48 protein-coding genes, 3 tRNA genes and 1 pseudogene (2 of these 52 running past the window's edge) are annotated in these 56,669 nt (G+C 67.2%); 26 read left to right on the top strand and 26 right to left on the bottom strand.

What is annotated here, in order from left to right:
* The 3 genes from EI73_RS00670 to EI73_RS00660 form a co-directional block, all read left to right on the top strand.
* Positions 1-644 carry the 3' portion of a maltose ABC transporter substrate-binding protein gene (locus EI73_RS00670; protein ID WP_034383103.1) on the top strand. The gene continues 541 nt to the left of window position 1, outside the view, so only the last 644 of its 1,185 coding nucleotides appear in the window; its start codon lies off the left edge, out of view; the stop codon is at positions 642-644.
* Positions 645-797: 153 nt separating this feature from the next.
* A complete protein-coding gene (locus EI73_RS00665; RefSeq protein ID WP_034383101.1) occupies positions 798-2,201 on the top strand; it encodes an ABC transporter permease subunit in 1,404 nt (467 codons plus the stop codon).
* Positions 2,198-3,577: a sugar ABC transporter permease gene (locus tag EI73_RS00660; protein ID WP_034383098.1), complete on the top strand. Its 1,380-nt coding sequence runs from the start codon at positions 2,198-2,200 to the stop codon at positions 3,575-3,577. Before EI73_RS00665 ends, EI73_RS00660 begins: the two co-directional genes overlap by 4 nt.
* Positions 3,578-3,640: 63 nt before the next feature.
* Here EI73_RS00660 and EI73_RS15540 read toward each other — a convergent pair whose 3' ends face one another.
* On the bottom strand, positions 3,641-6,328 hold the full coding sequence (locus tag EI73_RS15540; RefSeq protein ID WP_197050728.1) for an HD domain-containing phosphohydrolase: 2,688 nt from the start codon (positions 6,326-6,328) through the stop codon (positions 3,641-3,643).
* A 268-nt stretch (positions 6,329-6,596) separates the two neighbouring features.
* On the opposite strand from EI73_RS15540, the gene EI73_RS00645 reads away from it, so the two are divergent.
* Genes EI73_RS00645 through EI73_RS00625 form a run of 5 tightly spaced genes read left to right on the top strand, consistent with a single transcriptional unit; the run spans position 6,597 to position 16,377 of the window.
* Positions 6,597-11,813, top strand: coding sequence for a RecQ family ATP-dependent DNA helicase (locus tag EI73_RS00645; RefSeq protein ID WP_051935350.1), 5,217 nt, complete (start codon positions 6,597-6,599; stop codon positions 11,811-11,813).
* 22 nt (positions 11,814-11,835) lie between these two features.
* Positions 11,836-13,131: a hypothetical protein gene (locus EI73_RS00640; protein WP_034383096.1), complete on the top strand. Its 1,296-nt coding sequence runs from the start codon at positions 11,836-11,838 to the stop codon at positions 13,129-13,131.
* The gene (locus EI73_RS00635; protein WP_034383095.1) at positions 13,128-13,799 is read left to right on the top strand and encodes a hypothetical protein; all 672 of its coding nucleotides are present in this window, start codon (positions 13,128-13,130) and stop codon (positions 13,797-13,799) included. The genes EI73_RS00640 and EI73_RS00635 overlap by 4 nt, the downstream gene beginning before the upstream one ends.
* Complete coding sequence (locus EI73_RS00630) at positions 13,796-15,703, top strand: hypothetical protein (protein ID WP_034383094.1); 1,908 nt, start codon at positions 13,796-13,798, stop codon at positions 15,701-15,703. Before EI73_RS00635 ends, EI73_RS00630 begins: the two co-directional genes overlap by 4 nt.
* A gap of 2 nt (positions 15,704-15,705) precedes the next feature.
* Positions 15,706-16,377: an ASCH domain-containing protein gene (locus EI73_RS00625; protein WP_034383093.1), complete on the top strand. Its 672-nt coding sequence runs from the start codon at positions 15,706-15,708 to the stop codon at positions 16,375-16,377.
* Between the two features lie 693 nt (positions 16,378-17,070).
* Here EI73_RS00625 and EI73_RS15810 read toward each other — a convergent pair.
* From EI73_RS15810 to EI73_RS00595, 5 genes are all read right to left on the bottom strand, one after another.
* Positions 17,071-18,570, bottom strand: coding sequence for a restriction endonuclease subunit S (locus EI73_RS15810; RefSeq protein WP_081908930.1), 1,500 nt, complete (start codon positions 18,568-18,570; stop codon positions 17,071-17,073).
* Entirely contained in the window at positions 18,567-20,054 is a 1,488-nt protein-coding gene (locus tag EI73_RS00610; RefSeq protein WP_034383090.1) for an N-6 DNA methylase, read from the bottom strand. The genes EI73_RS15810 and EI73_RS00610 overlap by 4 nt, the downstream gene beginning before the upstream one ends.
* Before the next feature lie 14 nt (positions 20,055-20,068).
* Positions 20,069-23,320 carry a type I restriction-modification system endonuclease gene (gene hsdR, locus EI73_RS00605; protein ID WP_034383089.1) on the bottom strand — a complete coding sequence of 1,084 codons (3,252 nt, stop codon included), beginning with the start codon at positions 23,318-23,320 and terminating at the stop codon, positions 20,069-20,071.
* 141 nt (positions 23,321-23,461) lie between these two features.
* Positions 23,462-23,536, bottom strand: a tRNA-Val gene (locus EI73_RS00600).
* A gap of 16 nt (positions 23,537-23,552) precedes the next feature.
* Positions 23,553-23,627: transfer RNA gene (locus EI73_RS00595), tRNA-Cys, on the bottom strand.
* Between the two features lie 229 nt (positions 23,628-23,856).
* Between EI73_RS00595 and EI73_RS00590 the strand changes: the two genes are divergently transcribed.
* Entirely contained in the window at positions 23,857-24,396 is a 540-nt protein-coding gene (locus EI73_RS00590) for a DUF421 domain-containing protein (RefSeq protein WP_197050727.1), read from the top strand.
* Positions 24,397-24,434: 38 nt separating this feature from the next.
* On the opposite strand, the gene thrS is transcribed toward EI73_RS00590, so the two are convergent.
* From thrS to infC, 3 genes are all read right to left on the bottom strand, one after another.
* Positions 24,435-26,384, bottom strand: coding sequence for a threonine--tRNA ligase (thrS, locus tag EI73_RS00585; RefSeq protein WP_034383087.1), 1,950 nt, complete (start codon positions 26,382-26,384; stop codon positions 24,435-24,437).
* Between the two features lie 407 nt (positions 26,385-26,791).
* The gene (locus EI73_RS00580) at positions 26,792-27,037 is read right to left on the bottom strand and encodes a glutaredoxin family protein (protein ID WP_034383086.1); all 246 of its coding nucleotides are present in this window, start codon (positions 27,035-27,037) and stop codon (positions 26,792-26,794) included.
* Between the two features lie 79 nt (positions 27,038-27,116).
* On the bottom strand, positions 27,117-27,713 hold the full coding sequence (infC, locus tag EI73_RS00575) for a translation initiation factor IF-3 (RefSeq protein WP_034383084.1): 597 nt from the start codon (positions 27,711-27,713) through the stop codon (positions 27,117-27,119).
* Between the two features lie 329 nt (positions 27,714-28,042).
* On the opposite strand from infC, the gene EI73_RS00570 reads away from it, so the two are divergent.
* The 6 genes from EI73_RS00570 (at position 28,043) to EI73_RS00545 (ending at position 31,610) form a co-directional block, all read left to right on the top strand.
* Complete coding sequence (locus tag EI73_RS00570; protein WP_034383082.1) at positions 28,043-28,720, top strand: NUDIX domain-containing protein; 678 nt, start codon at positions 28,043-28,045, stop codon at positions 28,718-28,720.
* A gap of 64 nt (positions 28,721-28,784) precedes the next feature.
* Positions 28,785-29,075, top strand: coding sequence for a YbaB/EbfC family nucleoid-associated protein (locus EI73_RS00565; RefSeq protein ID WP_034383080.1), 291 nt, complete (start codon positions 28,785-28,787; stop codon positions 29,073-29,075).
* A 43-nt stretch (positions 29,076-29,118) separates the two neighbouring features.
* Complete coding sequence (gene recR / locus EI73_RS00560; protein ID WP_034383077.1) at positions 29,119-29,778, top strand: recombination mediator RecR; 660 nt, start codon at positions 29,119-29,121, stop codon at positions 29,776-29,778.
* Positions 29,779-29,813: 35 nt separating this feature from the next.
* A complete protein-coding gene (locus tag EI73_RS00555; RefSeq protein ID WP_034383075.1) occupies positions 29,814-30,434 on the top strand; it encodes a GNAT family N-acetyltransferase in 621 nt (206 codons plus the stop codon).
* A gap of 58 nt (positions 30,435-30,492) precedes the next feature.
* Positions 30,493-30,978: a hypothetical protein gene (locus EI73_RS00550; protein ID WP_156103424.1), complete on the top strand. Its 486-nt coding sequence runs from the start codon at positions 30,493-30,495 to the stop codon at positions 30,976-30,978.
* A 35-nt stretch (positions 30,979-31,013) separates the two neighbouring features.
* On the top strand, positions 31,014-31,610 hold the full coding sequence (locus tag EI73_RS00545; RefSeq protein ID WP_034383070.1) for a TetR family transcriptional regulator C-terminal domain-containing protein: 597 nt from the start codon (positions 31,014-31,016) through the stop codon (positions 31,608-31,610).
* Here EI73_RS00545 and EI73_RS00540 read toward each other — a convergent pair.
* Positions 31,504-32,334 (bottom strand): helical backbone metal receptor, encoded by an 831-nt coding sequence (locus EI73_RS00540; protein WP_081909032.1) that lies wholly within the window; start codon positions 32,332-32,334, stop codon positions 31,504-31,506. The two genes, EI73_RS00545 and EI73_RS00540, sit on opposite strands and share 107 nt — an antisense overlap.
* Before the next feature lie 125 nt (positions 32,335-32,459).
* Between EI73_RS00540 and EI73_RS15535 the strand changes: the two genes are divergently transcribed.
* The 5 genes from EI73_RS15535 to EI73_RS00520 all read left to right on the top strand — a co-directional run bounded on the left by EI73_RS15535 (position 32,460) and on the right by EI73_RS00520 (position 36,293).
* Complete coding sequence (locus EI73_RS15535) at positions 32,460-33,296, top strand: cytochrome c (RefSeq protein WP_051935349.1); 837 nt, start codon at positions 32,460-32,462, stop codon at positions 33,294-33,296.
* Positions 33,297-33,349: 53 nt separating this feature from the next.
* Positions 33,350-34,195: a group III truncated hemoglobin gene (locus EI73_RS15530; RefSeq protein WP_051935348.1), complete on the top strand. Its 846-nt coding sequence runs from the start codon at positions 33,350-33,352 to the stop codon at positions 34,193-34,195.
* Between the two features lie 5 nt (positions 34,196-34,200).
* Complete coding sequence (locus tag EI73_RS00525) at positions 34,201-35,808, top strand: S49 family peptidase (protein ID WP_034383066.1); 1,608 nt, start codon at positions 34,201-34,203, stop codon at positions 35,806-35,808.
* 105 nt (positions 35,809-35,913) lie between these two features.
* The gene (locus EI73_RS16165; RefSeq protein ID WP_156103423.1) at positions 35,914-36,063 is read left to right on the top strand and encodes a hypothetical protein; all 150 of its coding nucleotides are present in this window, start codon (positions 35,914-35,916) and stop codon (positions 36,061-36,063) included.
* A gap of 17 nt (positions 36,064-36,080) precedes the next feature.
* A complete protein-coding gene (locus EI73_RS00520; RefSeq protein ID WP_034383064.1) occupies positions 36,081-36,293 on the top strand; it encodes a hypothetical protein in 213 nt (70 codons plus the stop codon).
* 74 nt (positions 36,294-36,367) lie between these two features.
* Here the strand turns inward: EI73_RS00520 and EI73_RS00515 are convergent, their stop codons facing one another.
* The 4 genes from EI73_RS00515 to EI73_RS15520 all read right to left on the bottom strand — a co-directional run bounded on the left by EI73_RS00515 (position 36,368) and on the right by EI73_RS15520 (position 40,602).
* Positions 36,368-38,152 carry a M3 family oligoendopeptidase gene (locus EI73_RS00515; protein ID WP_034383062.1) on the bottom strand — a complete coding sequence of 595 codons (1,785 nt, stop codon included), beginning with the start codon at positions 38,150-38,152 and terminating at the stop codon, positions 36,368-36,370.
* Between the two features lie 67 nt (positions 38,153-38,219).
* A complete protein-coding gene (locus EI73_RS15525; RefSeq protein WP_051935347.1) occupies positions 38,220-39,263 on the bottom strand; it encodes a diguanylate cyclase in 1,044 nt (347 codons plus the stop codon).
* Between the two features lie 45 nt (positions 39,264-39,308).
* Positions 39,309-39,974, bottom strand: a complete 666-nt coding sequence (locus tag EI73_RS00505) for a phosphate uptake regulator PhoU (RefSeq protein ID WP_051935346.1) — start codon at positions 39,972-39,974, stop codon at positions 39,309-39,311.
* Between the two features lie 13 nt (positions 39,975-39,987).
* Complete coding sequence (locus tag EI73_RS15520) at positions 39,988-40,602, bottom strand: HAD-IA family hydrolase (RefSeq protein WP_051935345.1); 615 nt, start codon at positions 40,600-40,602, stop codon at positions 39,988-39,990.
* A gap of 100 nt (positions 40,603-40,702) precedes the next feature.
* Between EI73_RS15520 and EI73_RS15805 the strand changes: the two are divergent.
* A pseudogene (locus EI73_RS15805) lies at positions 40,703-41,851 on the top strand (RNA-guided endonuclease InsQ/TnpB family protein); the annotation flags it as partial.
* Between the two features lie 234 nt (positions 41,852-42,085).
* Here EI73_RS15805 and pstB read toward each other — a convergent pair.
* The 7 genes from pstB to hspR form a co-directional block, all read right to left on the bottom strand.
* A complete protein-coding gene (pstB, locus tag EI73_RS00495; protein ID WP_034383060.1) occupies positions 42,086-42,844 on the bottom strand; it encodes a phosphate ABC transporter ATP-binding protein PstB in 759 nt (252 codons plus the stop codon).
* A gap of 20 nt (positions 42,845-42,864) precedes the next feature.
* Positions 42,865-43,728 (bottom strand): phosphate ABC transporter permease PstA, encoded by an 864-nt coding sequence (pstA, locus tag EI73_RS00490; protein WP_034383058.1) that lies wholly within the window; start codon positions 43,726-43,728, stop codon positions 42,865-42,867.
* A complete protein-coding gene (gene pstC, locus EI73_RS00485; protein ID WP_034383056.1) occupies positions 43,728-44,732 on the bottom strand; it encodes a phosphate ABC transporter permease subunit PstC in 1,005 nt (334 codons plus the stop codon). The genes pstA and pstC overlap by 1 nt, the downstream gene beginning before the upstream one ends.
* Before the next feature lie 129 nt (positions 44,733-44,861).
* Complete coding sequence (gene pstS, locus EI73_RS00480; protein ID WP_034383055.1) at positions 44,862-45,887, bottom strand: phosphate ABC transporter substrate-binding protein PstS; 1,026 nt, start codon at positions 45,885-45,887, stop codon at positions 44,862-44,864.
* A 65-nt stretch (positions 45,888-45,952) separates the two neighbouring features.
* A complete protein-coding gene (locus tag EI73_RS00475; RefSeq protein WP_034387385.1) occupies positions 45,953-46,483 on the bottom strand; it encodes a phosphoribosyltransferase family protein in 531 nt (176 codons plus the stop codon).
* A 30-nt stretch (positions 46,484-46,513) separates the two neighbouring features.
* Positions 46,514-47,368, bottom strand: coding sequence for a metallophosphoesterase (locus EI73_RS00470; RefSeq protein ID WP_231557245.1), 855 nt, complete (start codon positions 47,366-47,368; stop codon positions 46,514-46,516).
* Between the two features lie 118 nt (positions 47,369-47,486).
* Positions 47,487-48,242, bottom strand: a complete 756-nt coding sequence (hspR, locus tag EI73_RS00465; protein WP_034383054.1) for a heat shock protein transcriptional repressor HspR, fused homodimer type — start codon at positions 48,240-48,242, stop codon at positions 47,487-47,489.
* Positions 48,243-48,350: 108 nt separating this feature from the next.
* On the opposite strand from hspR, the gene EI73_RS00460 reads away from it, so the two are divergent.
* Positions 48,351-49,712, top strand: coding sequence for a dipeptidase (locus EI73_RS00460; RefSeq protein ID WP_034383052.1), 1,362 nt, complete (start codon positions 48,351-48,353; stop codon positions 49,710-49,712).
* A 70-nt stretch (positions 49,713-49,782) separates the two neighbouring features.
* The gene (locus tag EI73_RS00455; RefSeq protein ID WP_034383050.1) at positions 49,783-50,355 is read left to right on the top strand and encodes a phosphoribosylglycinamide formyltransferase; all 573 of its coding nucleotides are present in this window, start codon (positions 49,783-49,785) and stop codon (positions 50,353-50,355) included.
* Between the two features lie 43 nt (positions 50,356-50,398).
* Here EI73_RS00455 and EI73_RS00450 read toward each other — a convergent pair whose 3' ends face one another.
* The gene (locus EI73_RS00450; RefSeq protein ID WP_156103422.1) at positions 50,399-50,893 is read right to left on the bottom strand and encodes a hypothetical protein; all 495 of its coding nucleotides are present in this window, start codon (positions 50,891-50,893) and stop codon (positions 50,399-50,401) included.
* A 144-nt stretch (positions 50,894-51,037) separates the two neighbouring features.
* On the opposite strand from EI73_RS00450, the gene EI73_RS00445 reads away from it, so the two are divergent.
* A tRNA-Ser gene (locus EI73_RS00445) sits at positions 51,038-51,127 on the top strand.
* A 53-nt stretch (positions 51,128-51,180) separates the two neighbouring features.
* On the top strand, positions 51,181-51,564 hold the full coding sequence (locus EI73_RS00440; RefSeq protein ID WP_034383046.1) for a hypothetical protein: 384 nt from the start codon (positions 51,181-51,183) through the stop codon (positions 51,562-51,564).
* On the opposite strand, the gene EI73_RS00435 is transcribed toward EI73_RS00440, so the two are convergent.
* Positions 51,539-52,747, bottom strand: coding sequence for an MFS transporter (locus EI73_RS00435; protein ID WP_231557244.1), 1,209 nt, complete (start codon positions 52,745-52,747; stop codon positions 51,539-51,541). The two genes, EI73_RS00440 and EI73_RS00435, sit on opposite strands and share 26 nt — an antisense overlap.
* Before the next feature lie 7 nt (positions 52,748-52,754).
* On the bottom strand, positions 52,755-53,174 hold the full coding sequence (locus tag EI73_RS00430) for a cobalamin B12-binding domain-containing protein (RefSeq protein ID WP_034383043.1): 420 nt from the start codon (positions 53,172-53,174) through the stop codon (positions 52,755-52,757).
* A 230-nt stretch (positions 53,175-53,404) separates the two neighbouring features.
* Here EI73_RS00430 and EI73_RS00425 point away from each other — a divergent pair, with 230 nt between their 5' ends.
* The gene (locus EI73_RS00425) at positions 53,405-53,872 is read left to right on the top strand and encodes a hypothetical protein (RefSeq protein WP_051935344.1); all 468 of its coding nucleotides are present in this window, start codon (positions 53,405-53,407) and stop codon (positions 53,870-53,872) included.
* Between the two features lie 26 nt (positions 53,873-53,898).
* Here EI73_RS00425 and gltX read toward each other — a convergent pair whose 3' ends face one another.
* Both gltX and mutL read right to left on the bottom strand, forming a co-directional pair.
* The gene (gene gltX, locus EI73_RS00420) at positions 53,899-55,338 is read right to left on the bottom strand and encodes a glutamate--tRNA ligase (protein WP_034383041.1); all 1,440 of its coding nucleotides are present in this window, start codon (positions 55,336-55,338) and stop codon (positions 53,899-53,901) included.
* Positions 55,339-55,348: 10 nt separating this feature from the next.
* Positions 55,349-56,669: the 3' portion of a DNA mismatch repair endonuclease MutL gene (gene mutL, locus EI73_RS00415; RefSeq protein ID WP_034383040.1), read on the bottom strand. The gene runs 338 nt beyond the window's last position; the window shows 1,321 of its 1,659 coding nt (coding positions 339-1,659); its start codon lies beyond the right edge, outside the window; the stop codon is at positions 55,349-55,351.

The raw sequence follows: 56,669 nt of genomic DNA, 5'->3' as shown, positions 1-56,669 counted from the left end.
ACGCCTACGGCGGGTACGTCTTCAAGAACAATAACGGCACCCTGAACATCAAGGACGTGGGGCTAGACAATGCCGGAACGGCCAAGGCGCTCGCGTTCCTGAATGACCTGCGCTACAAGTACAACCTCGTCCCCGAAGGTGTAGACGCGGGCGCCGCCAAGAGCGCCTTTGTGGACGGGCGCCTCGCGATGCTGTACACCGGGCCCTGGGACATGGGCGATATCAAGAAGGCGGGCATCAACTACGGCATCGCTGTCTTCCCCACCCCGCCCGGCGCAACCGGCAAGTGGAGCCCCTTCGTGGGCGTGCAGGGCATCGTGATCAACGCCTACTCCAAGAACAAGGCGGCCGCAGTCGCCCTCGCCCGGCAGATGACTTCTGCGGATGCGCAGGTCGCCTTTAACAAGGCGGGCGGGCGTATCCCGGTGAGCCTCGCAGCGCGCACCCGTCTCAAGGCCGATCCGGTGGTCGCCGGCTTCGGCAAGGCGATCAGCGTTGGTACCCCTATGCCCAACGTGCCCGAGATGAGCGCGGTGTGGGGCCCTTGGGGCGCGGCGACGGCCCAGGCCGTGCAAAAGCCCAACCAGCCCTACGCCGACCTCCTCAAAAAAGCCGTCGCCGAGATTCAATCCAACATCAAGTAAGGCAGGAGCACCGGCAGACCGCAGCGGAACGGAGTTCACCTCCCGTCCGCTGCCTTGCTCTTCTCGCCCCCGGCTGACCGTTTCGCGCCCTTTAGCTTCAGCCGGGGGCGCCGTTGCGCGCTTATGCCTGGTTTCCCAAGGAGGCTCGCCTTCATGACCGTGACTCTGTCCTCTGCGCCCCGGAAGCCCGCTCCTCCTCAGGGGACGCGCAGCGCCCTGCTGGCCATCCTGGTGCTGGCCGTGCTGCTCGGCGGCGCGGCGCTGCTTGGTTGGCTGCTCTCCGGCCTGACGGCCCGGGTGTTTCCCTCCGCACCGCCCTTTATGATCCTGGTGTACATGCTGGCGATTCTGGCAGGAGCGATGCCGCTCGTGGCCCGGGCTTTTCCCTGGATCACCAACTGGTATTACCTCTTTCCTGCCCTGGTGTTTCTGGCGGCGTTCACCGTGCTGCCGGTGGTGCTGACGGTCAACTACGCCTTTACCAACTACAGCGGCGAGAACAGTGGCAATCCTGACTCAGCGGTGCGCACCGAGGCGAGCCTCAGCCCGGACCGCCGAACGGTCACCCTGGCCGAGACGCCCGAGGCGGACTCGACCCCGGAGTACCTGCGCTGCAAGCAGGCCAACTGCGCCGGGGACACCATCGCCCTGCTCGACCAGACCGCGGCCACACCCCTGGTCGCCAAAATCTCCAACGTGACAGGCCGGGCCGTCACCCTCGCTGCCCCGGTGCCCGAAACCTTCCAGGTCGCCTCTGCGACCCGCATCAACCGCTACGAGTACGTTGGGCTGGCCAACTTCCGCGAGATCTTTGCCAAGGCGAGCAGGGCCCTGCTGCCCGTTTTCGTCTGGACCGTGGTCTTTGCCCTGAGCACCGTGGTCCTCAATGCCCTCGCGGGCTTGATCCTGGGGATTTTGCTGTACAACAAGCGGCTCAAGGGCCGCAACATCTACCGCACCCTGCTCTTTTTGCCCTGGGCGATTCCTACGGTGATCAGCGTACAGATGTGGGTGGCGCTTCTCAACCAACAGTTTGGCATCGTGAACAAGACGCTCGGGCTGCTGGGCCTCACGGCCGTGCCCTGGCTGGGTGACCCGCTGTGGGCCAAGATCAGCATCCTGCTCGTCAACCTCTGGCTGGGCTTTCCCTACATGATGACGGCCACGATCAGCGCGCTGGGCACCATCAGTGACGATCTGTATGAGGCTGCGAGCATCGACGGGGCCAACCGCTGGCAGCAGATTCGGGACATCACCCTGCCCCTGCTGCGCAGCTCCTTTACGCCCATTCTGCTCTCGGCCTTCGCCTTTAACTTCAATAACTTCGGCATCATCTACCTGCTCACCCAGGGCGGCCCGCCCCAGGAAGGCCGAGAGAGCACCGCCCAGAGCACCGACATCCTGCTCTCGTGGGGGTACAACACCGCGTTTGCGTCCTCGGGCGGTCAGAACTACGCCCTGGCGAGCGCCATCGCCCTGATTATCTTCTTCCTGACGCTCGGCATCAGCCTGGTGAACTTCAAGGCGGCGGGCGTCTTCGAGGAGGCCCGGAAATGACCGTTCCTCCTCAGAAACCGGCCGATCTGCCCCCTGGCAGCTACATTCACCGCGAACCCGGTCCCCTGCGCCGCGCCCTGCCCTGGCTGGTGCTGGCCGCGTTGGTGCTGGGCCTCGTCACGCTGGGGTACTTCCTGGCGCGGAACATGGCGGGCCGGCCCAAAAGCTTCACCATCTACTTTGTCGAAGGCGGCTGGAAGCGCTTTCTGCTGGGGCTTCTGGCCGCCTGTGGGGTCTTGGCCCTGACGAGCCTGATCGGGCAGCGGTGGGGCCGCTGGCGCACCGGACGCAGGATCAGCTATCTCGCCGTGCTGGGAGATCAGCTCACGCACCTCTTTCTGATTCTGGTTGTGCTCGTCGCCGTCTACCCGATTTTTTACGTGTTGGTGGCGGCCTTTGACCCGCGCAACAGCCTGTTTGCCTTTCCGGACTTCGGCAACCCCAACATCTTTTACCGCACCGGGCTGCTGCCCAATCTCCAGGTGCTGAGCCTGGAAAACTTCAGGCGTCTTTTCGACGGCGTCGTGATTCCGGGCTGGCAACTGCTGCTGGCCGGGGTAGCGGGGGCAGCGCTGGCCGTGCTGCTGCTGTTCACACTGTCTCGCCGCTTCGGACGGGAGAGCGCGGGGCAGTCCAAGGTGCGGACCTGGGCGCTGCGCGTACTGACCGTGTCGCTTGCGCTGCTCGTGGTCTTCATGACGCCCGCGCAGTTCACCGGCCAGGGCAACGAGAGCAAGTTCCTGCTGTCGGTGCGCAATACCCTGCTGGTGTCGGGGCTGACCGGGCTTCTGGCCATTTTGCTCTCCACCACCGCCGGGTACGCGATGGCCCGGCTGCGCTTCCCGGGCCGCTTCGAAGCCCTCCTCTTCTTTATCTTTATTCAGATGTTCCCGGTCTTTCTCGCGCTCGTCGCGGTGTACACGCTGATGGTGCTGCTGGGCCTGAACAATACCTTTACCGGCTTGATCCTGGCGTACTCGGGGGGCGCCATCGCCTTTAACACCTGGATTTTCAAGGGCTATGTGGAAAGCCTGCCCGAGTCGCTGGAGGAGGCCGCGATGGTGGACGGCGCGACCCGCTGGCAGACGTTCTTGCGGGTGGTGCTCCCCCTCTCGGGCGGGATGTTGGCCTTTATTTTTCTGAACCAGTTTATCGGCACCTACGCCGAGTTCATCCTGGCGAACGTGCTGCTGACCGGCGTGGAAAAGTGGACGGTGGGCGTGATGCTGCTGAGTTTTACCAGCGGCCAGTTCGCCACCAAGTGGGGCGTGTTCGCCGCTGCCGCTACTCTGGGTGCCCTTCCCATCGTCGCCCTCTTCTACGGCTTTCAGCGCTACTTCGTGGGCGGCGCTGTGGCGGGCGGCGTCAAGGAGTAACGTTGGCGGCTTCGTCTTCTGGCGCTGGCTGAGGGTGCGGCGCTTGGGCGAGCGGCAGGAGTCTCAAGTTTCCGGCATAGCCCCATCCTGCTGGCGCAGCAGCCGAAAAAAGACCCGCACCACCTGCGGGTCAAAGTGGCGGCCCGCTTGTGCCCCGATCTCCTGCAGGGCCGCTTCCCACGACCAGGCCGGCTTGTAGGGCCGCGCACTCGTGAGGGCGTCAAAGACGTCACACACTGCAAAAATACGTGCGAGGAGGGGAATTGCCTCGCCCGCCAGGCCATCGGGGTAGCCCAGGCCGTCCCAGCGTTCGTGGTGGTGCCGCACCACGCCCAGCGCCTCGGGGCTCAGGCCGGGGATATGCCGCGCGATGGCCTCACCGGCAACCGCATGCTGCTGCATCAGCGCCCACTCCTGCGGGGTCAGGGGGCCAGGCTTGAGCAACACAGCGTCGGGCACCTGCACCTTGCCCAGGTCGTGCAGGTAGGCGCCGTCCCGCAGGGCACGCTGCTGTGCCGGCGACAAGCCCAGCGCCGCTCCCAGCGCAGCGGCAAGCTGCACGACCCGCGTGGTGTGGCCCCGCGTCTCAAAGTCGCGGGCCTCCAGCGCCAGGCCCAGCGCCAGCAAGGTGCCCTCCCGGGCGTCCTCTAGGGTCTGGACGTGTGCGGCGCGCTCCAGGGCCGTCACCGCGTGTGCCCCCAGGGTCCGCGCCAGATGGGCGTCATCCTCCCCAAAGGGCTGCTCCCGCGTGACCACAAGCACGCCCCAAAGCCCCGTCTTCCCCAGGAGCGGGGCGGCCAGCATCGCGCCGGAAGACAGGAAGGCGGGCCGGTAAACACGCTGGTCCTCGCGAATGTCCGCGACCCGCAGCACGTCCCCCGCAGCCACCGCCGCCCAGGAGAGCCCCCTACCACGCGGCAGAGTCACGTTTCCTTTCCCCTCTGGCAAGCCCAGGATGTGCCGGGAGGTGAGGACGTCCCGTTCCCGGTCATAGGCGAGGTACACGACGTACCGGGCGTCGAGCAGCGGCGAGGTCATGGCCGTCATGGCCGAGATGATCGCGTCCGCGCTGCTCGCGTCCCGCAGGGCCGCCGTTATGCGCGCCAGCGCCTCCAGCTCGCGGTGTCGGCGCGCTTCCCGTTGTCGCCGCGCGCGCGCCCCAAGCAGCACGGCCATCTGCGCCGCAAAGTCAGACACGCGGGCCAGCGCCTCTGGTCCAAAGGCGTCCTCCGCCGAGAACCGGTCGAGATTGAGGAACGCGACGACGTGCCCCTCTGCGACCACGGGAACGCCCAGCGTCTCGCGAATCTCCTGCACGCGGCCACTCAGCGCATAGCGGACCTGGCCGTTCTCGGAGTGGTCCACCGCGCCGGCTGCACTGGAAGCGGTCTGCACCGCCGCGCCGCGCAGCACACGGGGGCGGCCCGCCTCCCACGCGTCCGGCGAACCCGCGTACCAGCGGAACAGGGACGCAGGCGAGTCCCGCCGTCCCAGCAACGCGTCACTGAATCCCTGTTGCGCGCACACCACAAAATCCCCCTGTTCTGCCACGTAGAGGGTGCCCGCCTCCGCCCCCGGCACACAGGCGACGGCTGCCTGCAAGAGTTCCTGCCAGTGCTGCGGTGTGGGATCCTGGTCCTGTGCCAGGAGGGCCAGCGTGTCCCGCAGGGCCTGCCGGTCACTCGCCCCTGTTTCGCCCTGAGTCTCGCCCTTCTCGGAAGAGGCCAGCATCAGACGGTCACGGCCTGCCTCCTTCGCCGCGTAGAGGGCCGCATCCGCACGGGCAAAGGTCTGTCCTGGGGTCTCGTGGGCTTCCCGGGTCGCGAGGCCGCCCGACATCGTGACCTGCGGCCCGCTGGGGGGCGGGCGCCGCACGGCCCTCAGGCAGCGATCCGCCACACTGCGCGCCTGGCTCAGGCCAGCACGGCGCAGCACAACCGCGAACTCCTCCCCACCGATGCGGTAGACCTGATCACTGGGCCGCACCGCATCCACGAGGATCCCGGCGATCCGGCGCAGCACGGCGTCGCCCTCCGCATGACCAAGCGAGTCGTTCACCCGCTTGAAATGGTCGATGTCCAGCAGCAGCAGGTGATCGCCGGGCGCGAGCGCCGTGACATCCTCATGGAACCGGCGGCGATTGGCGAGACCGGTCAGCGGATCGGTTTGGGCTTGCAGGCGGTAGGTGTGGGTGGCACGCAGCAGGTCCAGGCGCGACTGAATGACCAGCAGCGCCACCACAAAGGCCACGCTGTTGGCCACAAGCAGCGGCAGGTACACCTGGGCGAGCAGCTTTTCTCCGTTCGGCAGTGTCAGCAGCCCCAGACCGTTCAGGCTAAACAGCAGCGGAGGCAACCACCACGCGCGCCAGCTCAACCACCCGGGGCGGTGGGCCCGGCGGTGCAGCAGCGTGCCCATGAGGAGGACTCCCAGGCTAGAAAGGAGCGCCATCCGAACGCCTATTCCGCCCTGAAGGGCCCGCACCACCAGCGCCGGAAGCGCGGCCAGCGCCCCCCACAGCGGACCGTAGCGCACGGTAATAAGCGCCGTAGGCACGTGCCGCAGGTCGATACGAAGCCCCGGCGCCAACTCGAAAGGAAAGGCCAGCAGGAAAACGCTCGCCGAACCCGCCGCCAAAGCATGCAGCACCTGCTCACGCACGGAGTACCGGGGAGGCCACTGGCGGTAGAGCAGGCTGCCCAGAAACGCCAGCAGCGTCACCAGGCCGAGATTGGTCAGCAGGACAGACAAAAAAGCAAGCATAGGGAGAAGACCACTCGTCTTCTGCCCAGACCATACCGGTCCGAAGAATGAAGATTCGGTGAAGGATTCGTCTTTGGGCGCTTCCCCCCGATGGGGGTACGGTATGGAGTTCTTGTCGCCTCACCCTCGCCGCCTGGACCGGTCCTTCTGCCTCCTGACAGCGGCGGGGGAGGCCCAAGACAGGAAACAGGGAGCGCTTGGAGTTCAGCGCAGAAATGCGGCTCTATGGTGGCCGAGGCGCCGTTAAGATCGACCTGTGAACAATCCACCCGCAGGGAAAGGGGGGCCTGGCGCTCAGCCGTTCGTCTTTTTTGACCTAGAGACGACGTCCACCGACGCGAGCGTCGCTGAAATTGTCGAACTCGCGGCCTTTCGCCCTGACCAACGGTCTTTTCGGGCATACGTGAGCACGGTGGGCGAGGTCCCGGCGGAAACGTTTGAGCTCACGCACATTCCCCGCGACGAGTACGAACGCGAGAAGCGCCCCTTGCGCGCGGTGCTGGAGGAGTTCCTGGCCTTTGTTGGGCCGGACTGCCTCGCGGGGCACAACATCTACGCGTACGATCTGCCGATTCTCGCGCGTGTTCTGCAGGAACAAGGCCTGCCCTTCCCGGAGGGCGGGAACACCCACGCAGCCGTGGACACGCTGCACTGGGCACGCGTCCGGTACCCCACGCCGCCCACGTCCCACCCCGACGGAAGCCCGGGGGCGCTCAGCGGGTACCAGTTGGGGGAGCTGTACCGGTTCTTCACCGGTCAGGAGCTGCGCGGCGCCCACCGCGCGCTCGACGACTGCGCCGCGACCTGCGCGGTGTTCTCAGGCCTTCTCAACGACGCTCCCCCGCCCTTGCTTCAGCGGCTCTGGCACCACCTTAAGCTGCCCGAGGCACGCTTTTATCCCGTGAAGCTCGACGAGGGCGCTGACCTTGAGGACATTCCCTTCCTGCACCGTCTGCTGCGGGTACAGGCCCTGGTGCCGCGCATCTTGTCGCCCGGCAAGGACTTTCCTTCTATGGAGGACGTCTTCCCCGAGTGGGCCGAGCAGGTCGTGCGGCGGGGCGTGGTGGAACCCGAGGAACTCACGGAGTTCCTGCGGCGTGTCGCCCGCTGCGACACGGACTCCCCAGGCGTAGCGGACGTCATGCAGCGTCACGCGCGCGCGGCCCAGCAGGCGGAGATGGTGTTGCGGTTGGCCGGGAGCTTTCGTGTCAAGCGCCAGGCGGACGGTGAGTGGTGTGCCCCACAGGCGGACATGGCCCGCATGGTGCAGCGGGTTCTGAATCAGGAGGGCGCTGCGGCCATCATCGAGGCGCCGACCGGCACGGGCAAGACAAAAGCGTACCTTTTCCCCGCACAGCATCACGTGGCCACCCAGCCGGGGCAGCGAGTAATTGTGGCAACGCATACAAAGGTTTTGCAGGAGCAGGCGCTGAACGAACTCGGGCAGTACGCTCGGCACTACCGCACGAATGCTGTGTCCGTGAAGAGCGCTCGGAACTACATCTGCCTGGAGGCGCTGCATGACGCCTTGCGGGACTTCAGCCCAAAGGAGGGGTCCGAGGAGGAGGCGGCAGCGCTTGCGGCGCTCGCGGCCTACACCCACGAGGGCGCGTTCGAGCTGGAAGCCCTCCCGGGGCACTGGCAGTTCAACAAGGCTTTTCGGGAGCTGTCGTTCTCGCTGGAATCGTACCCGGAACGCTGCCGTGCGGCGTGCTTGTTCTACCATTGCTGTGCGTATCAGCAGGACCGCCGCTTTCGTGACGAGGCGAGCATCTGGGTGACGAACCAGGCGTACCTGCTGGCCTCGTTCGCGCAGGAGGACCTGGACGCCGGGAGCAGCAAACCCACACACATCATCATCGACGAGGCGCACAATCTGGAGGACGTCGCGACAGAAGCCTTGAGTCAGTCCGGAACGGGCGAGCGCTTGCGGTTTCACTTGCAGCGCCTGTACGACCCTGACCGCCGTCGTGGTCTGCTCAGCTCAAACGTGCCCCCCGAGGACCGCGAGTTGGCAAAGAACATCCGGCAGTTCCTGTTGCCTCGCGCTTTTGACGCGCTGCGCGAGCTGGACAAGCACGTGACAAGCTTCGTCAAGCAACACGGTGAGGGCGATGCGAAGTTTGGCGTAGAGCACCTGCTCACGCCGTCTACGCTCGCCAGTGCGGATTGGCAGCGCCTCAAGCGTATAGAGCTTCTCTTTCTGGACGCCGTGCGGCAGTTGCGGGACGCGCTCGGCACAGTCATACACCACAACCTGCGGGGCTTGCTCAAGCCAACGCTGGAGTACTTCAAGGCGTTCACGGAGCTCGCCTTCTCGCGGCACCAGGTGGCGTCGTGGAACAACATGGTTCACACAACGCGCTGGCAGGAAGTGGAGGGCTGGGCGTACGTGGCGCGCCCCATCGACCTGGCAGGCTGGCTTTCGGGCGTGTGGAATCGCGCGGCCAGCGTGACCCTGACGAGCGCCACCCTGCGCAGCCCGACCCTGGAGGCGCACAGCGATCCGGCGCGTGAGTACGCGTATATCAAACGCACCTTGGGCCTGCCCGACAAGACTGAACTGCTCACGCTGCCCGAAACGTTGCCGTACGAGCGCGCGCACGTCCTCTTCCCGCAGCACCTGCCCGGCGCGCGAACCGAAAACCTCACGCGCTTTCAGCAGCTCTTTCACCAGGACCTTCAGGCGCTGTTGCCGCACGCGCGGCGCAGCCTGACCCTCTTCACCAGCCGGGCGCGCATGCAGGCCGCCGGGGAGGCCCTCAAGACCCTCACACCCCTCATGCCCCTCAACCGCAAGGAACGTGAGGAGGTCGCGCTCAGCATGCGGCAGGACGGCAACAAAATCGCGCTGGGAACGCGCGCCTTTATGGAGGGCGTAGATTTTCCGGACCTCAAGCTCGTGGGCTTAGAGCGCATTCCCTTTCCCGTGCCGGATGCACTCCTGCGGGCACGGCAGGCTTTGGTGGAGCAGGCGGGGCTCGATCCCTGGTATGACTTCTACCTGCCAAAAGCGCTGCTGTCCTTTACACAGGCCTTTGGACGCTTGATCCGCGATGACCGCCGGCGCGCCGGAGACGGCGCCTTTGTGCTGTGGGACAAACGCGTGCTGTCCGCCGCGTACCGCGAGGTCGTCTTCGCAGCCCTGCCCGGGAGCGTGGCGAGTGCCGGGAACTTCCATTACCCGGGGACGCGCGTCGCCTTTTATGACGAGCTCGCGCCTCTTCTCGGGGTGCCGCGCGAGCTTCTCCCGACGAACGAACTCATCGCGGAGGTCGCGCGGGACCTGCACGCCCTTCAAGCGGCGTATGCGGCGGGAGAGCTCACGCGTGAGGAAGGCATTCAGAAGCTGCTCGAGCTCTTCTGGCCCCAGGTCGCGCGCGCAGGCCTGAAACCCCAGCAGTGGGCGGCGGTGCATGCCGCACTGAACGGCCAGGACGTGCTGACGCTCCTGCCGACGGGGTACGGCAAGAGCCTTACCTTTCAACTGCCCGCCCTGCTCCTGGGCGGCGTGACGCTCGTCGTGAGCCCCCTGATCGCCCTCATGGACGACCAGGTGAGCGCGCTGCAAGTGGCTGGCGTGCCCGCCGCCGCCGTGCATGCGGGCCGCTCGGGCGCGGAGCAACGCGCGATCCTCGAGGAGGCCGAGCGGGGCGAACTGCACCTCCTGTACGTCAGCCCCGAGCGCATCAACCGCAACGAGCAGTTCAAGGACTGCCTGCGCGCTCTGCGGGACAAGGGCCTGTTGCGCCGCATCGTCTTCGATGAAGCGCACTGCCTAAGCGACTGGGGGCACGACTTCCGCCCGGACTACGGCAACGTGATTCGCACGCTGCGGCAGCAAGGGGTGACGCTACCCGTCAGTGCCCTCACCGCAACCGCCACGCCCGCGGTCGAGGCGCAGTTGCAACGCGAGCTGTGCTTGCGGGACGCAGCCGTTGTGCGCGCCTCCCTGGACCGCCCAAACCTCACGTACTTCGCGTACGGCTTTCGGGGCCGCGACACCTCCCCCATCGAGAAGCTCAAGCGCGTCGCGCAGATCCTCAGCTGGTTACAGGAGCAGCACCCGGAAGGCAGCGCCATCGTGTACGTCGCGACGCGCAACGCCGCCGAACGCCTCGCCCTCGCCCTCAAGGAGTTGAAGTTCGCCACGGCGGCCTACCACGCGGGCCTCTCGGCACTCGTGCGCAGCGAGGTCCAGGCGCAGTTCATGGAGGGCAGCGTGCGGGTGATCGTCGCCACGAACGCCTTTGGCATGGGTGTCGATAAGGCGAACGTACGGGTCGTTATTCACTTCAACCCGCCCGCCAGCCTGCCCGCATACATTCAGGAGGCGGGCCGGGCCGGACGCGACGGGGAGCCCGCGTGGTCGGTGCTGCTGCACGACGCGCACGATTGGAGCTTGCAGTCCTGGCTGGTGAAGCAAGGCCGGCCTGAGCGCAGCCTGGCGCAAGCGGTGTTCGCGTTCGCCGCCGGGGGCACGCGCACCGCATACGAGAAGGACCTGCTGGAGAGCTTGAACGCGGACCTGCCCGAAGGCAGCGACAAGCTGGAGCGCGGCGACCTGAACTGGCTGCTGGCCCTGCTGGAGGATGCCGGAAACATCCTCACCACGTACCGCCTCGGCAAGGTCCGCCTCCTGTCAAGCTTGACCCGTGAGGAACTGGAAGCGGCGCTGGGCGCGCAGTACGCGGCCCTGCTGTTTCATGCTGGGTACCAGCCGGGGCGCCGCCCGTGCGTGCTCGATCTCGCACGCCTGCCCCAGGCCCTCGCGGAGGATCTGAGTGGCCGCCTGTTCGCGCTCGCGAGGCAACGCCCGCTGGAGGTGCTGTACACCGCGCACGAGCCCGCCATGGATTTGACGGTGCTTCGCACGGACCTAACGGCGTTCGAGCAGCGTCTCGCGCAGCAGTTGCAGGTCAAGCAGGACCACATTCAGGCCGTCCGCGCTTTTGCCCGCACGGACGAGCGCGCCAGCGCATGCCGGCGCCGCGAGCTCCTGCGGGTCTTCGAGCAGGACCTCAACGGGCCGCGCGACGACGCGACATGCTGCGACCGCTGCAACGGCGACGATGCCCCTTGGGCCGCCACACCTGAGCTGAGCACCGAGGCGATCGAGGAGGTCTACCGCGTGCAGCACACGGTCCTCGCCTTCCTGGAGGAGTTGTCGAAAGTGCAGCGCACGCTCGGCCTCACGAAACTCGTGATGACGCTGCGCGGCGTGACACAGGAAGTCCGAAAAGACAGGGACGGCGCGACCTACACCGTTCAGGTGCCCTGGTTCGCCCAGGTTTCCCCCTTCTTCGGCCGCTTGGAGTTCGTGAGCAACAAGGAAATACAGCGCGCCCTCCGTCAGGCCGTCACGGACGGCTTGGCGCAGACGTGCCGCGAGTGGGAAGGCTTCACGTACGCCATCACAGAAGCCGGCGTGCAGCACCTCGACCGCCAGCGTCACCACAAGAACAAAGCCTAAGCAAAGACCGAGGGAGTTTCCCATGAGCCACACGCTTCATCCTGACCGTCAGCACGTCACCCCCTCGCCAGAGCCAGCCGCTACAGATGCCCATGAGGCGCGGCGCCTGCGCTTGTTGAATCCGCAGCACGCCGCTTTCCTCCAAGACGCCCTGCGCAGCTTGCCCCGAAAGGTCGTCACGGACGTGTACCTCACGGCCTACCGAGCAAACGAGTTCCGGGGCAGCAAGCTGCTCGGCCGCCCGCTGCGCAGGGCACAGACAACGGACATCATCGCGGCCATTCCTCGTCTGTACGCGCAACCGGAGAAGGTCGCCGAGAAGTACGCAGACCTGTGGCTCCAGGCCTTCACGTCCCTCCTGGAGCGACTTGAACGCAGGGAGACCCCAGCGGACGATCTTCCTCATGAGGCCCTCCGGGTGGCCACCTGGCTCCTCCAGTTCGAGCGTGACGCGCCCGATCAGGAGGCGCTCACGAGGGCGCTGGAACGCGCCCGCCAGCTCGAAGAGGAACTGCGGGCAGCCCGCGCCGCCCTGCAACAAGCCGAGGCCCGCAGCAAAGCCTGGGAGGGCGAGGCGAACGCCCGCGAGAAGCAGAACCAGAACCTGCTGCGCCGTGTCGAGCAGGCCGTGCAGGCGGAACGGGAGCGGCAGCAGGGCCTACTGGAGCGCGAGCGGGCGCGGCACGAGCGCGAACGGCAGAAGCTTCTCGCATCCATCAAAGCCCAAGACGCCCGCCACGCAAAGGACCTGGCCAACTTGCAGCAGCAGTTGGAGGCCGCACGAGCAGAATGCGACAGGCTGCGGCTCGAGGGCCATGCCGTGCTGCAAGCGCGCCTGCAGGACGCGCAACAGCAAGTCCGCGAGCGGGACCACCGCATCAGCGAACTGCAGTCGAAATACCTTCGGCAACTCCGGGAGAAGCACGACGAGCTCGAGCGCGTGTGGGCACAACTCGACACCCTCCAGCAACGCCCCGCTTCTCCCTTCACGGATGAGCTCCTAGACGGCGCGCTCATCGTGCACTACTCCACCCTGCACGAGGACGCCGTGCAGCGCTTTACAGATTTGTTCGGCCTGTACCGCGCCCTCCTGAAGCGCCGCTACGATGACGACCGCTTGCAACGCTGCACGAACATCAGCGAGTTCGTACAGCGCGAACCACAAGGCATCCTCGTCCTCGGCCTAGAGCAGCTCCTGGAAGACGGCGCCAACCTCGCCCTGGAACGCTTCCTGCGCATGCGCAGCCTTCGTCAGGAAAGCCTCATGCAGCAGCTGCTGGAGCGCGTGCAGTCCCCACGGCTCGGGGGGCAGGCATGACCAGCACCGGCCTCACCCCGCACGAAGCGCTCCAGCAGCTGAAAGCCCTAGAGGTACGCCTGGGGTTTGTGCCGCGACAGCAACGCCAGACACTGCAAGACATCGCGGAAGCGCTCAGCGCCCTGGTCGCACGCGACGAGCGCGCCGCCGAGGAGCTCGCGCGCGTGCAGCGCGAGCGCGACGAAGCGCGCGAGGCCCTGCAAGCCACACAAGCCCAACTCGCGCGCCTCACGCAGTCCCAAGAACCGGACTGGGAAGAGCGCGCCGAGGCCCTGCAAGCGCAGCTGGAGCAGGCGCAGCAGGAACTTCGGGCGCTGCAGGGCAACCTGGAGTCCACACCGCTTGTGCGGGCGTTGCGCCGTGAACTGGAGCTGCTCCAGCGGCGCATTCACAGCCCGCGCTTCTGGACCGGCACCTTCGCGGAAACCTTCGCGGAGTCCCTGGAAGCGATGGACAGCGTCCACGCTGCCCTGGAGGGCGCAGCCCCGGCGGACGTTCCCGAAGTGTTTCGCGCCTGGCACGGCGAAATTCAAGCCGCCGTGGAACGCTTCAGCTCCGGCGTATTCGACGAGGCGCTGTGCGAGCAGGCACGCCGAATCCTGATCTGCCAGTGGGTGTACTTCCGTTGGTTGGAAGTCACAACGTTCACGAATGGAGCGAACGAATGAGCGTGCGCGAAGCTGTCTTGACGCGCGTCATCCGCGAGGGCCCGCTGCGAGTGCACATCAGCGAGGACGAGTACGAGTGGCTGCGGCGGCACGCCTCCCGCCGCTGGCGAGACCCGAGTGACTGGTGGCTGCGCCGGAGCAGAGACGAGGCGCTCTTGTTTCTGGCGTTCCTTCGCGCTTACACCTTCTACCGCGAACCAGCCGAGAACGACGACGCCTTCTGGCCGAACTTCCACGCGGAGCTCGGGCTGCCGGAAAACTTTGCGATTGGAGCACGCTACGACACGCTCTGGACCATCCTGGGCTCGCACGAGGACACCGCACCGCGCCGCCTCATCCTCTCCGGAAAGCGAAAGCGGCGTTTCGTGGCGACCATTGACGCCATCTGGGGCCTGCACAGCCTGAGCGCCGCGCGACTCAAGACGTTCTTTCAGACGTACTACAACCGCTACCCACACGAGCGCATTGACGCCGCCCTCATGCGGCGCATCCTCCCCGACGCGGACGAAGCGACTCTCCGGCAGGCCGACGCGTACGACCGCATCTTTCACTGCATGACCCGCATCGTGGATTACCTCCTCGACACGGATAAGCACCTTGCGCGCCTCCCGCCGGAGCAACTGTGCCCCCTGCTGGAGGCCGCGGGCATCCCACTCGGCACGCCGAACGCCGTACGGTTCTTCTGGAACAAGAGCCATGACGCCCTCGCGCAACTCGTGCTTGGCGTAGAGCACGGCACGCGCCGCCGCTACAAGGTCCGCCCCGAGCGCACAGCCGCACCCAGAGCCCAAAGCTCTGACCCCTCGGTCACCGTACGCCTCAAACCCGGATACGCGGTTCAGGGGGAGCCCTTCACCGTGACGGTTGAGCACCACAGCCGCGCCACAAGCGAACAGGCAGAGTTGCAGTTCTCGGACGGTCGCCGCGTCCCCCTCCACGGGACGTCAGCCGTCATCTCGGACCTTCCCCTCGGTCAGCACAGCGCGGAGCTGTACGTGAATGGCATTCCTGCCGGGCACGACCCGATTCTTGTGACCGTCCTCCCGGCGTTCACCGTGACGCCCACGCGGCGGGCGGGGCCGCTGCTGGAGGGGCAGATGCAGGTTGGGGAAGTCCGCTTGGCTGACGGCCGCTTCGGTACCTTTAAATGGCGACCCCTGTGGTGTCTGCAGGACGGTCAGTTTCAACCGGTCACGCACGAGTGCCGGGTGGACATTGACGATCACCTGAGCATCGAGCTGGAAGTCTGCGGCGCCAGTTATGGAGCGCGTTTCCTGAACCCCGATACCAACCAGGTTCAAACCGCGTTCGAAACGGTGGAGCAGTTACGGCAGGTGGTCGTTCGCCCCCTCGTGCCGAACGGCAAACCGCTCCTCCCGCTGCGCGTCAGCATCGAATCCCACCCAAACGAGTTCACCGAGTTGCGGCCCGGCTGCTGGGAGCTGCAACGCCTCACGCACCTCAGCCCCAGCGTGTTCGACCGTGTCCTTATCGAAGTGAACGCCGGGCACGGAACCTGGGTACGGGTGCACGCAGCGCCCTACACCGTACGGCCCCGGCTCACGCATGCCGAGGTACAGGACCGCACCCTGTACGTCTGGACGGAAGGGCCGCGCGGCCTCCTGCTGCGCGTGCAGGAACACACCCCAGGCGGCCACGCGCTGACCCGCACGTGTCCCCTCACGCCCGGCACGACGCACCTTCCCCTACACGTGCACATTCCCGGACTGCCCCGCAAGCTGAGCCTCACGCTGCTCGACGCCACAGGACGAGCGGTGGACGAGCGGAACCTGGAAGCGCCGCCCGAAGACCTCCGCACGCACCTCCCGAAGCTGCTGCGTTCCGGCCTCGGGTGGGCCACCCTCCATCACACCAGCACGCCCCCAGCGGGAAGGAGCCAGTAAGCATGCTTATCACCAAGAAGGCTCTCGAAACGATCCAGGCTGAACTCGCGCAATCCGAAAACGGGCAACTCATCGGCTCCCTCGACGACGTCTGGGCGCTCGTGAACGCGGAAAACACCATGCGCGCCGCGCAGGAGCGCCTCGCCGCGAAGCCCGACGAGCTTGGGCTCAGCATCGAGTACGCCGCGATCATCTACCCCACTCCAGAGGGTGCAGCCGACCGGGAGACCGAAACGGATGAGCACCGCGGGTACCGCGTCTTCCCCATTCCCGACAAGCCCCACCCCATTGACCTGCAAAGCGGCACCCTGCGGGCGCTCAGCATTCAACAACCCTGGGTGGAGCGCATCCTGACCGGGCAGAAGAACGTGGAGTACCGAACGTGGCGCGTCACCGAAACGGGCCCGCTGCTCCTGCACGCGTCGCGCACGCAGCGACCCAAGAACTTCGAGGCGGTCGGCATGCAAGACCAGATGAGCGCCCTCCCGTACGGCGCCCTTGTCGGCATCGTTGACGTCGTCGGCGTGGAGTACAACGAACACAACGAGGAGTACGAGTGGCTGCTCGCGCACCCACGACGCTTCCGCACGCCGATTCCGTACAAGGGAGCCGCTGGAATTTTCCGCGTACCCACGCACGTGGTCGCTCAAGAGCTGGCAGGAGCAACCGCGTAACGGCCCCGAACGGACCCCGTGCGGCACGCGCTCGGGGCCCGCCCCTCAGCCCTTACGCTCCCGTGTAGAGCCGCTGCAGAATCCGGCGCAACATCCGTTCATCCAGCGGATGGCTGCTGTACTTCCCGCCAGGAGCGGCGCTCAACACGACATACTCTGCCGTCACGGCAACGCGCCGCTGCTCCAGGGGTCTGCCTGGACCGTTCGCTTCCGGAGCGCCGTTCAACCACTTGGAAACCGAACTCCTCGTGCTGCGCGGGGTCTTCCGACAGGCGGTCCGGCGGCGGCAAGGGATGCCCCAAATCTGCGTACTGGTGCGGCTGAACAGGTACGCCCCCACTCGTCACCTCCGTGGTTACGAGCCGCAATCCAGTGGCGAGGTACAACCGACTGACCGGCACGAGTGGACTTTGCTCCGTTCGGGGGCTCCGAAGTTCCTGCAACTGCTTCAGGAGAAAGCGCGTCACGCTGGGCGTGAACGGGTACACGAGCGCCACGTGTGCTTCTGGAGCGGCTGGAATGCTCATCGCAAGATACTGATGCTCAAGAACTGGTCGCAGGTCCGTCATGCTGTGCTACTACCCCCTTCCCTGCGTGACGCCCTCCCACTGGGGGAAGGGCGCCAGGTGTGTTCTCCTACTGCGTGAGCGCCTTCAGGCGTCACGGCAGCGGGCTGGAGTGCCGAGAGGCTGGTCAGTCGCCCAAGGCGGCCTCTGCCTCACGCTCCCGCCGCTTTTCCTGCAGGAGCCGCACGGCGTCCTCGTAGCTGGACGCCTGCGCGATCCCGTCCGGCTGAGGCTCTGCGCTCGCCTTTGGGGGCCGCCCACGGCGCTTGGCGGGCTGCTCCCCTGCTGCCTTGCCCCGCCTCGCCTTCCCCGCCCCTGCCGCCGCGCGCTCGGCCCGGACGCGCTCCAGCAGCACGCTCGCGGGCTCGTCATTCGGGTCCTGCGGAACCAGTTCGCCCCGGAAGGCCTTGGCCAGCAGCGCAGGCGTTAGGCGGTCAAATGATGCCAGGGCCGCCCTATAACGAGCTTCGAGACGATCAGCGAGAGCGAAGAGGGCTTCAACGCGACGGACGATTTCAGCCTGCTCAGCGAGGGGAGGGAGAAGAAATGGAAAGTCGCGGAGTTTTTGAGCATTGATGTTTGATTGGCTGACCCCGTCCGTTTTTACTTGCCAACAGTAGTCGCGCCCTGCCTTGCTATTAAGGCAGTAGTTAAGATAATCAGGCAGAAGTTTAGAATCACACTTCACTCTAATTAAGTACCCTGCGTAAATGGCTCGCCGCTCACCGCGGTAGACTGCGGTTTTGCCAACGAGTTCAGGACTGTTAGTCCGGTTGAACAGCACATCTCCAGGGTGGAGTTGGTACTTATCAATCTCCTCCTGATCTGAAGTGTATACAAGATCATCCCAGTCTAGCCTTCCCGATTGAATGTTACCCATTCGTAAAACTGGGACTTTTCCAACTTTCAAGGACTTCGCTGATGAACCATAGGAGAAATCAGAGGCACAATCCCTTAATTGGACAGCTTCCCACTCCGCATCCCCGCCGCCTCGCCATTCCCTCGTGAGTTCTCCGCTGACGGCTGCGCTGAGGACGGCTTGCCTGAATCCCTTCAGCAGCTTCGGCACGCGCTCCAGCCGTTCACGCGCCGCCTCCACGCGCGAAAGGAGGGCGTCAAGCTTGTCGGCAATACGACGTTGCTCGGCGAGGGGAGCTAATAGAAGCGGGAGAGCGCTTGCAGCGGCACCAGATAGTTCCTTGAATGTCGTACCCGTAGCACGTAGCTCAGCTTCACGCTTTATGTGCTTGAGGTAGAAATATAAGTATCTACTGTCGATGCCCTCTGGTGGTATGAAGCTCTTGAAGCCCTGGTTCGTGGATACCGGGTTAGCGGCAATAGCAACATATCCGATTGGGGCTCGACTTGAGAATAGCACGCTGCCAGTGGGCAGGAGCATTGCTGAACAAGCAGCATACCCCTTATCAGTCAAATTCCGCGCCCCCTGGCTTATGTACATCCGCTTGTAACCACTAAGATCTGCCGGAGTTATCCACGGGATACCACCCCTTGACGTGAAATTACTCGAATCCTTTGAAGACGGTGTACCGCCTGAAACTACCTGGGTGACCTCTCCTATCGTTGTTTCTACCCATCCATTCGGGAGTGGGCTGCGTTCTACACTCACGCCAACACCCCCGCCTCTTCCAGCTCTTCTTCACTCTCGCCAAGTTCGAGCAGGATGGCCTTGAGTTCTTCCATCGCGCCCTTGAGTTCCGTCAGGGCTTCTTCGGCCAGTTGGGCGGGTTCGGGCAGTTCGCCGCTGCCTTCGCTGTCGTCCTTCAGCCAGGAGATGTCCAGGCTGTCGTTTCGTTCCCGGATCTGCTCGCGCGTAAAGCGGCGGAAGCGGCCCTCCTCGCCGGTGTCGGTGCGCTTTGCGAGCGCTTCCGGGCCGCCTTGCGGGTCGTCGCCGAAGGCCTGTACGAACGCGTCAAAGTGCGCGGGGGTAAGGGGCGTGCGTTTGCCAAAGGCGGGCATGTTGGCGCGCAGGTCGTACACCCAGACTTCCTCGGTGCTGCCCTTCGCGCTGTCGCTGACCTTGGTAAAGAAGAGGACGTTCGTCTTGACACCCTGCGCGTAAAAGATGCCGGTGGGGAGGCGCAGGATGGTGTGCAGGCGGCACTTGTCCATGAGGTCCGCGCGGATCTGCCGTCCCGCACCGCTCTCAAAGAGCACGTTATCCGGCAACACGACGGCGGCGCGCCCGCCGGGGTTCAGGGCGCGGTAGATGTGCTGCAAAAAGGCGAGCTGCTTGTTGTTCGTGGGGTACGTGAAGTCCTCGCGGCTGGTGCGTGTCTCGCCGGAGCCTTTCTTCGTGCCGAACGGCGGGTTGGAGAGGATCAGGGTGGCTTTCGGGAGGGTCTGCCCTTCGGGGCTGAGGGTGTCGCCGTAGCGGATGCCGCTGGAGTCCGGGTCGCTGGCGAGGCCGTGCAGCATGAGGTTCATCAGGGCGAGGCGGTGCGTGTCCTGCACGAGTTCCATGCCGTAGAAGGTGCCGTGCAGGTACTTCTGCTGCTTCTCTTGCGGCATGTCCCACACGTCCTCGTGTGTGTCGATGTAGTGATGCGCGGCGATCAGGAAGCCGCCCGTTCCCGCCGCCGGGTCCTGAATGACGTCGTCCGAGGTGGGTTTCATGACGCGTACGATGGCGTCGATGAGGGGGCGGGGCGTGAAGTACTGCCCGGCGCCGCTCTTCTTCTCGGTCGCGTTCTTCTCCAGCAGGCCCTCGTACAGGTCCCCGAGGCCTTCTTCCTTCGCGGAGTACCAGTCGAGGGCGTGGATGTCCTCCACGAGCTTGCTGAGGGTCGCGGGTTTCTTGATGAAGGACGCGGCGTTCGCGAAGATGGCCTGCACGAGCTTGCTGCCGTGCCCGCCGAGGTGCACGAGCAGGTGCCGGTAGAACGGGAGGCGCTCCGGGGGCGTCTTGGCGCGCAGGTCGTCCCAGCGGTACCCGTCGGGGAGTTGGCTTTCCTGCCCGGTTTCCTTCGCCATCTTCAGAAACAGCAGGTACGTGAGTTCGGTGACGTACTGGTGATACGTGACGCCGTCGTCGCGGAGGTCGTTGCAGAGGTTCCAGAGCTTCTGGACGATGTCGGTCGTGCGTTGTGTCATGGTGGTCTTTCGGGTCAGGCGGTGGCGCGGGGGGTCCAGATGGCGTCGCTGAGGGCGCCCAGCACGCGCTCTAGGTTACCGCCGAAGATGCGGTCGAGTCGGGCGTAGTCAGCGCCGTGCTGCCGGAACAGCCCGGCGGGGTCGTCGAGCGCCTCGCGGTCCACGACGACATTCGCTTTTATTTGCTTTGCGAGGCGTTGCAGCCAGGTGCGCTGCGTTGCCGTCCAGTTGCCCTGCCCGAGGACCTGCGCGAGCGCCTCATCCACGCGCTGACCAAACGGAATGAGGGGGTCGACCGCCGCGAGGGCGCGGATGTACCCCACGAGGCGCGCGGCAACATCCACCTGGTTCGCCTCGCGCCACGCCACCTGAAGGTTCGTTTCCGTGTACCCGGCCTGGTTGAGGTGCAAGACGAGTTCGCGCAGGTCCTGCCGGGTGAGGTCGCGCGGGCGCGTGAGGACCGTCACGAGGGCGGGGATCTTGTCCTGGTTCTCCAGGATGAACGTCCGGAAGCCCTCGAGGTAGTCCTCGGGGCGGGTGGCGTTCCCGTAGCCGCGCTCGACGGCGATGACCTGATCGTCGTGCTCGGAGATCAGCACGGGGGTTCCGCGCGTAGGGTTCTTGCGGTCGAGGAGTTCCGTGAGGCCCCCAAAGCGCGTGAACCACTCCGCGACGGCCTCCACGGGCTGCTTGCGGAGTTCCTGCACGAACGCCTTGGGGGTCATGCCGGTGATCGTCTCGAAGTCCTGCTTCGCGGCGTCCGTGAGGTGGCCGCTCTTGCCTTGCAGTTTCGCGACGAGCTGGTCGCGCACAAAGGCGCGGTCCTCGTCGCTGGCGGCGCGCCGCAGTTCCTGCCCGAGCTGCGTGAACGTCACGCCTGGGGTGACGACGACGGGCTTCATGGTCGTGAAGTCCTCGAGGGCCTCGTAGGCGCGAACGGCGTCGTAGATGCGGAAGGTTTCCTTCTCGATCTCGTCGCAGCGGCGGGTGGCGCGGCCCAGCATCTGCTCGAACAGGATGCGGCTCCCGACGCGCCGCAGAAACACGAGGTTCGTGATGGGCGGCACGTCCACGCCGGTCGTGAGGAGGTCCACCGTGACGGCCACGGTCGGCAGGTGCTCGTTCTTGTAGCGGCGGATGAGTTCAAGCGGCTTGTGGCTCGCACCGGTGATCTTGACGACGGCGTCGTCGTCCACCTCGCCGTACTGCTCCCGGAAGGCTTCCTTCAGGAGCGTCACGACGAGGTCCGCGTGAGCGTCGTTCACGCAGAACACCAGCGTCTTTTCTTGCCCGGCGGGGTCGATGTGCCGCGCGAGTTCCCGGCACACGGCGCGGTTAAAGCTCTCCGTGATGACCTTCTTGTTGAAGTCCTCCACGTCCAGGCCGATCTCGTCCGGGGTTCTGAAGAGCGCTACCTCGTGCCTCACGGGGTCGTACACCTTGACGTCCGAACCGGCCTTCCAGCGAATGCCGTTCTCGCTGAGTTCCGTCTTGATCTGCACGGGGGGCTCGTGGTCGATCAGGTACCCGTCAAGGACCGCCTCGCGGTAACTGTACGTGAAGACCGGCTCCCCGAAGATTTCGGTGGTGTGCAGGGCGGGCGTGGCGGTCAGGCCGATCTTCATGGCGTCGAAGTGCTCCAGCACGCGCCGGTACTTGCTGATGTAGTCCGCCTCGTCCCGGAAGGCGTGCTCCGCCGGGGCGAGTTCGCGGTCAAGCGTGTATCCGCGGTGGCACTCATCCACAATGATGCAGTCGTACGCGTCCACCGGAAGGGGGGTGGCGTCCTCCGCGTCGTCAAAGAGGCGGTGCACCATGCCCTGCACGGTCGCGACGTGCACGCTGGTATCCGCGTCGGGCACGGCGTCCTCCAGGGTCTTGAGGCCGAAGATGTCCGCGAAGGTCTGCAGGCTCTCCATGCGCGTTTCCTGGAAGGCGTTCGCGGCCTGCTCCCCGAGGGCCGTACGGTCCACGAGGAACAGCACGCGCCGGAAGCGCCGCGCCTTTAGGAGGCGGTAGATGAGCGCGATGCAGGTTTTCGTCTTGCCCGTCCCGGTGGCCATCGCGAGCAAGGCCTCGTTGCGGGTGCGCTCGGGGTCCGCGAGAAACGCTTCGACGGCGCGGATGGCGGCCTTCTGGTAGGGGCGCAGGCCTAGGTCGTACTCCAGTGGTTCGTTTCGGAGACGCTCTTCGGCCGCGTTCGCGTCAAGGGCGAGGAGGCCCGCGAGGCCTTCGGGCGTGTGCCAGCCGGGGAGGGCCGTGGCGAGGTTCTGCCGTCGGCGCAGGTCGCGGAACCACACGCCGCTTTGCGTGCGGAGCTGACGCAGGTACGGGCGGCCGTTCGTGGCGTACACGAAGGGAATGCGGTACTCGCCCCACGGTCCGCCGGGCATGGCGTCCACGGTTTCGGGGATAAAGGCGCGGCTGTAGCGTTTGGCCTGCTCCAGCGCGCCCGGCACGTCCACGGCCTTGCGCTTGGCCTCCACGACCGCGACGGGCGTCAGGCCGAGAAACAGCACGTAGTCCGCGTGGCCGTGCTCGACGGGCCATTCGGCAATCGCCATGTTCTTGCCCTTTTCGGGCCGCGTGCCAAGCGCGTACCTGAGGCGCTGGGAGTCCACGATCCACCCGACTTCCGCGAGCTGCCGGTCGATGAGCTGCCGCGTCTGCGCTTCGGTGAGGTGCACGCCCCCAGCGGCCTTGTCGGCGGCGGCGATGAGGCGCGCGCGGTCCTGCGTCTTGCCGCGCGCCTGGAGTTCCGCGAGGTGCCGCTCCGCTTCGGCGCGGGCGCGTTCGACTTCCTCACGGAGGCGCTGCAGCTCCTGCGCGGGCGCGTCCTCCTCCCGCGCGGGCGGCACGAAGTCCGCCGTGCGAAAGTCCGGGTCGTGGAAGGTGCGGTAGTACCACACGCTGAGAATCCACGCGTACTTCAGGGTCTCCAGGGCGAGCGTGCCGTCCCCCTGAAACTCGTGGTTGGCCTTGTTCCCCACACGGCGCACCTCGTCGAAGAGGGTGAACACTTCGGGCGGAAGGATGCCTTCGCGCGACAGGCGGCGCAGCAGGTCGTACTGGCTCTCCCCCGCTTGCTCGTACGCCCCCGCGCGGGACGCGGTGGTCTGCGCGAGGAGCTCCGCAAACTGCCGCTGCTTGAGGAGGCTGGTGTTTGGGTCGTCGATGAGAAAGCGTTCGGCGAGAACAGCGAGGCGGTGCAGTTGAGGTTCAGTGCTCTCCAGGTGGGCGAAGTTGACGGAATGCACAGGCTTCACGGGCTCCTTCCTCCCATATTGAGGGGACCAAGCGGGAAACCTCAACATTATGAAGGCGAGCGGCCCTGCTCTGTCGCGCTGATGCCTCCGCCGTCGGTGAGCCGCAGAACAGAAAAAACTCCCCATGAAGGGGAGCTTTGGTGGTAGACCCGAGCGGATTTGAACCGCTGACCCCTACCGTGTCAAGGTAGTGCTCTACCCCTGAGCTACGAGTCTATGGCGAGGGGGAGGGTGGAGGCGCTGACCGGATTCGAACCGGTGAATCGAGGTTTTGCAGACCTCTGCCTTACCACTTGGCTACAGCGCCGCTGTACTCGCCGTGGGGCGGCTGGGGGACTCAACCTCGACCAGCGGAAGGAATCTTAGCATGCCCTCCCGGACGTGTAAAGCGGGACACCACCTGCCAAGCGCCCCGCTGACGACCGGTTCCCGGGCAAGCTGTCTTCGGCTTACTCCTGGGCGGTTCTCAGAGACGATCAAGGCCGCTTCATCAAAGGAGCACGGCAGGCCGAGGGCGAGACGGCACAGACTCGGTTGTGACGCGTCACGGCTGGTTGGGCATGAACTGGAGCGAAGTTTTGTTGCCGCAGACTCCGCCGCTGGAAATCTTTGTGCGCGGAACGGTGACCTATCTGGCACTGTTTCTGCTGCTGCGCCTTGTGCTTAAGCGCGAGACCAGCGGCCTAGGGATCACTGACCTGTTGGTGGTGGTGCTGATTGCGGATGCAGCGGGCAATGGGATGTCCGGGAACTACAGTTCGGTGCCCGACGGCCTCCTGCTCGTGGGCACCATCATCTTTTGGAGCTGGTGTCTGAACTGGTTGGGCTACCGTTTTCCGCGCTTCGAACGGCTGGTCCATCCCCCGCCGCTCCCCCTGGTCAAGGACGGCAAGATGCTGCGGCGCAACATGCGCCAGGAACTCATCACCGAGGAAGAGCTGATGAGCCAGCTGCGCCAACAAGGCGTGCATGAGCTCGCAGAGGTCAAGCTGGCGTGTATGGAGGGTGACGGCAACATCAGCGTGATCGCCCGCGACTCACCCAAGCCGGGCGACCAGAAGAAACCGCCCTCCTGAGGAAGGCGGCGAGAGTGCAGGCTTCTTTTCCTGGGCCCTCAGGCGCGCGTGCGGTAGCGTTCCTGAAGCTCACGCAGCAGCTCGGTCAACGGGACGCCCTTGCGTTCTTGGTGGCCTTGCGGGGTGCGTTCGCGCACGCTGACTTCCCGCCGCGCCTCCTCCTGGTCTCCCACGATCAGCATCACCGGGATTTTGGCAAGCTCCGCACTGCGGATCTTGGCGTTCATGCGGTTGGCCGAGTCATCCACCTCTGCGCGCAACCCCGCCGCCTTGAACTCGTTCGCGAGCGTCTCGGCATAGGCGTTATGGCGATCGGCGATGGGGATGATCACGACCTGCCGGGGCGCGAGCCAGAAGGGGAAGTCTCCGCCGTAGTGCTCGATCAGGATGCCCACAAAGCGCTCTAGGCTGCCAAAGGGCGCGCGGTGAATCATCACCGGACGGTGCGGTAAACCGTCCTCGCCGGTGTAGGCGATGTCAAAGCGCTCGGGCAGGTTGTAGTCAACCTGGATGGTGCCCAGCTGCCACTCACGGCCCAGCACGTCCTTGACGACGAAGTCGAGTTTGGGGCCATAAAAGGCGGCGTCGCCCGGTTCCACCGCATACGGCAGGCCAACTTCCTCCACCGCCTCGATAATCTGGCGCTCGGCCACCTCCCACTGGGCCGGATCGCCCACGTACTTGCCGGACTCGGGATCACGCACCCCTACGCGGAAGCGCACGTCGTTCATGCCGAAGGTCTTCAGGACAAGCACCGTGAGATCCAGCACGTCCAGGAATTCCTTTTTGAGCTGATCGGGCCGCGCGAAGATGTGCGCGTCATCCTGCGTAAAGCCGCGCACCCGCGTGAGGCCGTTGAGCTCGCCGCTCATCTCGTAGCGGTACACCGTGCCGAACTCGGCAAGCCTCACCGGCAGGTCGCGGTAGCTTCTGGGCTTACTCGCGTAGATGCGCACGTGAAAGGGGCAATTCATCGGCTTGAGCATGTACTGCTCGTCGTCCACCGTGACCGGCTCGAACTGGCTGTCCGCGTAGTACGGATAGTGACCGCTGGTGCGGAAGAGGTCGAGGTTTCCGATGTTGGGCGTCACCACACCCTGATAGCCGCGCTGAAACTGCTGCTCGCGCAGAAAGCGGGTGAGTTCGTCGCGCACGATGGTGCCGTTGGGCAGCCACATGGGCAGGCCCTTCCCGACCAGCGGATCAATCAGAAAGAGTTCCAGCTCGCGCCCCAGCTTGCGGTGGTCGCGGCGCTTGGCCTCCTCAAGCCGCGCCAGGTACTCGTCGAGTTCCTTTTGGGTGGCAAAGGCCACGCCGTAGACGCGCTGAAGAATCGGGTTCTTCTCGTTGCCACGCCAGTACGCGCCCGACGTGCTCATCAGCTTAAACGCCGCGGGCAGCTTCCCCGTGTTCGGGAAGTGGGGTCCCCGGCAAAGGTCCACGTAGTCACCCTGTTGGTAGAGCGTAATGGGCTCGTCCTCGGGCAATTCGCGGATGAGTTCCTGCTTGTAGGGATCGTAGGCGAACTGCGCCAACGCCTCTTCCTTGCTCACCTCACGGCGGGAGAAGTCCAGCCCACGCGAGAGGATGTCACGCATGATCCGCTCGATCTCCGGCAGGTCTTCCTCACGCAGGGGCTCGGGCAGGTCAAAATCCTGATACCAGCCGTTCTCGATGGCCGGGCCGACTCCGCGCTTGATGTCCTGCGGGCCGTACCCCTTGGCTCGGTAGAACTCACCGACCGCCTGGCTCATCACGTGGCCCAGCGAGTGGCGGAACACGGGAGCAGCGTCGGCGGGATTCTTTTTTGTGATGAGGCTGATGTTCGCGCCGTCGGGCAGGGGCGTCAGCAGGTCCACCAGCTCGCCGTTGGCGGTGGCGGCCAGGGCGTCCTGGGCGAGGCGAGGGCCGATGGCGCGGGCGGCGTCCAGGGCCGTCGCGCCCCCTGGCAGTTCGAGCTGTTTACCGTCGGGAAGGATGACGTGCATAGAAACTCCTTGAAAGGTCAGGTCAAAAGAAAACCCGGGCTGGCCGCGAGTCAGCAGAACGCCTGAGAGCAGGGGACGTGGCTCTCAGGCGCTTGGAGTTCGCGTGGCCCAGCTCGGGTGAGACATTCGCTCTGACACGCCGCCGCACATCACCAGACCGGGGGAATGGGCGGGGAGGCTCATGGGGCTAAGATAGCGGGCGAGAGGACGGGGAGCAAGCGAACAAAACGCCCGCACCCGGCCAGGAGCGCGAGCTCTTCTCGGGCATCCCCTGGAGATTCCGCCGAACTGGCTGTCCATCAGCCTCAAGGCCAGCGAGACCAGCACGCTGAGGACACCGGCGAGAACGCCACGGACAAAGGCAGACAGGAACGGCCTCCCTCAGGCCGCTCCTGTCCTCGCCGAAACTAGAGCCCCGCTTCGGCCAAAAAGGCATCGAGCTTCTGGGGGCGGAAGCCGCTCAGGCTGCGGGCCACGCCGCCGCTCACCAGGGTCGGTACACTGCGCTTCCCACCGTTCACGCTCATCACGTACTCGGCGGCCCCCTCGTCCTGCTCGATATTGATCTCTTCGAAGGGAATACCCCTGCTCGTCAGGGCACGCTTGGCCGCGTGACAATCCGGGCACCAACTCGTCGTGTACATCTTGATCATGGCCTAACTTTACAAAACAAAGCGGGGGGGTGCCGGGACACAGAACACCGTCACGTCCCGCGGCGGCCCTGGCCTCCGCTCAGACGCTCGCGGGGGCTTCTGGCCGAGCGGACGCGGTCTTGGGGGCCTCGGGACGAGCCGCCTCGCTGCGCTTGGGTGTGCCCTTGGGCGCCATGATCATGTTCATGTCCATGCCCATCATGCTGGGTGTGCCTTCCGGAGCCCCCACATCGGCCAGCGTTTCCGCCACGCGGTGCAGGATGCGCTCGCCGAGTTCGGGGTGGGTCCGTTCGCGGCCGCGGAACATGATGGTGACCTTGACCTTGTGACCTTCTTCGAGAAAGCGGCGCACGTGGCCAGTCTTGGTGTTGAAGTCGTGGTCGTCGATCTTCACACGGAACTTGATCGCCTTGACTTCCTGTGCCCGAGCCCGCCGGCGGTTTTCTTTCTCGTTCTGCTGCTGCTCGTAGCGGAACCGGCCATAGTCGAGCAGGCGGCAGACGGGCGGAACGGCCTGGGGCCCAACCATCACCAGATCAAGGCCCTGTTCACGCGCCATCGCCAGCGCGTCACGCGTGTCGATGATTCCGATCTGCTCACCCTCTGCGCCGATCAGGCGGATCTGACGGACGCGAATCTGCTCGTTGACCTTATGTTCTTTCGCTATTGTCATCACCTCCGCACGCCTCCCATCTTGGCGTTTCGCACGCCGACGGGCAGGCGGCTGCAAGCCCCTTTCTGGGCATGACAAGCTATTTTACCACGCAGTCGGCCCTTGCGCCCCAGGGTTTTCTCTCACCCGGCGCAGCCCGAGTGGCCGGTTCCCCGCCCCTTCCGCGCTGAGGTCGGGGGCTCGCTGGCCTTGTGTCACGCTGCTGGGCCCGCCGCGCGCCCAAAATGGCGCAGAAAGCGCCTGGGGCTGGGGCTCGCGGCGTATGAGAAAGGACCCTAAGCCGCCCTTCAGGTCTCTTGCACTCTTCCTGCCCCCAGCCTAGAGTTTGTGTCATGGGAACACTCTCCCTGCCGCCACAGGCCACCCAGGTCGGCCTGGCTGTGGACGTCGCGGCCTTTGCGATTCACGCGGCGGAGCTGCGGGTGCTGCTGGTGCAGCGGGGCGAGCTGCCACACGCCCACGCCTGGGCGCTGCCGGGCGGCTTCGTACACCCCGGCGAGGCGCTCCACGAAGCTGCCCTGCGCGAACTGCGCACCGAGACCACGGTCGCGCTCGAGCCCCGGCACCTCGAGCAGTTCTATACCTTTGGAGAGGTCAACCGCGATCCGCGGGGGCGCATCGTCTCGGTCGCGCACCTGGCCGTTCTCGCGCACGGCACGGTAGAGGTCGCGGCGGGCGGGCATACCCTCGGAGCAGCCTGGTTCCCGGCGCACCGCCCACCACCCCTGGCCTTTGATCACGCGGCCATTCTCGACCGAGCGATCAAGCGCCTGCAGGTGCGTCTGGAATACGCCAATCTCGCGCTGGAATTCCTGCCCGACACCTTCACGCTGCCCGAGCTCCAGGGGGTGTACGAGGCGATTTTGAACCGGCCGCTCGACAAGCGCAACTTCCGCAAGCGGCTGTTGGCGCAGGGCATCCTGGTGCCCAGCGGCGAGCGGCGCAGCGGCGTGGGTCGTCCCGCCCAACTGTACCGGCGGGCTAAGGGCACACGAACGGTGGCCCTGTAGCGCGGTCTGGCCCGTTCTACCCCCCACGATCTGCCGGGCCTTCCCCGGGTAGAATCTTCCGGTTATGGACATGAAGAAGCTGATGAAACAGATGCAGCAGGCGCAGGTGGCCGCCGCCAAGATTCAGGAGAACCTGGCCGCGCAGACCGTCCAGGGGACGGCGAGCGGCCTGGTCACGGTCACCATGAACGGTCACGGCAAGGTGACGGGCCTCAAGATCAAGCCGCAGGCCGTTGACCCTGCCGATGTGGAGGCTTTAGAAGACCTGCTGCTGGTCGCCCTTCAGGACGCGACCGCCAAGGCCGAGGCGCTGCAACAGGAGGCGACGCGCGGGCTGGGGCTTCCAGGATTCTGATGGGGCGCGTGCGTTCCGCGTTCAGGGGCCTGGGAGGTGAGGCGTGAAATATCCGCCTTCCCTGGTGGCGCTGATCCGGGAACTGTCGCGGCTGCCCGGCATCGGGCCGAAAAGCGCGCAACGGCTGGCCTTTTACCTCTTTGAGCAGCCGCGGGAGGACATCGAGCGGCTGGCAGGAGCGCTGCTCTCGGCCAAGCGCGAGCTGCATACCTGCCCGGTCTGTTTCAACATCACCGACGCCGAGCGCTGCGACGTGTGCAGCGATCCTACCCGCGACCAGAACATGATCTGTGTGGTGGAGGAGCCCGGCGACGTGATCGCCATCGAGCGCAGCGGGGAGTACCGCGGCCTCTATCACGTGCTGCACGGCGTGCTGAGCCCGATGAACGGCGTCGGCCCCGAGCAACTGCACATCAAGCCGCTCTTGCCGCGGGTGCGGCCGGGCCTAGAGGTGATCCTGGCGACCGGCACGACCGTCGAGGGGGACGCCACCGCCCTGTATCTGCAACGCCTGCTTGAACCGCTGGGCGCGGAGGTGAGCCGCATCGCCTACGGCCTGCCGGTGGGCGGCGCGCTTGAATACGCCGATGAGGTCACCCTGGGCCGGGCCCTGAGCGGACGCCGTCGCGTGAGCGAACCCGCCGCTCCCCGCCGGGGCCCGGACGAGCCGGATGGCCCGGCCCCAGCCTCAACACCGCGCTAGCCCTTGGCCTCGGCCCATTGGGGTAGGGTAAGGGCGTGTCCGCTGCCTCTAACCCCCTCCCCCCCGCCCCGCTGCCGGAGTGGCTGCTGCCCGTCACCCTGACCGGTCAGCACGTGACGCTGTGCCCCCTGACCGAGGAGCACGCGGCGGACCTCTGCGCCGGGGCCGATGAGGAGACCTTCGCGCTGCTCGCGCGGGGTGGCCCAGCAGAGCCGACCGTTGCGGGCTGGGCCGACTACATTCGCGGGCTCAATGCTCTGCCTGCCCGGGTGAACTGGGCGGTGTTGATGGGCGGCCGAGCCGTGGGCCGAATCAGCTACAGCGAGGTCAAGGTCAGTGACCGCTGGGCCGAGATCGGCACCATGCTGGTCCCCGCCGCGCGCGGCACGGCCGCCAACCCAGAGGCAAAGCTGCTGCTGCTGACCCGCGCCTTTGAGGTGCTGGGGGCGAACCGGGTACAGTTCAAGGTGGATGCTCGCAATGCCCGCAGCCTGCGGGCGCTGGAAAAGCTCGGCGCGGTGCGCGAAGGTACCCTGCGGCAGTATCAGGTGCGGCCCGGTGGGGTTGCCCGTGACAGCGTGATGTTCAGCATTCTGCACGGTGAGTGGCCTGCGGTCAAAGCCAGGCTGCACGCCCGGCTGGCCCACTTCCCCTGAGCTGGGGATGAGTCGCCGCCGGGCGTTTGTCATGGGCGCGGCGGGTACACTGGGCGGGATGCACAAGCACCGTGTTGGGTCCTGCCGAGGTCGGGCCGCCCTCTGTTGTGCCCTGGCGGGTGGCCTGCTCGCTCCTGCGGCGCAAGGGCTGGTCGTGCCCCTCCAGGGCTGGACCCCCGTGAACGGCAACGCCAACGTGTGGACCGACCCGGCGGGCGCCTGCGTGCTGCGCGAGGAGCGACACGGCCAGGCTTTCCCCACCTTCCGGACGCAGGACGAAGCCCGCCGCTTCGCGCTCCGGCTTCAGAGCAGCCTCGCTCAAAGCCGGTTGCGCGAGGTTGTGACGCAACCCGTAGACCGAGCCGGAACCTGGGCTGTCCTGGCCGCCTACACCCACGAGGACAAGGGCGTCGCCTACCGCATCAGCGAACTCTACCTCAGTGACGCTGGCCTTTTGCGCACCGTCACCGGCAGCAGCGCTCAACACGAGGCCAGCGCGTGCGTGAACGAGATGCGGACGTTTTTGCGGTACCAGGCGAAGTGAGGCGGGGCTGAGCGCCGCCTGCTACCCTGCTCGAGATGGCGCGGCGAGTCAATCCCATTCAAGACCGGGCACGGCGCGCGGCGCTGGAAAAGGCAGCGTACCTCGCCCTCTACGAACGGGGGTATGCGGGGGTCACGCTGGCCGACATCGCGCGGCACGCTGGCGTCAGCAAGGGAACGCTCGCCTACCACTTCGGCAGTCGGGCGGGGCTCCTGGCCGCGGTCATGCGGCGCTTCACCCGAACGATCACGGTTGCGACCCGGCGGGCGCTGCGCCAGGCAGCCACACCAGAAGCCAAGCTGACCGCCTACGTCGAGAACCAGTTCTACGGAGTAGAAAACACCCGTCGCTTCTACACGGTGTCGCTGGACTTCCTGGCCGCCGCGACCCGTGACCCCGAACTGATGGCCGTGCAGCGCGACTTTCAGCGCGAGACGCTGACCCTCGACCTCGAGCTTGCGCGCCTTGCGGGGGACGCGGGCGCGGGAGAGCGAGCACGGCTGCTGCGGGCACTTGTCGAGGGCCTCAGCGTGCGTTTTCTGGCCGATCCGGCTCCGGATCTCGCGGCCTACCGCGCCGAGTGCCTGCGGGGGCTCCGGGCGATTCTGGGCTGGGAGGCTCCTCCCGGCTGAGGGCCGCCAGCGCCGCCGCCACCCGCCGCGCCCCCTCGATCAGCCGGGGACCGGGCCGCCCCAAACCGCTCTCGGGCACCCCCACGACGGGGACGCCGAGGCCGCGCGCCTCGATCACCTCCGGGCGCAAGCGCTTCGCGCCGCACCACGAGCACACGATCAGGTCCGGGCGGGCCCGGCGCACCTCCTCCAGGGCAAGGGGCGTGCTGCGGCCTGGCCGGTCCGCCAGGGCATTCACCGCCCCCAGCGTCTCCAGCAGATCGGTCACCCACGAGTCACGGGTGGCCGCAATGATGGGCTTGGGCCACCACTCGACCAGAACTCGGGGAGGTCGGGAAAGGGGGCGGGCCAAGCCGCGCAGCTCGCTCTCGAGCGCTCCCGCCACGGCTTGCGCCCGCTCCGGCAGGCCGATGGCCGCACCGATCTCGCGGATATCACGCAGGGTGTCCTGCACGCTGACCGGGTCAAGCACCAGCGTGGGCAGCCCCGCTGCCTGCACCTCTGCGACCACACGTTCCATCCCCGGCACGCTGAGGCTCGCCAGCACCAGGTCAGGCTGAGTCTCCCGCAGCGCCGCCACGTCGATCTTCAGATCCGGACCGACCCGCCGCGCTCGCTCCAGCCCCGGCGCGTCGCTGTGGCGGTCTACGGCCACCACCCAGCCCGCCACCCCAAGAGCGGCGAGAATATCCGAATTGCTGGCGGTCAGCGAGGCGAGGCGCATCATCAGAGCATAGCGGTTGGCGTGCGGCGGCCCAGCGTTCGCAGAGCCGCAGGGCAAGCGGAACGCTCGCCAGACCGTGTCTTGGGCGGCAGGAAGCGGCCTGACCGTGTGGTAGGGTGAGGGGTATGAAGAACACCTTCGCCGTCACCATGACGCTGCTGCTGGCGCTCACGCTGGGCGGCTCCTACGCCGGTTACCGCATCGCGACCACCCCGCACCACTCGGAGAATACCGCGGAAGAGGCGCACGGCGGGGCGGAGACAAGCTCGACGGTGGCGGGCGCGCCGGGAGACGACGTGGTGTCCAACCGGGAAGCGGCCGTGAACGCGGGCGAGGCCGAGCCGCTGGCGGCTCCCGGCGGAACCGGCCCGGGCTCGGTGCAGAACCAGAATGTCAATAACCTTCAGGCCGAGGCGGGCGGCCTCAATGCGGGGGTCAGCGACACGGTGCCCCAGACGGGGCTGGCGGCGGGCGGCGAGAACCCCACCGGCGAAACCACCGAGGTGGCCACGGGCGAACAGGCGGACGAGGGCGCCGAGCAGAGCGAAGCCGGTGTGAGCGGTGACGCCACGGTCTCGCCCACCGCGCAGGGCACCGAGGGCACTGAGCTCGGACAGACCGGCGCTTCCAACACCGAAAAGGCCCTGGCGGGCAGCCCCGGGGCCACCAACAGCCAGGCGGCCGCCGTCGCCAGCGCCACCAACGGGGATACCGGCGAGGGACAGGAAAAGTTTGCCGCGTCCTGCGCGGGCTGTCACGGGGCGCAGGCCCAGGGCGGCCTCGGCCCGGCCCTGGGAGGAGCGACCGGCCCCGGCAGCTGGATGGTGTCCGAGTTCGAGCGAGCGGTTCGCGAAGGCCATGCCCCCGACCGCGAGCTTGCGCCCACCATGCCCCGTTTTACCGAAGCGCAGCTCAGCGACGAGGACCTCGCGGACATCTACGCCTACCTGAAGTCGCTCTGAGCCGCCAGCTTCTGCCCCAGCCCGCCTGAAGGGGCGGGCTCTATGCTGGTGGGATGTTGCCCGGCCCGCTCCTCTCCACCGTCCTGCTGCCGACCCTGAACGCTGAGTTTGCGGCCGAGGTGGTCGCGGCGACGCCCGAGGCGCTGCCGAGCGCGGCGGCCCTCCTTGTTCCGCACGACGGACAACCGGTCGCGGACGTGCGGGACCGGCCCGACCGCTGGGCGCGGCTGAACCTGCTTGCGGGGGCGGTGCGGCGGGGCCTGCCCGTGCTTGCCTGGGGCAGCGGTGCGGCCCTGGCCGGGCGGGTGCTCGGCGCAGGTGTCCAGCTGGGTGGCGCGGCGGGCGAGTGGGCGAGGGCGCCGCGTGGCGCCCAGGTGCTCGCCTGGCGGGGCGAGTTGCCGCTGTTGTGGCGCGCGGGCCGCGTGACGGCCTGGGCGGACCCCACGCTGTCCGGCGAGGTGCGGGCGGCATTCCTGGCGGGCCTCGCGGAGACCACGGCCCGCGCCCCAGCCTCAGCGCTGGAGGCCGTGGGAGGAGAGGCGGCGCTGCGAGCGGTGCTCGCCGACTTCTACGCACGGGCCCGGGCCGATCCCCTGCTTGGCCCGATGTTTGCCGCACACGTGACCGATTGGGCGGCGCACCTAGACGGCGTGACCGCCTTCTGGGTGACGATGCTGGGCGGCGGAGCCGCGTGGCGCGGGAACCTGAACAGGATTCACGCGGGCCTCGGTCTTCGCGGCAAGCACCTCACGCGCTGGCTGGACCTGTGGCGCGAGGCGGCGCAGGCGCACCTTTCCCCCGACGCCGCCGCACTCCTTGTGGGGCGCGCAGAAACGATGGGCCAGCGGCTGGCTCAGGCCAAGCGGGGGAACGCTCCTCACCTCGGGCGCGTACCCTAGGGCGTATGGCCCTACGTCACATCCCCTTTCGCTCGAAAGACGACCCGCTTCCCGACGGCTTGACGCACCCTACCTGGGTCATTCTCGACGTGACCGGCGCCTACCCGGCGCGGCAGCCCGCCAGCCCCCTTCAGGCTCTCCTCCGGCGCGAGGAGACGCTCGAAGCGCTGGAAGCCCGTGTGGAGAAGCTGCGCGGCGCGGCCTGGCTGCACGGTGTCCTCGTGCGCATCTCGGAGTTTACGGCCTCGCCCGCAGCAGCCCACGCGGTTCGGCAGATCCTGGCGCGGCTGGCACAGAAGAAGCGGGTGGTGGCCTACCTGCCGCAGCTCACCATGACCAGCCTGCTGGCGGCGAGCGGCGCGCCGGAGATCGCAGCTCCCGAATCGGCGGACGTGATGGTGCTGGGCTTTGCCGCACAGCCGACCTTTGTGGGGGCCTTTCTCAAGAAGAACGGGATCGAGGTTGAGAACCTGCGCATCCGCGAGTACAAGGCGGCGCTAACCCGCTACTCGCAGGAGCGCATGGACGAGGCCAACCGCGAGCAGCTCACCGCCTACCTCAGCGACCTGGAGCGGGCTTGGGCGCTTGACCTCGCCGCGGCGCGTGGCGTGAGCGAGGACACCGCCCGCGCCTGGCTCAACGGAGACCTGACCAGCGCGCAGGCAGCTCGGGACGCGGGCCTCATCACCAAAGTCGCCTACGAGGATGAGCTCGTCGGGCCCGGAACGCGGCCCCTCGCGGCAGTGCTTGACCTGCTGCTCCCCAAAAAGACGAACGCGAAGGCTGGGCGAGTGGCCGTCGTGCCCGTGGTGGGCACCATCGTGCCCGGCAAGAGTAGACCCGGTTCGTTGCCCCTTCCCCTGCTGGGCGGGCCGCTGGCGGGGGCGGAGACCGTCGTTGCCGCCCTCAAGCGTGCCCAACAGGACGAGAAGACCAAGGCCATCGTGCTGTACGTGGACAGTGGCGGCGGTTCGGCCCTCGCGTCGGACCTGATCTGGCGCGAGGTCGCGACAAGCAAAAAGCCGGTGGTGGCCGTCATGGGCGAGTACGCGGCGAGCGGGGGCTACTACGTTCTTACGCACGCGCGGCACGTCGTCGCCAGCCCGTATACCCTCACGGGCAGCATCGGTGTGGTGAGCGGCAAACCCGTTCTGCGCGAGTTTAACGCCCGGCACGGCCTGAACCCCGAGCCGGTGGGCCGTGAGCGCGCCCTGATGTACAGTCCCGCTCGCCCCTTTACCGCCGAAGAACGTGCCCACGTGGAAAAGGGCATCGCCGAGGTGTATGACCGCTTCATCACCCGGGTGGCCGAGGGCCGCCGCCTGAGCAAGGCGCGTGTGGACGAACTCGGACGTGGCCGCATCTGGAGCGGCTTCGCTGCCCTTGAGCTCGGGCTGGTCGACGAACTCGGCGACCTGCGCGTCGGCATCGAGCGGGCCTGTGAACTCGCTGGCCTCCCCTATGACGCCCCCGTCTGGAACGCCGCCCCGGCCAAGACCGGCCCCCTCCCCGAGTTTGCCCGGGAGGCCGCCGACGCCGCTCGCCTGAGCGTGTGGCCCTTTGGCCGCGAACGGGTGCTGACGTGGTTCGATCAGGAAGTCAAGGTGAGGTAGAACCAACCTACCCTGAAGCGTTAATCTCCTTAATTTCAACCTCATTCCCCCCCCCCCCAGAAAACTTAATCTCTCCTCATCACCACAGTTTTGGAGGAAGGTTGTATGAAGAAGATCAGTGCAGTGTTGGCCGCTTTGATGTTGTCGTCTTTCCTGGGTGTGGCACAGGCTCGTGAAGAAGGGCCTAAGCCGGAGTGGTGCGGGGCAGGCAGTGAGTTTGTCTCCGCCGATCTCTTTGAACTCTGCTTCCGCTAAGCGAACGGGAGGTCTGTATGCAGATGGACTATCGGCTCCGTGACATGGCTTTTCGCCAGCAGTACCATGACGAACACGGTCTGTTTAGCTTGTGCCTCTACGACCCGGCCCTTCCCTCCGACCGTCCCCTCACGCTGCCCAGCCTGCGGGCGTTGCTCGTCCGGGTGGGAGGGCGGCTGCGGATGAACGCCTTGTCCCGTTGGACCCCCACACAGCCTGCTCTGGGCTGACCCCTCCCCAGACCCCACACCACGAGTGCCCGGACGTCAGGATTCGGCTTCCGGGCACTCGTGGTGTGTTCCGTTCAGGCGGTCGCCGCCTCGTACGCCGCAATCCCGCCCCGGATCACGTCCAGGCTGCTCTCCCAGAAGTCGGGCGCGTGCAGGTCGATGCCGAAGCGGGCGGCGAGGGAGCGGGGGTCCGCGAGGCCCGTGCTCGACAGCAACTCGTCGTAGCGGCGCTGGAAGTCGGCGGCCTCGCCGCGCTCCTTCGCCGCCTGGTACTGGGCGTACAGGCCCAGCCCGAACAGCAGCCCGAAGGTGTAGGGGTAGTTGTAGAAGCTCAGGCTGTAGTAGTGCGGCTTGACGGCCCACATGTAGGGGTGGGTGCTGGCCAGCGCGTCCCCGTACGTCTCGCGCTGCGCCCAGGTCATCAGCTCGCAGAACTCCTGCGGGGTGAGGTCGCGCTCCGAGCGCCGCTCGAACACGGCCCGCTCAAAGAGGAAGCGCGAGTGGATGTCTACGACGACCTGCGCATGCCCCAGCAGTTGCGTCTCGAGCACATAGAGGCGTTCCTCGCCTGCTGAGCGCTCCAGCGCCGCGTTCTGAACGATCGTCTCGCAGAAGATGGAGGCGGTCTCGGCCAGCGTCATCGGCGTCTCGCGTTGCAGCGGGGTACGCCGCGCCCTCAGGAGGTTGTGGTAGCCGTGCCCCAGCTCGTGCGCGAGGGTGGAGACGCTGTCGAGGCTGGGGTCGTGGTTCATCAGGATGCGGCTCTCGTCGCCCGCCCAAGCCATGCAAAAGGCCCCGCCCCGCTTGCCGTCACGCGGCCCGGCGTCGATCCAGCCCCCCGCAAAGGCGCGGGCGGCGTAGTCCCCCAGGTTGTCCGAGTACGCGCGGAACTGCTCCTCCACGAACCGGGTCCCGGCCTCGTACGTCCACTCGGTGTGCGAGCGGCCCACCGGCGCGAACAGGTCCCACCAGTCCAGCCGTGCCTTGCCCAGCGCCCGCGCCTTGGCCGCGAAGTAGCGCCGGAAGTCGGGAAAGGAGCGCACGACCGCCCCCTGCATGGCCTCCAGGGTCTCGCGGTCAATGCCGTGCGTGAGCAGGCTGGGGGCCACCGCATCGGAGAAGCCCCGGCGAGCGGCGAGGGTGCCTTCCTCCCCCTTGACCCCGTTGAGGGCGGCAGCCAGGACGACTTCGGCGCCTTCCCAGACCTTCAGCTCAGCCTCGTAGGCGTCCCGGCGTACACTCTCGTCGGGATCGGTCGCCAGGGCACGTAGGGCGGTCACGGGAAGGACTTGTCCCCGATACTCGCCGCGCAGTTGGCTGGACACGTTGCCGTGCAGCTTGGCCCAGCCGCCCGCCCCGCTGGGCCGCAGCCGGGCCGCGAGGTCTTCTTCTTCCGGGGTCATCTGGTAGCGTGCTCGCTCCGCGCTGCGGCGGATCAGGTGCTCGTGCTGACGGGCGACCTCCGACCCTTTCAGCAGCGCCTCCACGTCCTGCCCGCCCAGCCAGGCGGTCAGGCGCGAGCGCAGCGGTCCCAGCGGGAGGGTCAGGGTGGTCAGTTCGCCCATCTTCTGCTGGGCGAGGGCGTTGCGGCTGTCGGTGGTGACGAAGGCGGAGATAAAGCCCCGCAGCGCGGTCAGGCGGGTCATCAGCGCATTCAGGCCCCCCAACACGGCCTCCAGGCTCTGTGGGGTGGCGGCGGCACCGTCCTTGCGAACGCCGTGGCGGTCGAACGTCGCCTCCAGCGCGGCCACCTCCTCCCGCAGGGCGGCGAGGTCGGCTTCGAGACGGGGATCATGCAGGCCCGCGTACAGGTCGTCTGTGCGCCAGCGGGGAAGGTCTCTGAGGGGCAGGGTGGTCATGCCAGGCAGTCTAGCCCCCGCTCCACGCCGAACAGCCCTCCGCCAGATGGCCTAGCGGGAGGCGCGCCTAAAACAGCCGGTCGCGGCCCGCCGCCTTGGCCGAATACAGGCGGCTGTCAGCGAGGTGCAGGAGCACCGCCGGATCACTGCTCTCACCGGCATAGGCGATGCCCGCGCTCAGGGTGATGGGGGGCAAGCCGTCGAGCTTCAGAGCGCGGACAGCGTCCAGCGCCGCCGCCACCCGCGCCCGCGCCTCCTGTGCGGTACGGGCATGGAGAATCACCAAAAATTCCTCGCCGCCCCACCGCACCACAGCGTCTTCAGGGGGCAGCGCTCGGCGCAGGGTATGGGCCACGGCGACAAGCACCCGGTCTCCCTGGTGGTGCCCCAGGGTATCGTTGATCCGTTTGAAGTGGTCGAGGTCGAGAAGCGCCAGGGCCTGTGCGCCCGCCAGCCCGCCTGGCTGAGGAGAAGGCTGAGCCAGACGCCTCTTCAACACCTCGCTGCCCCAGCGCCGGTTGTAGATGCCCGTCAAGCTGTCGCGGTAGGCCAGTCCGCGCAGCGCTTCGCTCTGGGTGCGCTCGCGGCTAACCTCGTGCCCGTACACGCTGAGGTACCAGATGATGGGCAGCGTCAGGGCCGCCAGCAGGACGCCGGGCAGGTCCGGGCTACGCGAGGCCATATTCACCCCGGCGAGCAGCAGGGCAGCCGGGCCCGTCAGGAGCACCGCCGTCCGGGCCGGCAGCCACGCAAAGCTGAAGAGGGCCAGGATCACCAGGTGAATGAGCAGGGCCGAGGTGACGGGCCGGTGAGTGACGAGGACACTCAACAGGTTGAACAGGAACCAGGCGCTCAGAATGCCGATCACCAAACGTTGGAGCAAGGACAGCGGCACCCGGGACGAGAGCGACATGAGGAGCAGCAAAGCGCTCAAGACCAGCCCCAGCCCGACGGACCAACCCATCTGCCCAAAGTCAGGCTGCCCGCGCAGGTGAACAAACGACGTCAGCTCCACCAGCACACCCAGCAGCGCGACCCCGGACAGCAAGCGGCGCTGCTGCCGCTCTGCTGCGGGGACACGGTCCAGCTTGACCCGCCGGGGGCTCTTCATGTCCCTTCTAGGTTTAACAGATCGGCGACCAGGATGCCGCACAATCTAGCTCGGCAGTGGGGGAAGACGAAGGGGGGGCGGCGAAGAGGCCAGCCCCAGCACCCGCTCGGCGACGTTGACCAGGTGGTCTCCTAACCGCTCCAGGCTGCGGGCCATCCGGTGGGCGGTCAGGGCGACCTCCACGTCGTCGGGACGCTCGTGAAGTCGGGTGAGGCTGGCACGGAGCATCTGCTCGTACAGGGCGTCCACCTCCTCCTCGTCAAGGCGCATCACCTCGCGGGCAGCGGCAGCGTCGCGCTCGGCAAAGGCGTAGGCGAGCTTTTCGAGCATCTCCGAAAGCAGATTCACCAGGGGCAGCACGTCCTGAAGGGTGGCGCTGCGGGTGCGGGGGGCGAGCGCTTCCAGGTCGCGGGCCACCGTCAAGGCGTAGTCACCCACCCGCTCTAGGTTGGTGAGGCTGCGAAACACCATCAGGTGAAAGGCCAGCTCCTCGCCCGTGAGCGGCCCGGCAAAGGCGGCGAGGCAGGCGTCCTCCATCTCGCGCTCCAGCAGGTCGGTCTCGCGCTCCAGGGCCCGGGCCCGAGCGGTCAGCCCCGCGTACTCGGCGCGGCGAAAAGCGTCCCGCACGGCGCCGAGCTCCTCGAGCACGAGGCTCAGCATCCGCAGAAAGCGGGCCGTCAGGTGCAGGGTGCTGGCCTCACCAGGGCTCATAGCGGAAAGTATCCTAGCGGCTGGTGAGGGTGGAGTCAGGAACGGGCAGCCCCATCACGCGGCAAAACCCAGCCACGTCCGCGTACACGAAGGCACGCCAGCCTGCCGCCTGTGCCGCAGCCACGTTCTCGGCGCTGTCGTCCCAGAAGACGATCCGGGCCGAAGGCACACCCAGCCGCCGCGCCACCTCCGCGAAATACTCCGGGGCGGGCTTGCGGTGGCCGACCGCGTAGCTTGCAAAATGCCCGTTCACCAGGCGACCCAGCCCCACCTCATTCAGCAGGTGCTGGGTGCGGTGGGCCTCCTGGTTGGTGGCGAGGTGCACCCGCCAGCCCGCCGCACGCAGCGCCTCGACGGCGGCGATGAGGGGCAGGTTGGGGTGGCGCTCGGATTCCAGCCACTCGCGCAAAAAGGCCTGCGGCGACTGCGACCGGCCCAGCGACCGCAGGAATGCGGGGAGGTGCGTGAGCAGGTCCGCGCGCCCGGTGGACGCCTCCAGAAAAGGACCCAAGAAAAAGGCGCGGGCGGCCTCGGGATGCTCCCGCAGCAGCCGCGCCCCAAAGAATTCCGGGGGGGTGACCAGCACGCCGTCCACGTCGAGCAGCAACACGTCCTCTTGGGGGTTCACCAAGATGCTCCGGGGAAGCCCCGCCTTTAGGGCTGGGGAGGAACCGGAGCGCCGCGAAGCGGCCTAGGTTTTCACCAGCTCGCATGTTAAAACCCTTTCTGTGAAGTTGACGCTGACCGCCAAGCTCAAGCTGAACCACACCAGGGAGCAGAAAGCCGCCCTGGACGCGGTGACGTTGAGCTATCGGGACGCCCTCAACTACACGTCGCAAGTGGCCTTTGAGATGGGCAAAAGCTCCAACGCCGCCAAGATTCAGAAGGAGGTGTACGCCACCCTCCGGGAGCGGTTCGGGTTGGGCGCTCAGATGGCCTGCTCTGTCCCGCGCGCCGTTGGGGCGGCGTACAAGACCCTCTGGACGCGGGCGAAGCAAGCGAAGGCCGCACGGGAGCGCAACCCCAAAGCCCGCGGGTATAAGGGTCTCGACGCGCCGCCAAAGTTCGTCTCTCGCACCCTCAGCTACCAGTACGGGCGCGACTACTCGTTCAAGAGCGGCCAACGGGTGAGCATTTCCACGCTGCAAGGCCGCTTGGTGCTTTCCTACGAGGGGTACGCCAAGCACCTGGAATACATCGCACAAGGTGCTGAAGTCGGTGCGGGCAAGCTCTGGTACGACAAGCGCAAGAAGCAATACTTCTTGCTTGTCCCGCTGAGTATCGAACTCTCCGACCCGGAGCCTTCCACCCATACGCAGGTGGTGGGCGTGGACGTGGGGATGCGGTATTTCGCCGTGGCAAGCAGCACCTCCAATCAAGCCTTCTTCAAATCGGGCAAGGAGACGCTTCGCCAAGCGGAGCGGTACGCGAAAGCCCGCAAGTCGCTTCAGCAAAAAGGCACCCGTTCCGCCGTGCGCCGTCTTGTGGCGCTGTCGGGCCGGGAAAGACGGTTTATTGCTGATACCAACCACTCGCTTTCCGCCCAAATCCTTCGTTCCTTCCCCCAGGCTTTGATCGGCATCGAGGAACTGACCGGAGCGCGTGAACGCACCGAACGGCGCAGCCGGAAGGGCAGTTCCGAGAAGCAGAGGAAGGCGAACCGCCGCCGTGCCCGCTGGAGTTACGCCGAGTTGCTGGGCTTCCTGGCGTACAAAGCGCCGATTGTCGGGAGCGTGGTGGTCAAGGTGGACGCGCACTACACCTCGCAAACCTGCCCCCAATGCGGCCATTGCTCTCAGGGCAACCGGCCTCAAAAGGGACTGATGTTCGTCTGCGAGAGTTGCGGGTATTCGTTGCATGCCGACCTGGTGGGGGCAAGGAACGTGGGACTCAGGGCATTGCTGGTCCGGCAAGACTGGGCCAGCACGGGGTGTTTGTCATGCACCCCCAGTCGCCCCGAAAGCGCAGACCCGCACGCCGGGTCTGCTGGGCGAGATGTGTCGGACGCTGAAACCAAAGCTGAGCGCCTGCAAAGGTACTCGGAGTTGCGGTGGAGTCCAGACACAAGCCCCCGCCTTGAGGCGCGGGGTCATGACCCAAAGAGGGTAGCGCTAGCCGAAACGCCCGGTCACGTACGCCTCTGTCCGCTCGTCGCGCGGGCTGGTAAACAGCTGTTCTGTGGGACCGTGTTCGACCAGGTCGCCGTTCAGGAAAAAGGAGGTGGTGTCCGAGACCCGCGCGGCTTGGTGCATGTTGTGCGTCACAATCAGGATGGTTGTGACCTTTTTCAGCTCGGCCATCAGGTCCTCGATGCGGGCGGTGCTGGCGGGGTCGAGCGCGGAGGTCGGCTCGTCCATCAGCAGGAGTTCCGGCTCCACGGCGAGCGCGCGGGCGATACAGAGGCGCTGCTGCTGCCCACCCGAAAGCCCCGTTGCGGGCGTTTTCAGGCGGTCTTTGACCTCGTCCCAGAGAGCGGCGCCGCGCAGGGCCCGTTCGGCCACCGCCATGAGGTGCCGGCGGTCACGCACCCCCGCGAGCTTCAGGCCGCTCACCACATTGTCGAAGATGCTCATCGTGGGAAAGGGGTTGGGCTTCTGAAAGACCATGCCAATGCGGCGGCGCATGGCCACCGGGTCTACTCCACGCCCGTACACGTCCTCGCCGTCCAGCAGGATGCGGCCCGTGACCCGCGCTCCGGGCGTCAGGTCGTGCATGCGGTTGATCGCCCGCAGGAAGGTCGTCTTGCCGCAGCCTGAAGGGCCGATCAGGGCATTCACGGTGCCGCGCGCTACGGTCAGGTTCACGTTCCGCACCGCCGGCTTGTCGCCGTAGAAGATGCTCACGTCGTTCGCGCTGAGAAGGGGGGTCATATCGGGTCAGGCTCCTTTGGTTACTTCCGGCGGCTCACCCAGCGGGCCAGCAGGCTGGTCAGGAAAATCAAGGCGATGAGAAGCAGGGCTCCGGCCTTGGCAAGACGCTGGTTCTCGTCGTAGGCGCTGGTGGCCCCGCGGTAGATTTCCAGCGGCAGGGCGCTCATGGGCCGCGTGGGGTCAAAGGTCACGTTGGGGTTGCCGAACGCGGTAAACAGGAGGGGCGCGGCTTCTCCGGCGACGCGGGCGAGCGCCAGCATGACGCCCGTGACGATCCCCCCGGCGGCGGCCGGCAGCACGATGCTCAGGATCACCCGCCACTGCGGAAGCCCCAGGCTGAGCCCCGCCTCCCGAACGGTCTGCGGCACGAGCTTAAGCACCTCCTCGGTCGTGCGAACCACGATGGGCATCATCAAGAGTCCCAGGGCAAGCGCCCCCGCGAGGCCAGAGAAGCCGAAGTGAAGCACGATCAGCCCGTAGGCAACCAGCCCCATCACGATGGCGGGAATCCCAGCAAGCACGTCGCTGAGCATGCGAACGGTCGGCATCAGGGGGTGCCGGGGGTACTCCGCCAGGAAGATGCCCCCCGAGACGCCGATGAGCACGCCGATGACGCTGGCCAGCCCCAGCATGGTCAGGCTGCCGGTGATCGCATTCAGCAGGCCGCCGCCCGCCTCGCCCTCCGGGGCAGGGGTCTTGGTGAAGAAGTCGAGATTCATCGCGCCCAGGCCCTCGCGCAGCAGGTAGGCCACAATCAGGACGAGCGGGGCGACGACGAGCAGGGTGGCAAGCAGAATCAGCCCGCCCATCAGCCTGTTCTTGAGCCGCCGGGCCGGGCTCAGGCCGCGCTGAATGCGCGTGGGAACCACAGCAGCGGTGCGCATCACTGCAGCCCCCGTGGCGTGAGGCGGGCGATGACGATGCGGGCAACGAAATTCACCGCCACGCTGAGAAAAAAGAGACAGAGACCAAGCGCGACCACGCTGGAGCGGTGCAGCGCTTCCTGAGCGTCCCCGAACTGGTTGGCGATGACGGAGGCCAGCGTACTCGCATTGCCCCAGAGACTCTTCAGAAGTTCCTGGCTGTCACCGATCACCATCGCCACGGCGAGCGTCTCGCCCAGCGCTCGGCCCAGCGCCAGCAGCACGCCGCCCAGGATTCCGGCGCGGGCATAGGGCAGGACGGCCCCGGAGATCACTTCCCACTTCGTCGCTCCCAGCGCATACATCGCCTCCCGCTGGTCGGTGGGCACAAGCCGAATCACATCCCGCGCGACCGAGGCGGTATAGGGCAGGATCATCACCGTCAGGATGATGATGGCGAGGGCGAGCCCCCGCCCACTCGCGCCCGGCGGCACGAAAAAGCACTCGAGGTTCGTCTGTCCCTGCGCCCACAGCTCGTTGCAGCGGGTGATCAGCGCCGTGTTGTCCGGGTCGACGAAAAACGTGGTCTGCCACCGCCCCAGCACGGGCGCGATCACAAAGAGCGCCCACAGGCCGTACACGACGCTGGGCACGGCGGCGAGCAGCTCGATCAGGTAACCGATCGGGTTCGCCAGCCACCTCGGGGCGTACTCGGCCACAAAGAGCGCACTCGCCACCGCGAGCGGCACGCTGAGAACGAGCGCGGCCAGGCTGGTCACCAGCGTCCCCACGATCATCGAGGCCGCACCGAACACGCCCTCCACCGGGTTCCAGGTGCGCTCGGTGAAAAAGCGCCATCCAAAGGTGTGCAGCGCCCGCCAGGACTCGCGCCCCAGCTCGGTCACGCTCAGCACGAACACCAGCACGATCACCGAGGCGAGCACCAGGATCAGGGCTTGAAAGGCGCGGTCACTCCGGCTGGAGAGAGCAGCGGGTGTGGGTGGGCGGCGAACAGGTTCACTCATGGACGTATGACCTCGCAGGCGCAGTACACCGCGGAAGCGTCAGGGGCAGGTCAGGCACACGGCACCAGGGCCACACGAGAAAGGGCGGCCTTCCCTCCTGGGAGCCGCCCCACGCGGAAGGTCCTGGCGCTAGAGCCTCTTGCCGCCGTAGGTCATCGAGCCGATGATGCTTCGCGCCTTGCTCACCACATTGGCGGGCAGCCGCGCGTAGTCGAGGCCCTCGTTGTACTCCTGGCCTTCGGTGACCATCCAGGTGAGGAGGTTCTTGAGGGCTTTTGCCTGCGCCTCCGTGCGGTTACCGTACTTCTGATCCTGATAGAAGATCACGTAGGTGAAGCTGGCGATGGGGTAGGCGTCGGCGTTCGCGCTGTTCGTGAGGCTCACCCGGGTATCGGCGGGAATCACGACGCCCCTGGCGGCGGCGCTGGCGGGGCCGTTGTCGGCAAGCACGAACTTCCCGGCGCGGTTCTGCACGCTGCCGAAGGGGAGCTTATTTTGCTTGGCGTACACCAGTTCCACGTACCCGATCGCGCCGGGCGTGCTCTTGACGACGCCCGCTACCCCGTCGTTGCCCTTGGCGCCGGTGCCCACAGGCCACTGCAGGCTATTCCCCACGCCGACCCGGCTCTTCCACTCGGAAGAAACCTTGCTGAGGTAGTCAGAAAAGACGTAGGTGGTTCCTGACCCGTCGCTGCGGCGGGCGACGGTGATGGGGAGCGGAGGCAGGGTCACGCCGGGGTTGAGCGCCGTGATGGCCCGGTCGTTCCAGGTTTTAATCTTGCCCAGGTAGATGTCGGCAAGCACCCGGCCAGTAAACTTGAGGGGCTGGGTGACGCCGGGAACGTTGTAGGCGGGCACCACGGCCCCAATCGCCGTCGGCACGTGCAGCAGCTTGCCGGGCGCGGCCCGCAGCGCCTCGTCACTCATGGGGTTATCGCTTCCGGCAAAGTCCACGGTGCGCTCGGTGATCTGCTTCTGCCCCGCGCCGCTGCCGACCGACTGGTAGTTCACGTCTACCCCGGTCGCCTTTTTGTACTCGGCGAACATCTTGGAGTAGAGGGGATAGGGAAAGCTTGCTCCTGCTCCCGTCAGGCTCTGCGCGGCGGCGCTGCCAGCAGTCATCAGGGCCAGGCCCAGCACGAGGGTCTTCTTCATGCCTCATAGGGTGGAGGCCGCCTGTCAGGCGCACGTCACTGCTGTGTCAGGAAAAGGTCAGGCGCTCACTCAAAGAGGGGCAGATGGCCGAGCGCGGTCACGTCCGGGCGCTCCTGTCCCTCCGTAAAGACGGCGACGACCGCTGCGACCTCGCCACCGACCTCCTCGATGATCTGCCGCAGGGAGTGCAGCGTGCCGCCGCTCGACACCACGTCATCCACGATGGCGACCTTCTTCCCGCGGATCTTGGGGACGTCGAAGCCGTCAAGCACCAGCAGTTGGGGTCGGCCGGTGGTGATGCTCACGACCTCGCGCGCGATGGGGTCCACCATGTAGGGCTTCTGGGTCTTGCGAATCACGATGTAGGGCTTGCCGCTCTCGCGGCTGATGACGTGGGCGAGCGAGAGCGCCTTGACCTCCGGCGTAACCAGCACGTCGATGCCTTCGGGGAGGCGGCGGGCCAGCTCACGCCCGGCGGCCTCCGTCACCTCGGTGTCGCCCAGCATGTTAAAGAGGGCCACGCTGACGCCAGGAGCAACCGGCACCACCGGCAGTTCGCGCGTCACGTTCCCGACCTCGACCTTGTACGTTCTCACGGGCACGAGTCTACCCCCTTGGCCCGGCGCTCAGCCCTGCGGCTCCACCCCGGGCGCGCGGTAGGGCACGACCTCGGCCACCCCCCGGTCATTCAGCCGGGCGATCAACCCCGCCGCCTCCCAGTAGGCCAGGCCGCCGTCCAGCGCCACGCACTGTCCGCCCGCGTAGACCACCGGGGCGAGCGGGGCGACGGGCTCGGCCTCCTCCTGCCCGATCAGCAGCGGAATGGGGGTATGCCCGTGCGCGAGCCACTGACCGCCAAAGGTCCTCAGGAGCCGCCGGGCCGCCTCCGCTCCCCCCACGTCCGCAAAGGCGAGGCGATCTGCAAACGCGCTCGCAAAGTGGCCCCAGACTTCGGGCCGAGGGCTCTGAAGAAGGCGCGCGACGTGCGCATTCACCATATCCACGCTCCCGCCCAGGTGCAGGTACAGGGTGGAGTCGGCATGCAGCAGCAGCCAGCGCCCCACGCGGGCCAGGGCTGGCCGCCTCTCCAACCATGCCCGGTCAGCGGGCTCCAGGCGAGCTGCATCGTGGAGCTGCCCCCCGTTTGACAGCCAGTACTCGCGAAAGCCGTAGCGGTCCGGTTCGCCTGCGGCCCCAAAGCGCAGGGCGGCCAGGAACATCACCTCGTGGTTCCCCAGCAGCGCCGTCACCTGTCCGCCTGCCGCTCGCGCCCCCACCTCCAGTCTGCGAATGAGCCGGATGACGCCCGCCCCATCCGGCCCGCGGTCCAGATAGTCCCCCAGAAAGACGAGGTGCGCCGCGCCCCCTCGCCAGCGGTCCTCCGCGTCGGTCAGGCCCGCGTCCTGAAGCAGCCCGCGCAACTTGCCCAGGGCGCCGTGAACGTCGGCCATCACCCACAGCCGGTCGGTGGCCAGCGTCACGGCTCCTCCCCGAGGGCTCCCCTACCGTGAGGCCGATCTCGTTCGTCGTGACGGCAGCGGCACAGCTCCCTCCCTGCCCCGGCGAGGCCGGGCCGCTGCGGCACTCCGGCGAGCACGCTCATGGGCTGTCTTCGTCGTCTCCGCCGCCGTCCGTGTCCTCGTTGCGCTCCTGCTGCCGGGCGTCCGGCTTCGCGCCGGGGAGGGCGCGCCAACTCGTCATTCGGTCGCTGATGTCCTGCTGAAGACGGCGCACGTTGCCCTCCATGCGGGCCCTTGCCGCCTCCAGCTTGTGCCGCAGCCGCATGATCTCCTCGACGCCCGCCAGGTTGACGCCCAGCTCCTGGGTGAGGCGGCGAATCTCGCGCAGGTGCTCGATGTCGCGCTCCGAGTACAGCCGCGTCTTGCCGCTGCTGCGCCCCGGGCGGATGAGCTGCTTGCGCTCGTAGAGCCGCAGGGTCTGCGGGTGCATGTCCACCAACTCGGCGGCGATGCTGATGACATAGACGGGCCGGTCCTTGGGATCGACCTTGCCATCCGGAGCGGGCAGCGCGGGAGGCGCCGCGCGTTCGCGCAACTCGTCCTCCAGCCGCTCAATCTCGGCCTCGAACTCGCCCTGGAGGTCGTCGAGTTCGCGCTGGAGCCGCATGACCTCCTCGACGCCCGCCAGGTTGACGCCCAGCTCCTGGGTGAGGCGGCGAATCTCGCGCAGGTGCTCGATGTCGCGCTCCGAGTACAGCCGCGTCTTGCCGCTGCTGCGCCCCGGGCGGATCAGACCCTTGCGCTCGTAGAGCCGCAGCGTCTGCGGATGCATGTCCACCAGCTCGGCGGCGACCGAGATCACGTAGACGGGGCGTTGCTTGGAATCCGCAGGCATACCTTGTTTGAGTATACGGGAAGCAAGGATTTTGAAGGTGGCGAAAGGTGAAGTTGGTGGAGGCGCGAACAGACCCGGTGCCCCTCCCACCCCCGCTATCATCCCTCCATGACCTCAACCGCCGATCTCGCTGCCCTCCATCAACGCCAGGACGCCGAACGCGAACTGTTCGAGCTGCTGCGCATTCCCAGCGTGAGCGCGGACCCCGCGTACGGGGCGGATGTGGCGCGGGCGGCCGCCTTTCTGCGCGACAAGCTGGCGGCGCTCGGCTTCAAGGCGCGGGTGGACCAGACCGCCGGGCATCCCGTGGTGTATGCCGAGCGGCAAGACGCCCCCGGCAAGCCCACGGTGCTGATCTACGGGCACTACGACGTGCAGCCCGAAGCGCCCCTGGAGGAATGGGTGACGCCGCCCTTCGAGCCCACCGTGCGTGAGGGACGCGTCTATGCCCGCGGTGCGACGGACGACAAGGGGCAGGCGTACGCACACGTGCGCGGCACAGAACTGCTCCTCCAGGCCGGGCCGCTCCCGGTGAATGTGAAGTTTCTGCTCGAGGGCGAGGAGGAGATCGGCAGCCCCAACCTGGAAGCGTACCTGCGCGAGCACGCCCAGGAGTTGAAGGCAGATGTCATCGTGATTTCCGACGGCAGCCGCTTCGCGCCGGACGTGCCCACCGTCACCTACGGGCTGCGGGGCCTGAGCTACGTGGAGATTCACGTCCAGGGCGCGAACCGTGACCTCCACAGCGGCAGCTACGGCGGGGCCGCCCCCAACCCCATCCATGCCCTCTGCCAGATCATCTCCCGGCTCAAGGACGAGCAGGGCCGAATCACCATTCCCGGCTTCTACGACGGCGTGGAGGAGCCCACGCCTCAGGAGCGGGAGATGTGGGCCAAACTCCCGCACAGTGACGAGGCATTCGCGAGGTCCATCGGCGTGCCGGCCCTCCCCGGCGAGGCGGGCTACAGCACCCTCGAACGCCTCTGGGCGCGGCCTACGCTGGACGTCAACGGCATCTGGGGCGGCTACCAGGGCGAGGGCAGCAAGACGGTGATTCCCGCAAAGGCCGGGGCAAAAGTTTCTATGCGCCTGGTGCCCGGCCAGGACCCCGAGCGCATCACCCGTCTCGTCCAGGAGTACGTCCCCACCCTCGCGCCCCAGGGCGTGCAGGTCGAGGTCAGGGCCCTGCACGGCGGCCAGCCCGTCAAGGTGGACCTCGACTCGCCCTACGTCCAGGCCGCTGACCGCGCCCTGAGGCGTGTGTACGGCAAGCCCGCCGCCTTCGCCCGCACGGGCGGCAGCATCCCCATCGTGGCGGCTTTTCGTTCCCTCCTGGGCGCGCCCGTTCTGCTGGTGGACTTCGGCCTGAATGAGGACGCCCCTCACTCCCCGAACGAGAGCTTTGCCCTGGAGGACTATCACAACGGGATTCTGACGAGCGCGTATCTGCTGCAGGAGCTCGGGAAGTGACGGAAGGGGAGGAAACCCGGGCCCTTTTCGTCCCCTGCTCATCCCTCCCCATAACGGGTGCGGAGCGCCCATGAGGCTCGGCTTCCTCGCCTCCCACGGGGGCAGCGCCGCCCGCTTTCTGACGGGGGCGTGCCGGGATGGCCGGCTGGACGCCGTGCCGCTCGCGCTGGCCAGCAACAACAGCGGCAGCCCCGCGCTGGCCTGGGCGCGGGAGGCGGGGCTCAGAACGGCACACCTCAGCAGCGTGAAGTACCCCGATCCAGACGCGCTGGACGCCGCCATCGCAGACTTTCTGCAAGAGGCGGGGGTAGACACCCTCGTCCTCAGCGGGTACATGAAGGCGCTGGGGCCGCGAGTGCTTTCGGCCTACGCGGAACGGCTTCTCAACGTTCACCCCAGCCTGCTGCCTCGGCACGGCGGGCGCGGCATGTACGGTGACCGGGTGCATGAGGCGGTGCTGGCCTCCGGGGATGCGGAGTCGGGCGCGACCGTTCACCTCGTCACTGCCGGAATCGACGAGGGACCGGTGCTGGCACAACGCAGGGTGCCCGTGCTGCCGGGGGACACGGTCGCCACCCTCAAGGCACGGGTGCAGGCGGTCGAGGGGGAATTGCTGCTTCAAGCCCTGCGGGGGCTCGCCTGAAGGGCGAGGTCCAGGCCCTGCCCCACCCCAGGCCCGCACCGCCCTACCGGTTCGCGGCCCGATAGGCCTCCACGAACTCGTTCAGCAGCAGGCGCGTCACCTCCAGGAGGCGGCCCTGCAGCGCCTCTCCCTCGAGGGAGGTCACGCCGAACCCGTGCTTCTGCCAGAGCACCGGCGCGGCCCTTGGCCCATCAGCCAGGGCATAAGCCGTCACGAACACCACGTAGCCCCGGTTGACCGAACTGCCGGACAGCGGCACCCGTACCTTGACCGCGACGTAGGCGCTGCCCGGCGTCCCGTCCAGGCACGACGTTCCGGGAACCAGCACGCCCTCTGCCTGCAACGTCGTCTCCACCCGTTGGGCAAGCCGCTGCGCCGTGTCGTCCGGCAGAAAGTGTCTCGCATCCTCCACCGAGGCAGAACCTTCGACGCCTGGGGTGCAGAAGACCACACCGCCCAGCGAGGGAACGCCGGGTTCAGCGGCGGTTGTCATACTCAGGAGGGCAAATCCGGCAGCGATCCCCCGTCTTGCGGTCATGGAAACCTCCGCTGCCATTGTGCGCCTCGGGGCGACTGCCGTGTTCCTGGTGCAGGGCCAGGGAAGGCGACGACTTTTTTCCTTGTTGCCGCCGCCGCTTTCCGGTTGCAATTCCTCGGCGCCTCCGCTACTCTGCTGGGCGCTGGAACGGTGCCCGAGTGGTTGAAGGGGCACGCCTGGAAAGCGTGTATACGGGCAACCGTATCGAGGGTTCGAATCCCTCCCGTTCCGCCACTCAGAGGGCCGCTCACACACCCGGGGCGGCCCTCTTCCCCGTATGCTGGGGTATGGCCTCCGAGCTGGAGACCTTCTTGCGGCTGCTTCCCCTGGCGTTCCTCTTGGGGTTCGGGGGAGCAGGGGTGCTGGCCGCGCGGGAGGCCCGGCAGACCGGGTCACCCGCGGCGGTGTGGCGGGCGGGGACGTGGCTGGCGCTGGCCGCTGCGTGTGTGCCCCTGGTCACCGCTGCGCTCCTCCGCGGCAGCGAGACGGTCAACGCCGATGTGCTGCTTGCCCTGCTTGCCCTCAGCGCCCTGCTCTACCTGCCCGCCGCGCGCCGCACGCTGCGGGAACGCGGGGGAGAGCCCACCGCCGGGCTGCTGCTGTGGCCGCTCGCCTTTCTGCTGCTGGTGCTTCCCTGGATCGGGGTCATTCTGGGGTACGTGCTGGGCTAGGGCTCAGCCACCGGCGCACTCGCCAGGCGCTCACCAGCGGCAGCAGCGCCAGCACGGCACAGGCGTGGGCGAGAATGGAAAAGCCCGCGTGGGCGATCACCAAGCCGCCCAGCAGAGTCCCGGCGCCCGCCGCGACGTACCCGAGACCATCGGTCACGCCCTGCGCGGCAGGAAAGCGCGCGAGGGCCTTGCTGCCGGTGACAAAGGCGAGGTTCCAGCCCAGGCCCAGCAGAAACATGCTGACGCCAAGCACCGTGGCGCCGGGGAGCGGCGCCGTGAGAGCGGCTGCCAGCAGCAGCGCGGCGCCGCCCCCATAGCCGAAGCTCAGGCCCAGGCGGTCAACGAGAGGGCCAGTCAGCCAGCCCAGGGCGAACATGCCCGCGATATGCCCGCTGATCAGGGCCGCGACCCCGCCGTGATCCATTCCTGCGTGGTGGGCGCGCAGGGGCGTGAGGCTCATCAGGGTCACCATCAGGCCCTGGGCAGTGGCGAGGGCGAGGGCCGTGGAGCGCACACCCGGCACGGCGAAAGCCGCGCGTAGGGAGAGCTTGGTGCTCGTCCCCGCCTGCGCCGGAGTGCCCAGCGGCCGCCAGAAGAGCATCAGCAGGGCAGCGGTCCCCAACAGCCCCGCTCCGACGAGCCAACCGCCGATTTCAGGGGCAGTGCCCAGGCGCGCACTCAGGCGCTCAACCGCCCCCGAGAAGCCGGTGATCAGCACCGCCCCCACAACGCTCATCAGCATCAGCAGGCCCAGGGCCGTGCCGCGTCTTGCTTCGGGAACGCTCTCGGCGGCGGCGTAGCGCGCCTGCTGGTAGCCCCCCTGCGCCGCCCCCAGCAGAGCTGTCCCCAGCAGGAAGAGGGGCAGCAGGGCCGCCCGCGCGCCCAGAAAGCCCAGCCCCGCCCCCAAGGCACCCAGCGCAAAGGCCGCCGCCAGCCCTGCCCGCCGCCCCCGCGCCAGCATCAGCGCCCCGAAGAAGCCCGCCGAGAGGGCCGCCGAACCGCTGATCAGGGTAGCCGGCACCCCCGAAAGGTCCTCGCGCCCCAGGCCGCTCATCACCAGGGAGGCGAGAATGGTGCTGACGTTCGCTGCGCCGGTCGCCAGGGCCTGCGCCCCGTACAGGGGTGCAAGCCGCCCCAGCGGCAGGGCGGGGACCGACGAAAGGGCGCGCGTTTGGGTACTCACCAGGACATCAGCCGCTCTGTGCGGCCCAGCGCTGCGCCACCGCTGCCCGCAGGTACTCGGCCGCCTCCTCGGTGCTCGCGCCCGGCGTAAAGACCCGGCCTACGCCCAGCTCCTCCAGCTTGGGCAGATCCTGATCGGGGATGATGCCCCCACCAAAGACGATGATGTCTTCTGCGCCGCGTTCGCGCAGCAGCGCCATCACCTCCCGGAAATAGTGCATGTGCGCGCCGGACAGCACGCTGAGGCCGATGGCGTCCACGTCCTCCTGCAAGGCGGCGTTCACGATCATCTCGGCCGTCTGGCGCAGGCCCGTGTAGATCACTTCCATGCCCGCGTCGCGCAGCGCCCGCGCCACCACCTTCGCGCCCCGGTCGTGGCCGTCCATGCCGGGCTTGGCAATCAGGACCCTGATGCGGCGGTCTTCCATGTCTGTCGTCCTCCTAACGAGCGTTTGGGCAGCATCTTAGCGCGTGGCGGGAGCGTTCAGCGGGCCGTGCCCGTCAGGAAAGGGTTCGGTCAGGCGGGGAACGTAGACTGCCGTATCCCATGCGCTCCCTGCCGCCTCTCCTGCTCGCGCTCGGCCCCTCCGCTCTGGCGGCGCCGCCTCCGGCGCTGGTGCAGCGCATCACCCATCCCCATGCCCGGTAGGCCTTTCAGGTGGACGCCCGGCAGGCCGTGGCCGTGGACGATGACGGCGGGGCGGCGGTGCGGCTCCCCCGGCCAGGTTCGCCGCGCGCCGTGAAGCTCTCCGGCGAACTGCGCTCGCCCCTCGTCACGCCCCAGGGCCGCCTGCTGGCCGTGGGGCTGGACTTTAACCGCTGCACGGTCGCGGTGTGGGACGTGACGGCGAGCAGGGCCGTCACCCGGCTCCCGGGGAACTTCCGGCCCGTCCTGCGCTGCGGGCAGGCAACCGAATTCGTCTTCAACCCGCAGTTCACGCCGGACGGCCGCTTTCTCCTCACCCAGGACGAGACGGGCCTGCGCCGCTGGGACGCCCGCGGCGGCAGGCTGCTCAGGGCGCTGCCGGGGAGCTTCCTCAACCTCAGCGTCAGCCGGGAGTGGGGCTGGCTGACCGTCACTTCGGGTGAAGGTCGGCTGAACATCTACCGGCTGCCGGAGAATTGAGGCGCAGAGGGCGGAGCTTTTGGCGCTCAGCTCTCTGCCGCCCGTTCCACCCGCGCCACCACGCGCTCTTTCCCCAGGGCCTCCAGCAGCTCGAACATGCCGGGGCTTTCGCTGGTTCCCGCGATGGCCGCGCGCAGGGGTTGCATCACCTTGCCGGGCTTGAGGCCCCATTCAGAGGCAAAGGCGCGCAGGGCGGCCTCGGTCGTCTCCGGGTCGAAGCTGGGAAGGTTTTTCAGGCGCGCGGCGAGTTCGCGCAGGAAGGGGCGGCCCTCCTCGATCAGCTTCCGCGCCTTCTCGGTCACGGGGTAGTCCTCAGACCAGAAGTAGGGCGTTTTTTCGAGGAACTCGGCAAAGACGTCCATCCGCGGAATCATCATGCGAACCACCGCGCGAAAGTAATCGTCATCGGGGAGGTCATGCCCCTGGGAGGCGAGGTAGGCGTGCAGCCTCTGCGCCACCTCCTCTTCGGAGAGCACCTCGCGCAGGTACTTGCCGTTCATCCATTTCAGCTTGTCCAGGCTAAAGACCGGGCCGCCCAGCGTGACGTCCTCCAGGCGGAACACGCGCTGGAACTCCTGAAGGTCGAAGATCTCCTTGCCCTCGGGATGGGTCCAGCCCATCGTGGCGAGAAAGTTGAGCATCGCTTCGGGCAAGAAGCCCTGCGTCATGTACCACTCCACCGAGGTGGGGTTCTTCCGCTTGCTGATCTTGGACCGGTCGGCGTTGCGCAGCAGCGGCATGTGCGCCCAGATGGGCTGAGACCAGCCAAAGGCCTCGTAGAGCAGCACGTGGATGGGTGTGGAGGTAATCCATTCCTCGGCGCGAACCACGTGCGTCACGCCCATCAGGTGGTCATCCACCACATTGGCGAGGTGGTAGGTGGGAAAACCGTCCGCCTTGAGCAGCACCTTGTCGTCAATCTCGCGGTTCTGGAAGGCGATGGGTTTACGCAGCAGGTCATGCACCACCGTCTCGCCCGCACGCGGCACCTTGAGGCGAATCACCGCGCGCTCACCCGCCTCAAGGCGCCGCTGCGCCTCCTGCGGGTCGAGGTCGCGGCTGGGCACCGCGATCACGTGGCCTTGCTGCTGCGCCTCCTCGCGCAGGGCGGCGAGTTCCTCCGGGGTCTCGAACGCGTAGTAGGCGTGGCCGGACGCGACCAGGCGGCGGGCGTACTCGCCGTAGATGCCCAGGCGCTCGCTCTGGCGGTAGGGCCCGGCCTGGCCGCCCTGAAGGGGAGACTCGTCGGGCGTCAGCTTCAGCCACTCCATCATCCGGAAGATGCGCTCCTCGGAATCGGGCACGTAGCGGCCCCGGTCGGTGTCCTCGATGCGCAGGATAAAGCGGCCCTCCTCGCCCCGGGCGCGGGCCTGCTGGGCGAGAGTGTGGTTAAAAAGGCCGATGTACGCGGTGCCCACATGCGGGTCACCGGTCGGGCTGGGCGCAATCCGAGTCACGACAGACATGGGGCCTATCTTACGGCTCGCTGGAACGCTGGAGGGTAGCGACCTCATCGCGCCCCCGCACCACGTCGCGCACGCCGCGGCGTCCAAAGGCGTGGGCGAGGTCGCGTTCGCTGAGGCGCAGCACCGTCGGCCGCCCGTGGGGGCACGACCAGGGCTGCTCGCAGCCGGCCAGGGCGCTCAGCACCGCCTCTCCCCTTCCCGCGTTCAGCATCCCGGCCTTAAGGGCGGGCGCGCAGGCCAGGCGAGCCAGCACCGCGCGGCGAGGATCAGGGCCCTCTCCCAGGGCCGCTTCCACAATCTGCTCGTGCAGCCGGGGCACCGGAAGCGCGGCCAGCGCGGCGGGCAGCGTGCGCAGGCGGGCCAGTCCCGCCCCGAAATCCTCCAGGCCCAGGCCCCAGGCGCGCAGCGCGTCGGCGCGCTCGTGCAGCCGGGCCACCTGTTCGGGGGTGAGGTGCAGCAGCTCCGGGGTGGGCAGCTCCAAGGGCGGCGCCGCGCTCAGCTCGCGGCCCAGGCGCTCGTAGAGGGCGCGTTCGTGCGCGGCGTGCGCGTCCACGATCCACAGGTCGCCTTCCCCCTGGGCCAGCAGATACAGCTCCTGGTAGACCCCGACCAGGGTGAGTGCAGGAAAGTCCGCGCGGGTGGAGACCGCCTGCGGCTCGGGCGGGGCCAGAGGCGTGGGCGCCACGCGGGCGAGGGGATGCCCGGCGAGGGCCTGGGCCACCGCGACACGCACGCGAGCGGCCACGCCGGGGAGGTCCGCAAGGGCCACCACCTGCTTGGCGGGGTGAATGTTGGGGTTTTGGTCTTCGGGGGACACCGTGAGGTCCAGCACGCACAGCGGGGCCACCCCGGCAGGGAGGAGCTCGGCAAAGCCCTCGATGACGGCCCGTTCCAGCTCGGGCGGGGCCAGCACCGGCCGCCCATTGACGCTGAAATGCATTCGGTCACGCCGCGCCCGCGTCAGCTCGGGGCGAGAAACAACGCCCTGCACGCCTTCTGCCTCCACCCGCAGCACACGGTTGGCGCTCAGCGGCCCATACACGCTCGCCACGGCCCCGCGGTGATCGCTGGGCGCGTGGGTCAGCCGGGGTTCGCCGTCCACGGTCAGGCGCCAGTGCCGCTCGGGGTGGTGCAGCACGTAGCGGCCCACCAGCGCGGTGATCTCGCGCACCTCGGCGGCGGGGGGCGCTTGCATCCGCCGCCGCGCGGGAAGGCGGGCAAACAGCTCGCGCACGCTGACGGTGGTGCCCGCCGGAGCCGAGGTGCGGCGCACCGTCACCTCTTCTCCCCGGGCCCACACCTCGGCGGCACCCACCTGCGCAGCCGGACGG

Origin of the sequence: Deinococcus sp. YIM 77859 (genome assembly GCF_000745175.1) — a bacterium.
Taxonomy (GTDB): Bacteria; Deinococcota; Deinococci; order Deinococcales; family Deinococcaceae; genus Deinococcus.
Note: the sequence above shows the minus strand (reverse complement) of the source record. Positions and strands in the feature narration are given on the sequence as shown.

What these genes read in the sequence shown, in the direction of transcription:
- EI73_RS00665 (WP_034383101.1), top strand. Translation starts at nt 798, where the DNA reads ATGACCGTGACTCTGTCCTCTGCGCCCCGGAAGCCCGCTCCTCCTCAG.
- EI73_RS00660 (WP_034383098.1), top strand. Translation starts at nt 2,198, where the DNA reads ATGACCGTTCCTCCTCAGAAACCGGCCGATCTGCCCCCTGGCAGCTAC.
- EI73_RS00640 (WP_034383096.1), top strand. Translation starts at nt 11,836, where the DNA reads ATGAGCCACACGCTTCATCCTGACCGTCAGCACGTCACCCCCTCGCCA.
- EI73_RS00635 (WP_034383095.1), top strand. Translation starts at nt 13,128, where the DNA reads ATGACCAGCACCGGCCTCACCCCGCACGAAGCGCTCCAGCAGCTGAAA.
- EI73_RS00630 (WP_034383094.1), top strand. Translation starts at nt 13,796, where the DNA reads ATGAGCGTGCGCGAAGCTGTCTTGACGCGCGTCATCCGCGAGGGCCCG.
- EI73_RS00625 (WP_034383093.1), top strand. Translation starts at nt 15,706, where the DNA reads ATGCTTATCACCAAGAAGGCTCTCGAAACGATCCAGGCTGAACTCGCG.
- EI73_RS00610 (WP_034383090.1), bottom strand. Translation starts at nt 20,054, where the DNA reads ATGACACAACGCACGACCGACATCGTCCAGAAGCTCTGGAACCTCTGC.
- thrS (WP_034383087.1), bottom strand. Translation starts at nt 26,384, where the DNA reads ATGCACGTCATCCTTCCCGACGGTAAACAGCTCGAACTGCCAGGGGGC.
- EI73_RS00580 (WP_034383086.1), bottom strand. Translation starts at nt 27,037, where the DNA reads ATGATCAAGATGTACACGACGAGTTGGTGCCCGGATTGTCACGCGGCC.
- EI73_RS00570 (WP_034383082.1), top strand. Translation starts at nt 28,043, where the DNA reads ATGGGAACACTCTCCCTGCCGCCACAGGCCACCCAGGTCGGCCTGGCT.
- EI73_RS00565 (WP_034383080.1), top strand. Translation starts at nt 28,785, where the DNA reads ATGGACATGAAGAAGCTGATGAAACAGATGCAGCAGGCGCAGGTGGCC.
- EI73_RS00550 (WP_156103424.1), top strand. Translation starts at nt 30,493, where the DNA reads ATGCACAAGCACCGTGTTGGGTCCTGCCGAGGTCGGGCCGCCCTCTGT.
- EI73_RS00545 (WP_034383070.1), top strand. Translation starts at nt 31,014, where the DNA reads ATGGCGCGGCGAGTCAATCCCATTCAAGACCGGGCACGGCGCGCGGCG.
- EI73_RS00540 (WP_081909032.1), bottom strand. Translation starts at nt 32,334, where the DNA reads ATGCGCCTCGCCTCGCTGACCGCCAGCAATTCGGATATTCTCGCCGCT.
- EI73_RS15535 (WP_051935349.1), top strand. Translation starts at nt 32,460, where the DNA reads ATGAAGAACACCTTCGCCGTCACCATGACGCTGCTGCTGGCGCTCACG.
- EI73_RS15530 (WP_051935348.1), top strand. Translation starts at nt 33,350, where the DNA reads ATGTTGCCCGGCCCGCTCCTCTCCACCGTCCTGCTGCCGACCCTGAAC.
- EI73_RS00525 (WP_034383066.1), top strand. Translation starts at nt 34,201, where the DNA reads ATGGCCCTACGTCACATCCCCTTTCGCTCGAAAGACGACCCGCTTCCC.
- EI73_RS16165 (WP_156103423.1), top strand. Translation starts at nt 35,914, where the DNA reads ATGAAGAAGATCAGTGCAGTGTTGGCCGCTTTGATGTTGTCGTCTTTC.
- EI73_RS00520 (WP_034383064.1), top strand. Translation starts at nt 36,081, where the DNA reads ATGCAGATGGACTATCGGCTCCGTGACATGGCTTTTCGCCAGCAGTAC.
- EI73_RS00515 (WP_034383062.1), bottom strand. Translation starts at nt 38,152, where the DNA reads ATGACCACCCTGCCCCTCAGAGACCTTCCCCGCTGGCGCACAGACGAC.
- EI73_RS15525 (WP_051935347.1), bottom strand. Translation starts at nt 39,263, where the DNA reads ATGAAGAGCCCCCGGCGGGTCAAGCTGGACCGTGTCCCCGCAGCAGAG.
- EI73_RS00505 (WP_051935346.1), bottom strand. Translation starts at nt 39,974, where the DNA reads ATGAGCCCTGGTGAGGCCAGCACCCTGCACCTGACGGCCCGCTTTCTG.
- pstB (WP_034383060.1), bottom strand. Translation starts at nt 42,844, where the DNA reads ATGACCCCCCTTCTCAGCGCGAACGACGTGAGCATCTTCTACGGCGAC.
- pstA (WP_034383058.1), bottom strand. Translation starts at nt 43,728, where the DNA reads ATGCGCACCGCTGCTGTGGTTCCCACGCGCATTCAGCGCGGCCTGAGC.
- pstC (WP_034383056.1), bottom strand. Translation starts at nt 44,732, where the DNA reads ATGAGTGAACCTGTTCGCCGCCCACCCACACCCGCTGCTCTCTCCAGC.
- pstS (WP_034383055.1), bottom strand. Translation starts at nt 45,887, where the DNA reads ATGAAGAAGACCCTCGTGCTGGGCCTGGCCCTGATGACTGCTGGCAGC.
- hspR (WP_034383054.1), bottom strand. Translation starts at nt 48,242, where the DNA reads ATGCCTGCGGATTCCAAGCAACGCCCCGTCTACGTGATCTCGGTCGCC.
- EI73_RS00460 (WP_034383052.1), top strand. Translation starts at nt 48,351, where the DNA reads ATGACCTCAACCGCCGATCTCGCTGCCCTCCATCAACGCCAGGACGCC.
- EI73_RS00455 (WP_034383050.1), top strand. Translation starts at nt 49,783, where the DNA reads ATGAGGCTCGGCTTCCTCGCCTCCCACGGGGGCAGCGCCGCCCGCTTT.
- EI73_RS00450 (WP_156103422.1), bottom strand. Translation starts at nt 50,893, where the DNA reads ATGACCGCAAGACGGGGGATCGCTGCCGGATTTGCCCTCCTGAGTATG.
- EI73_RS00440 (WP_034383046.1), top strand. Translation starts at nt 51,181, where the DNA reads ATGGCCTCCGAGCTGGAGACCTTCTTGCGGCTGCTTCCCCTGGCGTTC.
- EI73_RS00430 (WP_034383043.1), bottom strand. Translation starts at nt 53,174, where the DNA reads ATGGAAGACCGCCGCATCAGGGTCCTGATTGCCAAGCCCGGCATGGAC.
- gltX (WP_034383041.1), bottom strand. Translation starts at nt 55,338, where the DNA reads ATGTCTGTCGTGACTCGGATTGCGCCCAGCCCGACCGGTGACCCGCAT.